Origin of the sequence: Stakelama saccharophila (assembly GCF_032229225.1) — a bacterium.
GTDB lineage: Bacteria > Pseudomonadota > Alphaproteobacteria > Sphingomonadales > Sphingomonadaceae > Sphingomonas > Sphingomonas saccharophila.
The window spans coordinates 2137633-2193884 of sequence record NZ_CP135076.1 but is presented as its reverse complement, the minus strand read 5'-3'; the positions used below and the strand labels follow the sequence as shown (position 1 = coordinate 2193884).

Sequence of the window (56252 nt, the reverse complement as noted above, 5' to 3'; positions counted from 1 at the left end):
GACAAGCTTCCTGTACGGCACGCTGTTCTACAAGAAGCTGCACGACTTCACCACGACCCGCGTGTTCGACGTCGAATATCCGGTGCCTGATCAGGGTACGCGCACATTCAGCTATACCGGCCTGGTCAACGGCTCCGAAGGCACGGTCAAGGGTTTCGAGGTCGGCGGCAATACCTTCTTCGACTTCCTGCCGGGTCCGCTGTCCGGTTTCGGCGTGCAGGCCAATCTCACTTATGTCGATTCCAACGTGGCCGGTGACGGCGGAGAGCTTGCCAACGGCGAACCGGTGCCGACGGAACTACGCGGCCTGTCGAAATGGAACTACAACCTCGTCGGCCTGTACGAAAAATACGGGGTGACGGCGCGGGTCGCCTATAACTGGCGCAGCCACTATCTCGACACGATCACCGGCAACGGCACCGGGGCGATCCCGATCTACTATCGCTCCTACGGCCAGCTCGACGCCTCGATCAGCTATGACTTTACGCCGAAGATTTCCGTGACACTTGATGCGGTGAACCTGCTGAAGGAGCGTTACGACAGCTATCAATATTATTCCTACGCACCGCGGAACTACGAACTCAACGATCGCCGCTTCGGCATCACGTTCCGCTTCCGCAATTAGAAGCGAATGCCAATCAGCCTGAACTTTCCGGGCGGTGCGGAACCAACAGCCTGTGTCTCCGCGGGAGCACAAGGAAGGTGGAGGTGCGAGGCTCTTCCTGAGCCGGCGGAAGGGGTCTGGCAGGGCGTTCAAAATTGGTCGAACGTACCTCCAGGATCGCAGCCGGGCGCAACGCCGGCCCGCCATCATCCCCTCCTCGCCCGGATGTCGATCGCGGCATCCGGGCTGTTTTTTCAGGCGAGATCGGGGGGGGCGGCGGTGAGGATGGTGCTGGTGTGAATTGGCGGGCCGGGAACCGGTTTCCCGCACCGGTGATCGCGCCGGCTAGGGCTGTTCGTCCAGGGCGAAGATCCGCTCCGCCGGCACCCACTTCTCGCCATCGCCGGCCCAGGGAAGGCGCTTCTGGAATCGGTCCATCAACCGCTCCCAGGCCTGTATCTCGGGGTCGGCAGCGTCGGCCGCCGCCTTCGCGGCCGGGTCGAATCCAGGGCCCGTTTCCATCACCATGACGAGACGCGGGCCGCAGCGGTAGATTTCCATGGCGACGATATTTGCTGCACGAATGCTGCGCACAACGGCGGCGGGAACCGCGCCCGCCGCGTGCCACGCGGCATAATGCCCGAACGCGTCGGGATCGTCTTTCAGATCGCATAGCAGGACGTGGCGATCCGTTCCGTTCATCGGCTGGCGACGACCACCCGGCGCTGCGCCGCCGCGTCCTGGACGCCGAGTTCCACAACGTTGCCACCCGTCAGGAACACCCGCGGCGACTGTCCCGTGGCATCGTATCGGCGCCGCGCATGTCGCGCCGCATCGGTCCCGCCTCCCAGCTCCGCCAGCCTGTCCGCATCCCTGTCGATCGCGATTACGTGCGCGCCTTCGGTGAAGAAGCGCTCGGCCGATGCCCGGCCGATGCCCTGGCCGGCCGCGGCGATTGGCGCGGCCCTGTCCGAACGCCGTCCGCTCATGCCGCGCTCGCGCGCGCCGGCAGGCAACCGGGGCCGATCGGCTCGAAGCTCTTGTAGGTGAGGATGAACTCCTGGTGGCCCAACGCTTCGGAAACGCTGTGTCCGCCTTCCGCCACGGCGATGGTGCGGTCGTAGATTTCGGTGCCGACCTCTTCGATCGTCGCCTCGCCTTCCAGGATGCGGCCGGCGTTCACGTCCATATCGGCGGCGAGGCGGCGCCCCGTTTCCGGGTTGGCGCAGATCTTGATGACCGGCGAGATAGCCGATCCCACGACCGAGCCCCGCCCGGTGGTGAACAGGATGATGTGCGATCCGCAGGCGATCAGTTCGACGATTTCGGCATTGTCGGCGATGTTGGGAAAGCCGAAGCGCGGTTCGCCGTCCGGCACCACGTCGAGCAGGTAGAGACCGCCCGATGGCGGCACGTCGCCCGGCTTGACGATGCCGGAAATAAGCGAGCTTCCCGATTTGGAATAGGCGCCCATCGACTTTTCTTCCTGCGTCGTCAGGCCGCCTTCGGCATTGCCGGCGGCGAAACTGCCGAAGCCCATGACGGTGTAATAGCGTTCCGCCTTGGCGACCGCGGCTTTGAGTTCGCGGCCCAGTTCGGGCGTCACCGCACGGTCCGCCATGATCGTTTCGCAGCCTACCAGTTCGCCCGTTTCCTCGAACAGGCAGGTGGCGCCTTCGGCCACGAACCGGTCGAAGGCGCGGCCGACGGCGGGGTTGGCGGTGATGCCGCTGGTCCCGTCGGAGCCGCCGCAGATGGTGCCGATGACGAGTTCGTCCACGCCCATTTCGGTTCGCTCGGCGGTGTCGGCTTCGGCGCGCACGCGGCGTACCGCTTCCAGTCCGGCCTCGATCGTCGCGGCGGTGCCGCCGGTTTCCTGGATGACGAGGGTTTCGACCGGCCGGCCACTGTCCTTCACCGTTTGCGCCAGCTTGTTGCGGTTGAAGCTTTCACAGCCCAGCGACACGATCACCATGCCGCCCAGATTGGGATGGGTGGCAATCGCGCGCATCACCTTGTCGGCATAGGCATTGGGATAGCATCCCGGAAAGCCGATCAACTGCACGTCGGGCGCATCGATCCTGTCGACGATGCGCCGCGCGACATGATGGGCGCATTCGACCAGATAGCAGACGGCGACGACGTTGCGGATGCCCTTGCGGCCGTCCTTGCGTTGCCAGGCGGGGATCATGACGGGTTCCTTTGCTCGACGGCATCGCGGGTCGTGCTCGCGATATAGTCGCTCTTCATGTTGTGGAGGTGGACCCAGGCGCCGGGTGCGGCGTGCCGGGTCATCGAACCGATGGATGCACCGTATTTAAGCACCTTTTCGCCGGGTTCCAGTGCCCGGCGCGCGATCTTGTGGCCCACGCCGATTGCCGCGTCGACGGTCAGGGTCGTGCCGCCGACGATCACCGTATCGCCCGGCTTTACCGCAGCGGTGATGACGAGGATATTGTCGTCGGGGTGGAGCAGGATCGCGCTCATGCGGCTGAAATCTCTGAGCAGGCATTGCTCGCGCGGACGGCGTCCCAGAAACGATCGGGAATGGGTTCCTCCTGAAAGGCTATGGTGGCGTCGACCTGATCGCGGCCGACGAGTCCGGGAATGGTGCTGGCGATCGGCGCGGCACGCGCGCAGAATTGCAGAGCCGCCGCGCCCAGGGAAATGCCGTGGCTCTCGCAGAGCGCCTCCAGCGTTCGGACCCGCTCGATCACCCAGCGCGGCGGCGGGGCATAGTCATAATGCGACTGTTCGGCCCGGGCGCTGCCGTCGATCAGGATGCCGCTGTTGAACGGTCCGCCGACGATCAGCCGGGTCCCCGTCACGGCGCAGCGTTCCAGCAGCGGCGCCGCCGTTTCCGGCTCTAGCAGGGTATAGCGTCCGGCCAGCAGGATGACGTCGAGCGGGACCTCGTCGAGCAGCGCCAGACAGATGGCGATCTCGTTGACGCCGACGCCGATCGCGTCCACCGCGCCTTCGTCGCGCAGGCGCGTCATCGCCGCATAGCCGCTGTCGAGGAAAGTGCGCAGATGCCCGTCGCTCGCCGCGCCGTGCGTGAGCGCGCCGAGATCATGGGCGAGCAGCAGGTTCAACCGGTCCCGCTTCAACCGCTCCAGGCTTTCGGCATGGCTGCGCAGGATCGCATCGCCGGTATAATCGAAGTGCGGTCCATAGGGGCGGGCCTGAACGAAGCCGTGCCGCTCGCGCGCTACGCTGTCGGTCGGCTCCAGCACGCGGCCGACCTTGGTCGACACGATGGCCTCTCCCTGCGGATCGCATTCGGCCAGGGCATCGCCCAGCCGGCATTCGGCCAGGCCGAATCCGTAATGCGGCGCCACGTCGAAGAAGCGGATGCCGCGGGCAAGGGCATGGGCGACGGTGTCGACCGCCACCGCATCCTCCACCACGCGGTAGAGATTGCCGATGCCGGCGCATCCCATGCCAAGGGCGGGAAGTTCGATCACGGCGCCCTCCGCGCTTTTACCAGGCCGAACAGGAACACCACGGCGAAGCAGGCGGCAGGCACGAGCATCGCGAAGGCGATCGAACCGCTGGTGTCCGATACGAAGCCCATCAGCGCCGGGAACACCGCGCCGCCGATGATCGCCATGACGAGCAGGGCCGAGGCGGACTTGGTCTTGGCGCCCAGCCCGTGCACCGATTCCGCGAAGATGGTCGGGTACATGATCGACATGAAGAAGCTGCTGGCCACCAGCGCGCCGACGCCCGGCAGCCCATGGACGGCGGTCGCGAACACGCACAGCAAGCATCCGATCGCGGCGAAGCCCTTGAGCAGCGACAGCGCGGGCAGGCGGGCCATCAGCGCAGAGCCGGCGAAGCGGCCGAGCATGAACAGCACCAGCGACAGCGTCAGATAGTTGGCGCCGGTCCGGTCGCTGGTGCCCGCGGCATCCTGCGCATAGCGGATCAGGAAACTCCATACGCCCACCTGCGCGCCGACATAGAAGAACTGCGCCGCCACGCCGAGCAGGAAGGGCGGGTGTCTGAACAGCGCGCCGAAATCGGATGCCGCGCCCACGTCCTCTTCCACGTTGGTGGCGGTGGCGATGGCGGGGAAGGGGGTGATGCGGATCAGGACGGCCCAGGCGACGACGCCGATGCCGATCAGCAGATAGGGCATCTGCACCGCCGCTGCTTCACCGGCACGCCAGGCGGCAAGCGCGCTGTCGGGCATGCGCGCGATCTCGGCGGGGCTGTGGTCGATGCCGGCGAGGATGAACCGGCTGCCGATGACCACGCCGACGATCGAACCCAGCGGGTTGAAGGCCTGGGCGAGGTTCAGCCGCTGCGAGGCGCTGTCCTCCGGCCCCAGCCGCGCGATGAGCGGATTGGCCGAGGTTTCCAGAAAGGCAAGGCCGCTGGCGATGACGAACAATGCGCCGAGGAAGAAGGGATAGCTTTCAGCGCGCGCCGCCGGCCAGAACAGGAAGGCGCCGAGGCCGTAGAGGCACAGCCCCAGGGTGACGGCGGCGCGATAGCCCTGCTTTTGCATGAACAGCGCGGCGGGAATGGCGAGGCAGAAATAACCGAGATAGAAAGCGGATTGGACGAGCCCGGCCTGAAGGTCGGACAGGGTGAACAGCTTCTTGAAATGCGCGATCAGCACGTCGTTGAGGTTGTTGGCCACGCCCCACAGAAAGAACAGCGCCACGATCAGCACGAACGGCGCGAAGCGCCGCCGGGCAATCATCTGCGCTTCGGCACTCATGCCGTCAGCCCCCGGCCCTCGATGCGCAGCACGGGGACGAAGCGGCCATGCTCGTTGGCGGGCAGGGTGACGTGCAGTGCGGTTCCGTTACGGCGGTGGCCTATGACGCCACCGCCGAGCAGCGTAACCCGTTCGATATTGCCGCCCGTGCGGCCGGTGCCGAGCGCCCGGATCGAAACCTCGCCCTCGGGCCAGCCGAGCAGGATCGCATAGAGCGTGTCGCCCTTGGTCGTGAAGCGGATGTCGCGCGGCGTGAAGGCGCCCTGGTCGCTTTCGTTCTGCATGCCCGCTTTCAGCTCGGTCGGGCCTTCGCCATAGATGCGCCACGGCCGGGACGCGAAGATCGCTTCGTCATTGATCGCCATCCACTCCGCCATCGCATCGAGGATCGCTTCCTCGTCGGCATCGATCGACCCGTCGCCGCGCTGCGGGATGGAGAGCAGCAGGTTGCCGTTCTTCGATACCACATCGGCCAGCCGCTGGATCACCTGTTCGGCGGACTTGTAGCCGTGGTCGCGAAAACGCGCGGCATTGTAGAACCAGTCGCCGATACAGGTGCCGGTCTGCCACGGCACCTCGCGCATGGTATTGATGAAACCGCGCTCCACATCATCGACGATGCCCAGGCGCTGCCACGGCTCCAGCTTCTTGATGTTGGCGACGACCTGGATGTCGCCGTGCCAGCGGACGGAGCGGTTGTAGTAGTCCGCGATCGCTTCCATGCCGATATTGCCGAACGGTACGCCGTGATCGTCGAAATAGCACAAATCGGGCCGGTATTTCTCGATCAGATCCATCTGCCGCATCAGCCATTTGCGCACATAGGCCGGATCGCCCGCCGGGCCGTGCTCCATCCACTTGCCGTCATGCGCATCGTGCCATGCATTCATCGCCTCGATGGAATCGATGCCGTCGGGCGCGACCATGTGCGGGCCGGTGTAAAGGTTCTGCGGATCGAGGCCGTTCCACCATTCGTCCGCCCCGTCGGCGGCGGTCAGGCGGTATGCGTCGTACCGCTCGCCGGCCCGCGGGCCGACGGGGTCATAGGCATAGGCCGTCTGGAACCAGTGCCAGGCGTGAGAGCTGTGGTTCGACACGCCGAAGCGCAGGCCCGCCTTGCGCGCCGCCTTTGCCCAGGTGCCGACCACGTCGCGCTTCGGCCCGACGCGGGTCGCGTTCCAGCGGTGATGGGCGCTGTCCCAGCAGTCGAGATTGTCGTGATGGCAGGCAAGCGACACGAAATATTTCGCGCCCGCCTTCTTGTAGCGCGCGATCAGCGCGTCCGGGTCCCATTTGTCGGCGGTCCAGCGGTGCTGGATGTCGATCATCCCCGTATCGGCCGGATGGCCGTAGGTTTTCAGGTGGTGCTCGTACATTGGATGGCCCTGCATGTACATGAAGCGGCCATACCAATCGCCCTGCTCCGGCACGGACTGCGGCCCCCAATGCGCCCACAGCCCGAGCTTCGCGTCGCGGAACCAGTCGGGAAAGCGGTAGGCGTTGACGAACGACGCCCAGTTCGGCTGGACCGGGCCGGTGGCGATGCCCTGGACGCCGCGCGCCGCGGCGGTGCGCGAGGCGCCCAGTGCCGCCATGCCGGCGAGAACGGATCGGCGATCGAAGCCTGTCACTCGCCCAGCGCCTCGTCGATCGCGGCAAGGGTCAGCGGGCGCATGACGGCATAGCCCCTGGCCGTGGGATGGACGCCGTCGCTCGACAGGCCGTCCTTCATCGCGCCGTCCGGGGTCGCCATCGCCGAAAAGTAATCGACATAGGTGAAGCCGTTTTCCGCGGCATAACGTCTTAGCCAGTCGTTCATCGCGCGGATGACGGGCACGGGTCGCTTGTCCTTCGCCCAGGGAAATTCGCCCGCCGGCGGGATCGAGGCGAGGATCACCGCGATACCGTGCGCCTGCGCCAGTTCGGCCATGCTGCGGATATGGCCCTTCAGCGTTTCGATCGTCTCCGCGCCCGTATTGCCCGCGATGTCGTTGGTGCCGGCCATGATGTGAACCGCCTCCGGGTGCAGGTCGATCACGTCCTGGCGGAAACGGACGAGCATCTGCGGCGTGGTCTGGCCGCTGATGCCGCGGTCGATACGGCCCTCCTCGAACAGGTGCGGGGCGAGGTTGATCCAGTTGTCGGTGATCGAATCGCCCATGAAGACGACGCGCACCGGCTTGCCCGAGCGCGCCAGTTCGGCATTGGCGTCGCGGTAGCGGCAGAGCTGGCCGAAGTCGCGCGTCAGCATGTGGAGGTTCCACATCTGCCAGCCCTGGCCGTCCTTCGGCGGTTCATGCTCCGGGCAGGGATTGGCGACGATGCCGGAAGGGTCGCCGGCATACGGATCGCCGGGAACCTTGGTCTGGGCCGCGGCCGGCGTCGCTGCAAGCGCGGCGGTGGCAAGGGCCAGGCCCGACCGGATGATGTGGTGTCGAAAAGCCATTCCCGCTCTCCTCTCGGTTCCCGCCGCCCGGCGGGTTGTTTGGTGCATTTGAAACACGGGTTTGAATATGAAACAACCGCAATTCGCAAATTCGGCGCATACATTGTGAGCGATACCAGCTCCGCGATGCAAACGGCTTTCGCTTGACGCGAGGCGGGCCGCTCTCCAGTTCCATGTGCGACAGCAGCAATATGGAGAGCCGTGATGAAGACCCGTGCCGCCGTGGCGTTCGCGCCCAAGCAGCCGCTGGAAATCGTCGAGCTCGATCTTGAAGGGCCCAAGGCCGGCGAGGTGCTGGTCGAGGTGATGGCGACCGGTATCTGCCACACCGATGCCTACACGCTCGACGGACTCGACTCGGAAGGACTGTTCCCCAGCATCCTCGGCCATGAAGGCGCCGGCATCGTGCGCGAGGTCGGGCCGGGCGTGACCTCGGTGAAGGAGGGCGACCACGTCATCCCGCTCTATACGCCCGAATGCCGCCAGTGTAAGTCGTGCCTCAGCCAGAAGACCAACCTCTGCACCGCGATCCGTTCGACGCAGGGCAGGGGGGTGATGCCCGACGGCACCAGCCGGTTCAGCTATAAGGGGCAGACGATCCATCATTATATGGGCTGCTCGACCTTCTCCAACTTCACCGTCATGCCCGAGATCGCGGTGGCGAAGATCCGCGACGACGCCCCGTTCGAGACGAGCTGCTATATCGGTTGCGGCGTGACGACCGGTGTCGGCGCGGTCGTGAACACCGCCAAGGTGGAGCCGGGCAGCAACGTCGTCGTGTTCGGGCTCGGCGGCATCGGCCTGAATGTCATCCAGGGTGCGAAGATGGTCGGCGCGAACCGCATCATCGGCGTCGACCTGAACCCCGAGCGCGAGGAATGGGGCCGCAAGTTCGGCATGACGGACTTTCTCGACACCACGGGCATGAGCCGCGACCAGATCATCGCCAAGGTGCTGGAACTGACCGATGGCGGCGCCGATTATACCTTCGACGCGACCGGCAATGTCGAGGTGATGCGCACCGCGCTGGAATGCGCACATCGCGGCTGGGGCGAATCGATCATCATCGGCGTGGCCGAGGCGGGCAAGGAAATCGCCACGCGACCGTTCCAGCTCGTCACCGGGCGGGTGTGGAAGGGCACGGCCTTCGGCGGCGCGCGCGGGCGGACCGACGTGCCGAAGATCGTCGACTGGTACATGGACGGCAAGATCGCGATTGATCCGATGATCACGCACACGTTCAAGCTGGAAGACATCAACAAGGCGTTCGACCTGATGCACGCGGGCGAAAGCATCCGCAGTGTGGTGGTGTATTGATCCGGGGAGAGACAGGATGTTCCGGCATGTCGTGGTCGGCGCGGACGACCTGGACGCCGCGAAGGCTTTCTATGACGCCGCGCTCGGAGCGCTGGATGTCGCTCCGGGAACAATCGATCCGAAGGGGCGGCTGGTCTACACCAGGGACGGCATGCGCTTCCTGGTAACGCGGCCGATCGACGGCAATCCGGCGAACGCGGCCAATGGCGGCACCATCGGCTTCGCGGCGGAATCGGCCGAGGCGGTGGATGCCTGGCATGCCGCCGGGCTCGCTTATGGCGGCGTCGCGATCGAAGACCCGCCGGGCGAGCGTCGCCCGCCGGATGGCAGGATCGTCTATCTCGCCTATCTGCGCGATCCCGCCGGCAACAAGCTTTGCGCGACGTACAGGATCAAATGATGCAGACGCTATCCACCAACAAGGCGCATGGCGGCGTGCAGGGCGTTTACGGACACGCATCCATGGCGACCGGGACCGAGATGACCTTTTCGGTCTATGTTCCGCCGCACGAGGATGGGCGAAAACTTCCCGTGCTCTGGTATCTGTCGGGCCTGACCTGCAGCCATGCCAACGTCACCGAAAAAGGCGAATATCGCGCCGCCTGTGCCGAGCACGGCGTCATATTCGTCGCGCCCGATACCAGTCCGCGCGGTGACGCCGTGCCCGACGAGGACAGCTACGACTTCGGCAAGGGCGCAGGCTTCTATGTCGACGCGACAGAGGCGCCGTGGTCGGCGAATTACCGTATGCGCAGCTATGTCGAGGACGAGCTGCCGGCGCTGATCGCGGCGGAGTTTCCGATGGCCGACATGGCGCGCCAGTCGATCACCGGCCATTCGATGGGCGGGCACGGCGCGCTGACGACAGGCTTGCGCAATCCGGACCGGTTCCGCAGCATTTCCGCGTTCGCGCCGGTGGTGTCGCCGATCAACTGTCCCTGGGGGCACAAGGCGCTCGGCCGCTATATCGGCGAGGATAGGGCTGACTGGCGCCGCTATGACGCCTGCGCGCTGATCGCCGACGGCGCGCGGGTGGCCGAACTGCTGGTCGACCAGGGCGATGCCGACAATTTCCTCGAAGAGCAGCTCAGGCCGCAGCTCCTGCGCGATGCCTGCGAGGCGGCGGGAATCGACCTGACGCTGCGCATGCAGCCGGGCTACGACCACAGCTATTACTTCATCTCGTCCTTCCTGGGCGAACATGTCGCCTGGCACGCGGCGCGGCTGAAGGCGTGAGCGACCCCGACGTCCTGATCGTCGGAACGGGCCATGGCGGCGCGCAGGCGGCGATCGCGCTTCGCCAGAACGGGTTTGCGGGTTCGATCACGATGATCGGGGCGGAGGAGGAGCTGCCCTACGAACGGCCGCCGCTGTCGAAGGAATATCTCGCCGGTGAAAAGCCGTTCGAGCGGTTGCTGATCCGTCCGGAAAAGTTCTGGGCGGAGCGCGGCATTTCGTTCCGGCTTGGCGATCGCGTGACGGCGGTCGACGCGGACGCGCACCGGGTGACGACCGACCAGGCGGCGGTGCTCGGCTACGGCACGCTGATCTGGGCGGCGGGCGGTGAGCCGCGGCGCCTGCCGTGCACCGGCGGCGATCTTGCCGGTGTCCATAGCGTACGTTCGCGCGCCGATGTCGATGCGATGATGGGCGAACTCGGCGACACGGCACGCATCGTCGTGATCGGCGGCGGCTATATCGGGCTGGAGGCGGCGGCCGTCCTGACCGGGCTCGGCAAGCAGGTGGCGCTGGTCGAGGCACAGGACCGGGTGCTGGCGCGCGTCGCGGGCGAGGAACTGTCGCGCTTTTTCGAGGCCGAGCACCGCGGGCGCGGTGTCGATGTCCGGCTTTCGACGCAGGTCGACTGCATCCTGGGCGATGGCGGCCGCGTGCGCGCCGTGCGCCTGCATGACGGGAGCGAACTGCCCTGCGGGATGGTGATTGTCGGCATCGGCATCACGCCATCGGTTGCGCCGCTTGTCGACGCCGGCGCGCAAGGCGGCAACGGCGTGCTGGTCGACGCCCGGTGCCGTACCTCGCTTCCTGACATCTTCGCGATCGGCGACTGTGCCTATCACCGCAACGCCTTCGCCGACGACGCACTGGTGCGGCTGGAATCGGTGCAGAATGCCCACGATCAGGCGGCGGTGGTGGCGAAGGCGCTGTGCGGAACAGAGGCCGCCTATGCGGCGGTGCCGTGGTTCTGGTCGAACCAGTACGACCTCAAGCTGCAGACCGTCGGGCTGTCGCTGGAGCACGATGCCACGGTACTGCGCGGGGACCCGGATTCGCGGAAATTCTCGGTGGTGTATTTGAAGCGGGGGCGGGTGATCGCGCTCGACTGCGTCAACACCGTCAAGGATTATGTGCAGGGCCGCAAGCTGGTCGAAGCGCGCGCGATGCCGGACACGGCAAAGCTCGCCGATACGGATGTTCTATTGAAGGACCTGCTGCCCTGATCGTCATGCTGAACTTGCTTCAGCATCCAGAGTTGCAAGCGCTGCGGGTTTTGAATCCTGACGTGCGTCAGGATGACGTCGGGAGGTCACCCCCCATAGCCGCGCTCCACCGAATCCAGCAGCCTGCCGCCGGCCATGAACACCGCGATCGGACACACGGCGAACAGCATGTAGCCGCCATAGCCGGGGAACTGCTGGAGGTAGTGAAAGCCCCGCTCCACCGCGCCGGTGCCGAGGCCGTAGATGACGAGGAAGGCCTCGAACTTGGTTTTGATGGTGAAGAGCCGCTTAACCCTGGTCCACATGCTAAAAGTTAAGCAAGCCCCGTACCAATGGCGAAAATCCGTCGTCGCGGATTATCAGACGCGGTTAATTGTCAAGTAAGCCGACACAATCGGTAGCCTCGATCAGCGCGCGCTGGGCGCGTTCGATCTGCCCGATCAGTGCGGGGTCGGCGATCGCCTCGGGCGCGATGCGCTCGGGCCAATGCGCCTCGATTACCGCGGCCAGCCGGTCGAGCGTTGCATCATCGGCCAGAAAGCGCGGGTCGATCGTGGCGGGATCGGCGACGACGCGCAGGCGCAGGCAGGCGGGGCCGCCGCCATTGGCCATCGACTGGCGGACATCGACCACTTCGAGATGGCGGATCGGGCCGTTGCCGGCGATGAGGTCCTGCAGCCAGTTCCAGACGCTTTCCGTCTCGCGCGCCTCGGCGGGCAGGACGAGCGCCATCCCGCCCTGCGGCATCGTGACGAGCTGCGCGTTAAACAGATAAGAGGCAACGGCGTCTTCGAGGCTGACGCGTGCGGCGGGCACCTCGATGATCTCGACACCCGGCATCTTGTCCCGCAACTCGGTGTGGAAGCCGTCACGGTCCTGATAGGCCAGTTCGTGCGCGAACAGCACCCGTTCGTTGGCGACCGCGACCACGTCGTTGTGGAACGCACCGGCGGCAATCGCCGCTTCGGACTGCTGGACGAAGATCGTCTGCGCCGGATCGAGCCGGTGCATCCGCGCGATCGCCTCGCTGGCGTCGCGGTGCTGGCGGGCGGGGAAGGGGCCGCCGGTCAGGCCATAGACGAACACCTCCACCCCCGACCTGTCATGGCCGGCCGTCAGCCGCATATGGTTGGCCGCGCCCTCGTCGCCGAAGGGCGGCGTGACGGGGCCGTGGACCGTGAACGCAGGGTCGGCGAAGGCCGCCTGCAACTGCGCGAGCGTGAAGCGCCATTCATGGCTGCGGTGCGGCATGGTGACGAGGTTGGCGACGGTAAGATGGCATTTGCCGTCGAGTGTGTCGGGCGCGGGCGAGACGGTCGCCGCATTCGCCGCCCACATCGACGATGCCGAAAGCGCCTGCGCCTGGAGGTACGGCGGCGCCTCGGCATAGCTGGTCGCGAGGCATTCCAGCCAGCGATGATCGGGGCGCGGCTGCGGCAGCAAGAAGCCCTGTGTCAGCCCGAGCGCGAGATTGGCGCGCATCTTGGCGATGCCCTCCAGCGCGGCGGCGCGCGGGGCGGAGGCGGTGCCGCGATTGCGCGTCGCGGCGAGGTTGCCGGGGCTGAGGCCGGCATAATTGTGGCTTGGCCCGACGATGCCGTCGAAATTGATCTCGGTGACGGCCATCAGCGTGCCACCCAGGCGATGTCGGCGCCTTCCGCCACGTCGAGTGTGCTCGCCGCCGCCGGGTCGAGCGTCACGCCGTCCCCGTCGGCCGTCACGCAGCCATAGGCGCAGCGGAAATCGGCGAGCCGGCCGGTCGAAACCAGCGTCTGCTCCCCGCCCTCCGCGATGCGCGCCACCTGCGCATCGCGTGCGTGCTGGATCGTCTTCACCTGATCGGTGCGCGCGATCATCGTCGGCCCGCCGTCGAAGATGTCTACATAGTTTTCGTATGCGAAGCCTTCTTTCTCCAGCATCCGCATCGCCGCTCGGCCGGAGGGGTGGGGCAGACCGATCACCTGCCGCGCGGACTCGGGCAGCATCGCCACATAAACCGGGTGCTTGGGCATCAGGTCGGCGATGAACTGGTTGCCGTGGATGGCGTTGAACTCGTCGGCTTCCTGAAAGCTCATGCCGAAGAACCGCCCGGCGACGCCGTCCCAGAAGGGCGATCCGCCGCTTTCGTCGATGATGCCGCGAAGCTCGGCCAGCACTCGCTCGGCAAAGCGCGCCCGGTGCGCGCGGATGAAGAGGTAGCGGCTGCGCGCGAGCAGCATGCCCAGTCCGCCGGCGCGCTCGTTCGGGTGGAGGAACAGCCCGCCGACCTCCGAACAGCCCTCCAGGTCGTTGGTCAGGTTGAGGAGTTCCGCGCGGAAGGTGCGGTTCAGCGCCTCGCTGTGCTTGGTCAGCGTGCCGATGCGGTAGCTGTAGAAGGGCCAGTGCTGGCCGACCTGGGTGAAGATCTGGCAGGTGCCGCGCACTTCGCCGGTCACGACATTTTCGAGCACCAGCACGAACAGGTCGTCGCCCAGTATATCCTCGGCGCGCTCGAATGCTGCATTGCTGCGCGCGAGCTTGCCGCGCAGCGCGTCGCGGTCGGGCGGCAGGTTGGTGAAGCCGCCGCCGGTGAGCTTCGCCATCTCGTACAGATGCTGGAGATCGCCGTCCTGTGCGGCGCGGATGCGGAAGGGGTGCGCTGCTTCCTTCACGGGCGGCCCCGCTCGGCGATGCGCAGGATGGTCAGCGCCGACAAACGCGCGCGTTCTTGCAGGCTTTCGGGGATCATGAACTCTTCGCTCGAATGGATGGAACCGCCGCGCGCGCCCATGGTGTCGACCACGGGAACGCCGCATGCGGCGATGTTGTTGCCGTCGCACACGCCGCCGGTGTCGCGCCACGAAACGGGGATGTCGAGATCGGCGCCGCTTTGCCTGACCAGCGCGAACAGCCGTTCGGCAGCATCGTCGATCGGCTTTGGCGGGCGGTTGAAGCTGCCATGCACCTCGATACGGACATCATGCTCCTTCGCGACGGCGGCGACGGTGGCGTCGATATGCGCCTGTGCACGGTTGATTTCCTCCTGCGCTTTGGGGCGGAAATTGACGCGCAGCACGGCGAGTTCGGGCACGACATTGTTCGGCCCGCCGCCGTCGATCTTCGCCGGATTGACCGAAAGGGTCGGCGCCTTTGCCGTCATCAGGCGCAGCGCGATGTCGGCGGCGGCGACGATGGCGTTGCGTCCGTCATCGGGGTTGCGGCCGGCATGTGCGCTTTTGCCGTGGACGACGATGGAGAAATTGCCCGTTCCGCCCCGCGCGCCGGCGAGCGTGCCGTCGGCCAGCGCGGGTTCATAGGTGAGGGCGGCCACCTTGCCGCGCGCGGCGCGTTCGAGCAGCGCGCGCGAGGAGAAGCTGCCGGTTTCCTCGTCCGAATTGATGACGATCTCATAGCCGATCCGCTCGGCGAGCGGCGTCGCCTCCACCCCCTTCAGCGCGGCGAGCAGCAGTGCCAGACCGCCCTTCATATCGGCGGCGCCGGGGCCGTTGAGGCTGCCGTCTTCCAGCCATGTCGCCGTCTGGAACGGGTGATCGACCGGATAGACCGTGTCCATATGGCCGGTGAACAGCATCTGCACCGGCGCCTCCGGCCGGACCGTCAGGTGAAGGTGCTTGCCATGGTCGAGCGCGACCGTCTCTCCGGCCGGCGTCACCGCTTCATGCGGTTCGGGCGCGACCAGTTCGAGCGTGCCGGGCAGCGCGCCGAAGGCATCGCCGAGCAGGCCGGCCATCGTCGTGAGGCCGTCGAGATTCGCCGTGCCGCTGTTCACCGCGACCCAGCGTTCGACATCGGCCAGGATGCGTTCGCCCGCGATCACCTCCATCGCGGTGCGCTCGTGATTGGATAGCGTCATGGACGCACGGTGTAGTGCGAACCGCGTGGCGGGTGAAGGGCCATCGGCCCGACCGCTTCAGAAGTCGTAGACGATCGAGGCGCGGCTGGTGGTGTCGGTTGTCTCCCGCCCCTCCGGCGGCATGCTTTCATACTGGACCTGATAGGAAAGCTGGCCCGAAACCGGCCCGAACAGTTTCGCACTCAGCGATGTCTTGGCCGTCCCCGTGCTGTTGGCGGCCTGGATATAGGCCGACGCGTCCTGCCGCAGCGTCACGGACGAGGACAGTTTCCACTTGAACGCCATCGATCCGCGGCCGGCGACGTTCGATTCGATCGTATCGTCGGTGAAGTTGGTATAGCGGTAGGCCGGCCCGAGTTCGAGGTCGAGCGTCATGTCCGGATCCTTGATGACGCTGTAGCCCGCGCCGCTCGAGAACGAATAACGGTCGTAATAGCCCAGGAACCGGTCGCTTTCATATTGCAGCGCGCCGTACACATAGGCCCGGTCGTTGATCTTGTAGTTCGGTTCGTAGGCGGCGAGATAATGTTCGCGCGTCTCCACGCCCGAACTCTTCTGGTAATCCGCCTGCAAATGCACCTTGTGGCGCCAGTGGAACCCCTCGCGCTTCAGGTCCACGGTCGCGGTCACGCCGATCTGGTTGGTATTGCCCGTCGTCAGGAAGCCACCGACCTCGGCGCGGCCCTTCACCAGATCGAAAAAGTCCGATTCGCGAAGCCGCCGTGTCGCCGCCTCCCGGCGCGCGCGCGTCCAGTCCGAAGCGATTTCCGCGATTTCCCTTGAAACGTCGGGGGCCGCCTTGCGCGCATATTTGACGATCGTCGCGACCTCGCCCTCATTGCCCGACTTCATCGCCTCGCGCAGCATCGCCGCGATCGTCGGCGGAACGTCGTCGGGTATCTCCTGCGGATCGGTATTGCCGATCAGCAGAAGGGAAGCGGGGAGGAGAAGCAGACTGCGCACGGCCGCGCTTTTATGGTGCGATGCGGCGCGGGGGCAAGGCTTTTCGCCGCGCCTACGCGTCATCTCGGGTATTTCCCGGTCAGGTTGGATTACCCTTTCGCGCCCCTTCGCAGGAACACGACTCCATCGTGCCGGGAAATGCCCTAACCTGTGGGAAGACGCGACAGCGGATCCGCGAATATCTCGAAGATGCGCTCGTACAGCGCCTTCTTGAAGCCGACGATCGCATGCGGCACCTCCTGCGGCTCGGCCCAGCGCCAGGCTCGGAATTCGGGATGGGGCGTACGGATGTCGATGTCGTGGTCCTCGCCGAGAAAGCGATAAAGGAACCAGCGCTGGCGCTGTCCGCGATAGCGCCCGCCCCAGATCTTGCCGATCAGGTCGTCGGGAAGGTCGTAGTAAAGCTCTTCCTCGGCGGTCGCGACCAACGCCACCTTGTCGGGCGTGACGCCGGTTTCCTCCATCAGCTCGCGCAGCGCCGCCGCTTCCGGCGCTTCCCCCTTGTCGATCCCGCCCTGCGGCATCTGCCAGGCCTCCAGCGTGGAATCGAGCCGCTGTCCGACGAAGACCTTGCCCTCGCGGTTGACGAGCACGATGCCGGCGCACGGGCGGTAGGGAAGGTGGGCATTATGGTCGTTCATCGGTTGCATCGTCCGGTTGGATTGGTCACTCGGCGGCCTGCGCCATCACGCGGTCGCCTTCGGCCCCGGCAATGATCTCGCGCAGCACGCAAAGCGCGCCCGCGACGCAGTTGGAAAATCGCCGCACGGGTCCCTAGTTAGGAAACATGGTCGCGGTCGTCCATCATCCCGGTTGCGTTGCGCCCGCGCCGCACGGTTCGCGCTCGCTGCCGACGGCGCGGCGCGGGCGGTTCATTGCGCAGGCCGCGGTCGATCGCCATATGCCCTCGGCAAGTGCGGTAGGCGGCGGATACGGGACCGATGCGATAAAAGTGGCGCGCCGCCACGTCGATGCGACCATTGCCCCCGGCGGCGGGTTCGCAAAGCACAGATTGCACCGGCCCCGCGCTTTTCTACCTTTAGATGAATGCGTCACGGGCGTAGAGGTGCGCCCCGACATACCATGAATATGACAGCAGGAAGCGCCGATATGGCAACCGCCGCCCACAAGGTTACCCCCGAAGAAGCAAGCGCCAATCCGCCGCCCGAGGCGGTCGTGGTGCGCTTCGCCGGCGACTCGGGCGACGGTATGCAGTTGACCGGCGGACAGTTCACGCTGTCGACCGCGCTGGCCGGCAACGATCTTGCGACCTTTCCCGATTTCCCGGCCGAAATCCGCGCGCCGCAGGGCACGCTGTTCGGCGTGTCGGCGTTTCAGATCAATTTCGGCTCGGCCTCGATCGAAACGGCGGGCGACGCGCCCGACGTGCTGATCGCGATGAACCCGGCCGCGCTCGCGGTGAATGTCGATGCGCTCAAGCCCGGCGGCCTGATCATCGCCGACGAGGGCGAGTTTACCGAGCGCAACCTCGCCAAAGCGAAGTACGACGCCAATCCGCTTGAGGACGACAGCCTCGCCAAATGGCAGTTGATGAAGCTCAACATCTCGCAACTGACGCTCGATGCCGTGAAGCCCTATGGCCTCGGCAACAAGGAGGCGCTGCGCTGCAAGAATATGTGGACGTTGGGCCTGGCGCTGTGGATGTTCGACCGCGACCGCACGGCGATTGTCGACTGGCTGAAGGCGAAGTTCGCCAGGGCGCCGGGCGTCGCCGAGGCCAATATCGCCGCACTCAACGCCGGCCATGCTTACGGCGAGACGGCGGAGATCGGCGGGCAGGTGGGCCAGCTCCACATGCCGGCGGCGCCGGTCGAACCGGGGCTGTACCGCACCGTCACCGGCGCGGAATCGATTTCGCTGGGCCTCGTTGCCGGCGGGAAGCTGGCCGAGTTGCCGATGTTCTTCGGCGGCTATCCGATCACGCCGGCATCGGCGATCCTGCATCATCTGTCGCGCTTCAAGGAATTCGGCGTGACGACCTTCCAGGCGGAGGACGAGATCGCCGCCGTCGCCGCGGCGATCGGCGCGAGCTATGCCGGGTCGCTGGGCGTGACGAGTTCGTCGGGGCCGGGCATCGCGCTCAAGACCGAGGCGATCGGACTGGCGATCATGACCGAGCTGCCGCTGGTGGTCGTCAACAGCCAGCGCGGCGGGCCGTCGACCGGCCTGCCGACCAAGACCGAGCAGTCGGATCTCTATCAGGCGGTCTATGGCCGCAACGGCGACGCGCCGATGCCGGTGATCGCCGCGCGCTCGGCCGCCGATTGCTTCGATGTCGCGATCGAGGCGTGCCGTATCGCCACGCAATATATGACGCCGGTGATGCTCTTGACCGACGGCTATATCGCCAACGCGGCCGAGCCGTGGAGGGTGCCCGACATGGACGCCTATGACCGGTTCCCGGTCGAGTTCCTCGAAGAGGCGCCCGAGGACGGATTTCTGCCCTATGCGCGCGATGAGAAGCTGGCGCGACCCTGGGTCAGGCCGGGGACGCCGGGGCTTCTGCATCGCATCGGCGGTATCGAGAAGAAGACGGGCACCGGCAATATCGACTACAGCCCTGAAAACCATCAGGAGATGACCGACTTGCGCCGCGACAAGGTGGCCGGGATTTCGGTGCCCGATCAGGCGGTCGAGCAGGGCGGGACATCGGGCAAGCTGGCGGTTGTCGGCTGGGGATCGTCCTATGGCCCGATCACGCAGGCGGTGCGGCGCGCGCGCAGGAACGGGATGGACGTGGCGCATATCCATATCCGCCATATCTGGCCGCTGCCGAAGAATTTGGGTGAGTTGCTCAAGGGGTATGAGCATATCCTCGTGCCCGAAATGAACACCGGCCAGTTGAAGACGCTTCTGCGCGACCAGTTTCTGGTCGATGCGAAACCGCTGGGCAAGGTGTCTGGCCAACCCTTTCGCATCGCCGAGATCGAGGAGGCGATCGCGGCCTTTTTCGACGATATTCCCGGCAATGAGGGCGGCGAGCTGCCCGCCGATACGACGCAATTGCCCGAGCCTCGGTCGGGACATGATGAAGGCCGGCTGCGCGACGTGACGTCGCCGCAGTCAGAATGAACGCCAGGACACGACCATGAACGAGATGACCCCCGTCAAGACCACGCTGAAGGACTGGGAAAGCGACCAGGAGGTCCGCTGGTGCCCCGGCTGCGGCGACTATGCGGTGCTGAAGGCGGTGCAGCGGACCATGCCCGATCTGGGCGTCGCGCGCGAAAATACCGTTTTCATCAGCGGCATCGGCTGTTCCAGCCGGTTTCCCTATTACATGGAAACCTACGGCTTCCACACCATCCACGGCCGCGCGCCGGCGGTGGCGACGGGGGTGAAGCTCGCCAACCCGAACCTCGACGTGTGGATCATCACCGGCGACGGCGACGCGCTGTCGATCGGCGGCAACCACATGATGCACCTGCTCAGGCGCAACCTGAACACCCAGGTCCTGTTGTTCAACAACGAGATATACGGCCTGACCAAGGGGCAATATTCGCCGACCAGCCGGGTGGGCACGAAGAGTCCGTCCACGCCGTTCGGGTCGGTCGACCGGCCGGCAAGCCCCTGCGCCTTCGCGCTCGGGTCGGGCGCGCGGTTCGTGGCGCGCGGCATCGACGTGAACAAGAACCTGCCGGCCGTGCTGAAGGCCGCGCATGCGCACCAGGGCGCGGCCTTCGTCGAGATCTTCCAGAACTGCATCGTCTATAATGACGATGTGTTCGCGCCGTTCGCGGCGAAACCCAACGCGGCGACGAACCAGCTCTGGGTCGCGCATGGCGAACCGATGCTGTTCGACAAGGGCACGAAGGGCATCGCGCTCGACCGCGACACGCTGGCGTTGAAGGTGGTCGATGTCGTCGACGGCGATTGGCAGGGCGCGGGCGTGCTGGTTCACGACCAGACCAATCGCATGATCGCGCATCTGCTGGTCGAGATGCCCTTCGGCGAATTCCCGATGGCGCTGGGCGTGCTCTATGACGATCCCGCCCCGACCTTCGAAAGCGTCGTGGTCGAACAGAACCGCGCGGCTGCCGAGGGCAAGACCCCGGACCTGCAAAAGCTGGTCGCCAAGGGGCAGACCTGGCAGGTGACCAAGCAGCCGCACGAGATCTGATCGATACCGACGGCGATACCTATTTGCAGGAAGCCGAGTTCCGGGCCGCGAAGGCCGTGATGCAGCGCGGCGGCGCGATCTAGTCCCCCGTCACAGGGCAGCGGACGCCGCAGCCGCGTTTCCCTTCTTTCCGTTCGTCCTGATCTTGTGCCCTTTTTTGCCGTTGAACGGGCAAGGCACTGCCTCGGCAAGTTCGGCGTCAACGGAATTCGGGATGGTTGCCGCCACCGATCGGCGCGTATCTGCCTCTTGCCCTTCGCGCGTCCGCGTGCATGAAGGCGCGCATGCAGGCGAGCGAGCGGAACAGGGGACGGCGGTTCGGCGGGGAGCGGAGCGTCGGTATCGGCGACCGGCTATGGACGGCGGCGCTGCATCCCGTGCTGCGGCGGTTGCTCGACCGGATTGATCGCGGGCTGATCGAAGGCGCCATCGACGCGACCCTGCCGGGGGGCGAGCGGCGCATCCTGGGTGGTCGGCGCGACGGACCTTTGGCGATCGTCACCATCGCTAGGTGGCGTGCCCTGTGGCGGCTGATGAGCGGCGGCTCCGCCGGCTGGTATGAAGCATGGTCGCTGGGCGAATGGACGAGTCCCGACCCCGTGCCGCTGTTCGAATTGTTCGTGCGCAACCGCCACGGGCTCGGCGGCGCCGGCCGCGCGAGCCGCTGGACGCGCCTGGGCCGCCGTCTGGCACATGCGCTCAACCGCAACGATCGGACGGGCGCGCGGCGCAACATCGAATATCATTACGATCTTGGCAACGACTTCTATTCGCTGTGGCTCGATCGCGGCATGACCTATTCCAGCGCGTTGTTCGGCGCCGGCGGCGAACAGACGCTGGAAGCGGCACAGGAAGCCAAGCTGCAGGCGGTGCTGGATCGCACCGGAACAAAGCCGGGCGACACCATCCTCGAAATCGGATGCGGCTGGGGCTCCTTTGCCGAGGTTGCGGCCCGCGCGGGGCGCAAGATCCACGGCCTGACGCTGTCGAGAGAGCAGAAGGTCCATGTCGATCAGCGCATGGACGAGGCGGGGCTCGCCGGGGTCACGGTGTCGCTGACCGACTATCGCGACATCGACGGCACCTATGATGCGGTCGCCAGCATCGAGATGGTCGAGGCCGTGGGCGAGGAATATTGGCCGATCTATCTGCAAACGATCGCCAGGGTGCTGAAACCGGGCGGCCACGCCGCGGTCCAGTTCATCTCGATCGACGACGACATCTTCGATGCCTATTCCAGCAATGTCGACTTCATCCAGGCCTATGTCTTCCCCGGCGGGATGCTGATCTCCGAATCGCGCTTTCGAAAGATCGCCGAGTCCGCCGGCCTTCGCTGGCGGGACCGGCGCGGTTTCGGACAGAGCTATGCCGAGACGCTCAAGCGCTGGCGCGAACGGCTGGACGACGCGGTCGACGCCGGTCGCCTGCCGCCGGATTTCGACCGCGGCTTCATTGATCTCTGGCGCTATTACCTGATGTATTGCGAAGGCGGATTCCGCGGCGGCGGAATCGACGTGGCACAGGTGACGCTGGTAAAATAAGGCCAGGACGCGGGAAAATTCGATTGCGGCTCCGGCAACGGATTTTTGTGACCTTCGACCAAAAGGCAGTTCGTCGGCGAACGCCTCAATATCGGTCATGTGCTTCGTCTTCGTCGTATTCCGAAACCCGTCGGTCGTTCATCACAACAACGAGCAACCGGATCGGCCTGATTTATCCGACGCGGCAAGCGTCATACCTGCTCGCATCGGCAGCGAGCACTGCACGACGCCCCGGAATTCTGCAAAAGCCTGCCGGAGAATCTGCATTGAAGAGGCCAGGGCCGCGTCAGCTTTCAAGGCTCGTGATGAAACTGGCGACGGGCCCCTCATTTTGGTAGGCATCGGCGGATTATTGATTTGAAAGACTTCTGTCCTCACAGCAACGCGTCCAGGTTTCACAAGAGCAGGTAGGAATGACAGCAGAAGCGCGCTTCTGCTTAAAAAAGGCGAGCTATCGTGCCTGATCCAGCAATTCCAAAGCCCTCCGCAAGGCCTCTTCGGCTCGCAGATTTCATCCGCGCGAACATCGAGCCTATCGTCGCAGAGTGGGTACGGTTCGCACGAACGCGCGAACCGGCCAGCGAAAGCATGACGGAGCCGGCCCTGAAGGACCACATCGTCGAGCTTCTCGCATTCATTGCCGACGATCTCGAAACTCCTCAAACGAAGAAGGAACAGTTCCAAAAGTCTCGTGGTCTCGGTAGTGCAGACGGGCAGTTTACCCGGAGTGCGGCAGAAATCCATGCAACGCTCCGGCTATCCGATGGCTTCAACATCGACCAGATGGTCTCGGAGTACCGCGCCTTGCGGGCAAGCGTTGTGAAGCAGTGGACGGCCACGGACCTGGTGCTCCCTACAACTGATCTTGAGGACCTGACGCGCTTCAACGAGGCGATCGACCAGGCCCTGACGGAGTCGGTTGCCGAGTATACGAAGATGATCAATCAGTCCCGGGACATGTTCCTCGGCGTGCTCGGACATGACCTGCGAAACCCAATCGGAGCAGTCTTGATGACGGCACGGACGATGTTGGAGCGCGGTACAGTGGACAGCAGGCAGGGCATGCTTGGCGGCCAGATTGCTAAAGCGATGGAACGGGCAACCTCCATTCTTGACGACCTTCTTGAGCTTACGCGCTCAGCTTTCGGCATGGAGATCCCCCTCGTCAGGACTCCCATGAAAATGGATGAGCTTGGCGCTCAGCTCGTCGAAGAGATGCGTACGCTTTCCAACGGCAGACAGATTGAAATCGAAACGCTGGGCGACACGCAGGGCGAGTGGGATAGGGCCAGAATGGGACAGGTGTTTTCGAACCTGATCGGGAACGCCCTCCAGTACAGCCCTGAAGACGGCTCAATAACGGTGACGATATCCGACCAGGAGGATCGGGTCTGCGTATCGGTGCACAACGAAGGCGATCCCATCCCCGCCGACAAGCAAAAGACGATCTTCCAGTCACTGGCGCGCGGCGTCGACCGCGGTTTTCAGGGAGCCGGTTCGACAAATCTCGGCCTGGGTCTCTTCATCGCGCATAAGATTGTGGCCGCGCACGGTGGGACTCTCTCAGTGGACTCCGGCCCCGACAGCGGGACGACCTTTACCGCAGTCGTGCCGAAGTACTGAAGCGGCGGCGACCCGTTCGCTCCGGCACGAAAGGCCGCCATTTGCGCAGCCGTCAAGGCTGAATGTCGATCGGTCCTGGTGATCGCTTCAGTCGAGCCGCTCGTAATGCCCCGTCTCGAAATCGTCCGTCAGCAGCGAAACGATGCGCTCGGCGACATCCTCGGGCGGCTTCACCGTCGCCGGGTCCTCGCCCGGATAGGCGCGCTGGCGCATCGCGGTGCGCGTGGCGCCGGGGTTCAGCAGGGCGGTACGGACCGCGCTGATATGCCGCACCTCCGCGCCGTAGGACAGCAGCAAATTCTCGAACGCCGCCTTGGACGCGCCGTACATGCCCCAATAGGCACGCGGTTCGCGGGCCGGCGTCGTGGTCAGGCCGATCACGCGGCCCTGGACGGAATTGCGCAGCATCTGGTCGAACGATCCGATCAGTGCCGCCTGTGCACTGACGTTCAGCGTCATCACGCGCGAAAACTCCTTCGCGTCGAACGAACCGACGGTGCCGAGCGTGCCCAGCGCCGCGGCGTTGAGGACGAGGATGTCGAGCGCCTGCCAGCGGTCGGCGATGGCGGCGCCCAGCCGTGCGACGCTGTCGGTTTCGGTCAGGTCCAGCGGCGCGATGGTGGCGGAACCGCCCGTCCGGTGGATGGCGTCCTCCGTCTCCTCCAGGCCGCCGGGGGTGCGCGCGGTGAGCACGACATGCGCGCCGGCGGCCCCCAGCGCCTTCGCGGTCGCAGCGCCGATGCCGCGGCTGGCTCCGGTAACGAGGGCGAGGCGGTCGGCTAACGGCTTGTCGGTCACATGATTCTCCCTCGATCGCCGACACGCGTCGGCGCCGGTTTCAGTCGCTCGACCGAATGGCCGGGGATGGGCGGCGGATCAAGGGGGGCGGCGTCGCCCGTCAGCTTACCCGCTCTTCGAGCATCGCGAACTGGTCGACCGCGGAGACATCGTCCTGATCGGTCAGCGTGGTGGGATAGTCGCCGGTGAAGCATGCGTCGCAATATTTCGGCCGGATTTTCGCGCGGCCTTCCTCGCCCAGTGCCTTGTACAGGCCGTCGATCGAGACGAAGGCCAGGCTGTCGGCATGGATATAATCGCGCATGCCCTGGGTATCGTGCTTGGCGGCGAGCAGCTTGGCGCGCTCGGGCGTATCCACGCCATAGAAGCAGCTATGCCGTGTGGGCGGGCTGGCGATGCGCATATGCACCTCTGTCGCGCCGGCGTCGCGCATCATCTGCACGATTTTCAGGCTGGTCGTGCCGCGCACGATCGAATCGTCGATCAGCACGACGCGCTTGCCCTTGATCAGCGCGCTGTTGGCATTGTGCTTCAGCTTCACGCCCAGATGGCGGACCTCGTCGCGCGGCTGGATGAAGGTGCGCCCGACATAATGCGAACGGATGATGCCCAGTTCGAACGGAATGCCCGATTCCTGCGCATAGCCGATTGCCGCCGGCGTGCCCGAATCGGGCACCGGGATGACGAGATCGGCGTCGACCGGGTCCTCTATCGCGAGCTGCGCGCCGATCGCCTTGCGCACCGAATAGATGGAACGTTCGTCCGCGATCGAATCGGGCCGCGAGAAATAGACCCATTCGAAGATGCACGGCCGCGCGGCCTGCGGGGCGAAGGGGCGGATCGAGCGAATCTCGCCATTCTGGACGATCACCAGTTCGCCGGGATCGACCTCGCGCTCATAGGTCGCGCCGACCACGTCGAGGGCGACCGATTCGGACGCGAAGATGACCGAGTCGCCCAGGCGCCCCATCACCAGCGGACGGATGCCGAGCGGGTCGCGGCAGGCGATCATGCCCTCGGGCGTCATGCAGATCAGCGAATAGGCGCCTTCGACCTGCTTCAGCGCGTCGATGAACCGGTCGAGCAGCGTCCGATAGCTCGACGTCGCGACCAGATGGATGATCGTCTCGGTGTCCGAGGTCGACTGAAAGATCGACCCCGCGCGCACCAGATCGCGGCGCAGGCGCATCGCGTTCGACAGGTTGCCGTTATGTGCGACCGCAAAGCCGCCGCTCGACAGTTCGGCATATAGCGGCTGAACGTTTCTCAGCGCCGTCTCGCCGGTGGTCGAATAGCGGACATGGCCGACCGCCACATCGCCGGGAAGCGCGCGAATCACTTCGTCCCGGTCGAAATTGCCGGCGATGTGCCCCATCGCGCGGTGCGTGTGGAACTGCGTGCCGTCATAGCTGCAGATGCCGGCGGCCTCCTGCCCGCGATGCTGCAGCGCGTGCAGGCCGAGCGCCGTCAGGGCGGCTGCGTCCTCTGCGCCGGCAATACCGAAAACGCCGCACTCTTCGCGCAGCTTGTCGTCGTCGAAAGGGTTGGTGCTGAACATGCGATCCCACGGGGTTGCGTGCCGTGCCCGCCATATAGGGATTGGCGCACGGTTTGTCGCCCTTTTGTCACAACGCACTGAACCTGCGGTTTATCGGTGCGTTTTTAGGGTTTTGCAGGAGGATTTGTGATGGCGAAGAATCACGGCAACCAGATCAAGGACGACAAATTGTACGAGGATCTGCGCGACAAGGGCGAATCGAAGGAAAAGGCCGCCCGCATCGCCAATGCAAAGGCGGGCGGCAGCCTCGACCACAAGAGCACCCAGCTCGAGGATCGAACCAAGGACGAGCTTTACGAGGAAGCGCAGGAGATCGGCATCGAGGGCAGGTCCGACATGACCAAGGACGAACTGGTCAAGGCGATCCGCTCGCACTGACGGGGAATGCCGGGGCCATTTCCGTGGTGCCGCAATCGCGGTAAGGCTTCGGCATGAACCGCGAAACCGGAAACCGCCTCGATCCGAAATTCGATTCCGCCGGGCTGATCACCGCCGTCGTCACCGATGTAGCGGATGGCGCCGTGCTGATGCTCGCGCATATGAACGCCGATGCCCTGGCGCGCACGCTCGATACGGGCGAGGCGACCTTCTGGTCGCGCAGCCGACAGCGGCTCTGGAAGAAGGGGGAGTCTTCGGGCAACGTCCTGCGCGTGGTGGAAGCGCGCGTCGACTGCGATCAGGACGCGGTCTGGCTGCGCTGCGAACCGGCGGGACCCGCCTGTCATACCGGCGCGCGTAGCTGCTTTTACCGCCGTATCGAGGGCGAAATGCTGATGCGCGAGGAATGAAGCGCGGCTGGCCGATCGCGCTCGTCGCACTCGCCGCGTGCTCGGGCGGCGGCGGGACGGCGGGAAAGAACCGCTCGAATGAACCGCCCGGGCTCGAGCAGGCGGCCATCGCGCGCGGCGTGATCCGGGATCCCGAGGACAGCGGCATCGAGGGGCTCTACGCACGCGATACCGACCGCTTGTGCCTGGTGCGCCGGGCGGATGGTTATCGGATCGGCGTCTTCGTGGATTACGGCACCGTCCAGTGCAGCGGCACCGGACGGGCGAGCCGTTCCGGCGAGGCGCTCCATGTCGAACTGGGCGGCAGGGGCGCATGCAGCTTCGACGCGCGCGCCGATGGCGAGCATGTCGTCCTGCCCGGCGATCTGCCGAACGGGTGCGACGCCTATTGCGGCGGCCGGGCGTCGCTGACCGGGCTCGACGTGTCGCGGTTGAGCGAATCCCGGTCGGAGGCCGCGGCCCTCCGCGACGATCGCGGCCGGCCGCTCTGCCCGACCGCTGCACGCGCCGGCAAGGATTGACGTTGACGTAAAGGTAAGGCAGATTGCAGCGCCATGACTGGCACCAATCCCTCCAGCGTGGCGCTGGCGCCGATCGAACCGCGGCCGGATCGCGAAAGCTTTTCCATTTCCGATCTCGGCGCCGAATTCGGCGTCACGGCCCGCGCGCTTCGTTTCTATGAGGATGAGGGCCTGATCGCGCCGGAGCGGCGCGGCACTGCGCGCGTCTATTCGCACCGCGACCGTGCCCGGCTGGCCTGGATCCTGCGCGGCAAGCGCGTCGGCTTCAGCCTTGCCGAGATCCGCGAGATGATCGACCTTTACGACGTTGGCGAGGGGCGCAAGCTGCAGCGCGCGGTGACGATCCAGCGCTGTCGCGAACGGATCGACCTGTTACAGCAGCAGCGCAAGGACATCGACGCCGCCATCTCGGAACTTCGGGAATTCGTGGACATGCTCGAAGATGTCCGCGCCAGCGAGAACGAATAGGACCGCCCATGCCGCAATATACGCCCCCCGTCCGCGATACCCGTTTCATTCTCGATCATGTCATCGGGCTGGAACGCTGTGCGAACCTGCCCGGCTTCGCCAATGCCACGCCGGACGTGGTGAACGCCGTGCTGGAAGAAGGCGGCAGGTTCGTTGCCGAGATACTGTTCCCGCTCAATCAGGTGGGCGACAGCCAGGGGTGTACGCGCCACGACGATGGCAGCGTGACCACGCCCGACGGCTTCAAGGAAGCGTATCGGCAGTTCGTCGAGAGCGGCTGGGCGACCCTGTCGGCGCCCGAGGAGTTCGGCGGCCAGGCGATGCCGCACGTCGTCGCCACCGCGTTCCAGGAATATATGATCTCCGCCAACATGGCCTTTGCCATGTATCCGGGACTGACCCACGGCGCGATCGCCGCGATCCTTGCCAAGGGATCGCAGGCGCAGAAGGAGATCTATCTGCCGAAGATGGTGTCGGGCGAATGGGGCGGCACCATGAACCTGACGGAGCCGCAATGCGGGACCGATCTCGGCCTGATCACCACCAGGGCCGAACCGCAGGCCGACGGCAGCTACAAGGTCACGGGCACCAAGATCTTCATCTCCTCGGGCGAGCACGACCTGACGAGCAACATCATCCACCTGGTATTGGCCAAGACTCCGGGCGCCCCCGACAGTTCGAAGGGCATCTCGCTGTTCATCGTGCCGAAATTCCTGGTGAACGAGGACGGCTCGCCGGGGGCGCGCAATGCGGTGACCTGCGGCTCGATCGAGCGCAAGATGGGCATCCACGCCAATTCGACCTGCGTGATGAACTATGACGGCGCGACCGGCTGGCTGGTCGGCGAGGAGATGAAGGGCCTGGCCGCGATGTTCATTATGATGAACGCGGCGCGGCTCGGCGTCGGGCTGCAGGGGCTGGGCGTGGCCGAAACCGCCTATCAGAACGCCGTCCAATATGCCGGCGACCGGCGGCAGGGCAGGGCGCTTACCGGCCCGGCCGAGCCGGAGGAAAAGGCCGATACGCTGTTCGTCCACCCGGACGTGCGCCGCATGTTGATGGAAGGCAAGGCGCTGACCGAGGGCTTGCGCGCGCTGTGCCTGTGGGCGGCGCTCCAGGTCGATCTGGAACATGCCGCCGATGACGAGGAGGCGCGCCAGCTCGCCGGCGATCTGGTCGGCCTGTTGACGCCCGTCATCAAGGGCTACGGCACCGACATGGGCTACCGGATCGCGACGGATGCGCAACAGGTCTATGGCGGGCATGGCTACATCGCCGAATGGGGGATGGAGCAATATGTCCGCGATGCGCGGATCGCGATGATCTATGAAGGCACCAACGGCGTGCAGGCGATGGACCTGGTCGGTCGCAAGCTCGCCCGGAACGGGGGCCGCGCGATCCAGGCGTTCTTCAAGGTCGTGACGGAGGAAACCGCCGCCGCGAAGGACGACGAAAAGATCGGCGATTTCGCCGTGGCGCTCGAAAAGGCGCTGGGTCAGCTACAGGCCGCGACGATGTGGTTCATGGCCAGCGGCACACAGAACCCCGACCAGGTCGGCGCCGGCGCACACAGCTATATGCACCTGCTCGGCATCGTCGCGACCGGCCTGATGTGGCTGCGCATGGCGAAGGCGGCGGCGGACGGGCTGGCGTCGGGCGAAGGCGACGCGGCCTTTTTGGAGGCCAAGCTCGTCACCGCGCGCTTCTTCGCCGAACGGATCATGCCCGATGCCGGTGCGCTGCGCCGCAAGATCGAAGGCGGCAGCGAAAGCGTGATGGCGCTCGATCCGGCAATGTTCCGCGCCGCCTGAGGGCAGCGGCTACCGGCCGGACGTAGGCGTCGGCGTCGGTTGGGGCGCGGCGAAGGTCCCGGTCTTGCGTCGCACGCCCTGCAACGGGGCGGGCCTTTCGACCGGGGTCGATCCGGGGAGCGCGTCGAGCCGGACCGTGCTCGTCGGGCGGGCCGCGATCCGCGCGGTCCGGCGCATGCACTGCTCGTCCGCGGGGCGGGCGAAGGTATCGCAATCCCACAATGCCTTGTCGAAACCGCGCTTCCTGTCGCGCAGATAGCTGAACGCCATGGCCGCAATCGCCTGCGCGCTCAGCAACGGCGTGGCGGGCGTATCGGCGGCATCGGTCCAGGCCATGAACTTGCAATAGGCCCGCTCACCGCAGGCGCGAGCCGCCAGTATCGGCAGCGTCGCGGGATCGAGCGCGGGATCGAGCGTGACGAGGAAGACGTCCGGATCGCCCGGTGTCGGGGCGGGAATGCCCGCATCGCCGATCGACGCGGCATCCACTGTTCCCCCGGTTTCGCCCGTCGGATCGGCGGGCGTCTTGTGATCGTCGAACAGGCGGGCGAGCTGTTCGACCCGCGGTTCCGCGCCGGCATAGTGCATAGCGAAAGCCGGTGGCGTCCCCCACCAGCCGGTCCAGCGGAAGAACAGATGGCTCTCGACCGCCGCGATCTTGTCCAGGCTCGCGCTCCAATAGGGCACCACCCGGTCGGTATGATAGTGCGTCGCGTTGCCGACCCGCTTGTCGACATGCCCGGCAAGCGCCTCGCGCGCGACGGTGCGCGCCCGCTCCCACGCCGCTTCGGAATAGTCGCGCGCGAGCGACCCGTCGCAGGTAAAGGTGAACTGGCATCCGGTGGCGCGCTCCGCGCCCTGGAACACGACGCCGCACACGCTGTTCGGAAAGGCCGGGTGCCGCACGCGGTTGAGGACGACCTGCGCCACGGCGCGTTCGCCCGTGCTGTCGTCTCCCGCTTCGTAGAGCGCGGCGGTGGCGAGGCATTCGGTCGCGCGCGTACGATCTTCGCCGGCGCCCGTCAGGTGGAAGGCGCGCGCCGCCGACCTGGGCGCGTCGGAAAAGGGGATGGACGCGTTATAGGCCCGCGCGGCATCGGGCGTCAGCGCTTCGAACCGGATCGGCTCCACCGGGGGCAGGGTTTTTCGGGGGACGACGCGCCTCGGTCCGGTGGCGTCTTCCTGCGCCGCGATCCCGGCATGATGCGGAACCGGAACGGTGGCCACGATCAGGGCCGGTATGGCGACGGCGATTACCGAAAGCGCCGAAAGCGCGATCCGCAACCGCCAGGACAGGGGCGGCGCTCCGGCAGGATCTTCGCTCGCAATCCTCGTCACCGCATTCGATCCGATCCAGGTCAAGCGGTATGCGCGTCGGCGCGGATCGACGCCCATACGCCGATTCCCGCACGCGTCAATCCACCGGATGACGGGTGCGGCAGCGATGTCGGAAGGATCACGGCCTCAGCGCGGCCAGTTGCCGGTTGCGTCGCACAGGTCGCGCTTGGTCGCCAGCGCGGCGCGGCAGCGACCGGTGCTGCAGCCCGCGATCCGGTGGCGAAAGCCGCGAGCGCATTCCGCGCGCGGCGGCGCCGGCGGCGGCACCGTCAGGCTGATGCGGGCGGGCGGCGCGGGATCGAGCGCGGCCAGTTGCACGCTCGCGGTCGTCACCGTCTTCGGCTGGGCCGCCCGCACGCCCGCCGCGCCCTGGCCGAATACGAACGGCCAGGACAGGAAAACGGCCAGCATCACTGCAACACAGATAAACGCATTACGCATGGTTTCCCCCCGGAAGGACCGTGCTTCACACGCTGCACACCTATCGTTGACCGGTGGTTAACGCCACCCCGTCAGTTCTCGGGCAGGAAATCCGGCACCGACAGATACCGTTCGCCGGTGTCGTAGTTGAAGCCGAGCACCCGGCTTCCGTCGTGCAGGTCGGGCAGCTTGTGCAGGATCGCGGCCAGCGTCGCGCCCGAACTCAGCCCTACCAGCATTCCTTCCTCGCTTGCCGCGCGGCGGGCCATGTCCTTGGCGACTTCGGCTTCCACCTTGATCGCGCCGTCGATCGCCTGGGTGTGGAGGTTCGCCGGGATGAAGCCCGCGCCGATGCCCTGGATCGGATGCGGGCCGGGCTGGCCGCCGGAGATGACCGGCGACTGTTCCGGCTCGACGGCATAGACCTTCAGATTCGGCCATTCCTTTTTCAGCGCCTCGGCGACGCCGGTGATATGACCGCCGGTGCCGACGCCGGTGATGATCACGTCGATGGGGTCGTCGCGGAAATCGTTCAGGATTTCCTGCGCGGTGGTGCGGACATGGACGTCGACATTGGCCGGGTTGTCGAACTGCTGCGGCATCCAGGCGCCGTCGGTCTGATCGACCAGTTCCTGCGCCCGTTCGATCGCGCCCTTCATGCCGCCCTCGCGCGGCGTCAGGTCGAATTTCGCGCCATAAGCCAGCATCAGCCTCCGGCGCTCGACCGACATGCTCTCGGGCATGACGAGGATCAGCTTATATCCCTTGACCGCCGCGACCATGGCGAGGCCGACGCCGGTATTGCCGCTCGTCGGCTCGATGATCGTGCCGCCGGGCTTCAGCTTGCCCGTCTTTTCGGCATCCTCGATCATGGCGAGCGCGATCCGGTCCTTGATCGATCCGCCGGGGTTGGACCGTTCCGACTTGATCCACACTTCCGCATCGCCGAACAGCCGCTGCACGCGGATATGCGGGGTGTTGCCGATGGTTTCCAGGATGGTGTTGGCCTTCATGCTGCCTTCTCCTCGGGTTCGGTGAATTCCAGTGTTTCCGGCGGGTCGAACGTGCGGGCGTGGCGAAGCTGCGGGAACAGCCGTGCCCAGGCCGCGGTGATCAATATGGCCCCGATTCCGCCCGCGACAACCGCCGTGACCGGCCCGACCAGCGCGGCGAGGAAACCGGACTCGGCCTCGCCCATCTCGTTCGATCCGGAAACGAACAGCGTCGACACCGCGCCGACGCGTCCCCGCATGTCGTCGGGGGTATAAAGCTGGATCAGCGTCTGGCGGACATAGACCGACACCATGTCGGCCGCGCCCAGGACGAACAGCGCGGCAAGCGAGACGAGCGCGGCCGGCGCGAAATCGCTGCCCACCGCATTCGCGCCGAAGATCGGCGTGGTGAGCGCCGCCGACAGCCCGAAGACGACGGTCGCCACGCCGAAGGTGGCCACGCCGAACAGCATCTTCACCCCGACATTGGTCCGAAGCGGCTTCCACGAGAAGACGAGCGCCGTCGCGACCGCCCCAAGCGCCGGCGCGGCGCGCAGATGGCCGAGCCCGTCGGCGCCGATATGCAGGATGTCGCGGGCATAGACCGGCAGCATCGCCGTCGCCCCGCCCAAAAGCACCGCGAACAGGTCGAGCGAGATCGCGCCCAGCACCAGCTTGTTGCGGCGGACATAGGCCAGGCCGTCGATCATCTGTGCCCAGGGGTTGCGCCGCGCGATCCGCGACCGCCTGACCGGCGTGATGAGTAACAGCATGACGAACGCGAAGCCGAACAGGCCGGCCGACACCGCGTAAGGCAGCCACTGCGCCGCGGCATAGAGATAGCCGCCCATCGCCGGCCCGATCACCGATCCGCTCTGCCACGCGATCGAACTCATCGCGATGGCGGTGGGAAGCACCGCCGGCGGCACCAGATTGGGTGAAAGCGCCTGAAGCGCGGGACTGGCAAAGGCGCGCGCCACGCCCAGCAGGGCCGCAACCGCGAACAGGATGCCCAGTGTCACCGTACCGTGATAGGTCGTCCAGGCGAGCGTCACCGCACATATCGCCTCCAGTCCCACCGAGGCGCGGGCGATCCAACGCCGGTCGATCCGGTCCGCGACCCAGCCGGCGAACAGCGTCAGCACCAGCAGCGGCAGGAACTGCGCGACGCCGATCAGGCCGAGCTGGAAGGCGGCCGCCTTCACCCCCATCGTCTCGCGGGCAAGGTCGTACACCTGCCAGCCGATGACGATCACCATCGCCATCTGCGCCAGCGTCGTCGCCAGCCGCGCCAGGAAATAGGCGCGGAAATTGTGGATGGTGAAGGGATGGGCGGCCATGGCCCATTGCTCTAGTCAGGTTCGCGGCCAAAGCGCAACGTAGCTTTGCTGCGGGGGCGAAAGCGGAACCTTGCCAACTGGTTTCCGCACCCCCCGTTTGTGCTGAGCTTGTCGAAGCACCGTCCTTCGACGCAGCCCTTTCCGCCCTCAGGCAAGCGGAAGGGAGCGCCGACCCCGTTGGCGCCCCCGCGCACCCGCCTTACCCGATAAACGCCTTCAGATCCTCGATCAGCCGGTCCTGATGGCTCTTGAACAGGCCATGCGGCGCGCCGTCATATTCGATCAGCTTCGCATCCCGGATGCCCTTCGCCGCGGCGCGGCCGGCGGTGTCGATCGGCACGGTCTTGTCGCCGGTGCCGTGGATGACGAGCGTCGGCACGTCGAACGCTGCGAGGTCGGGCCGGAAGTCGGTGAAGCCGAACGCCTTGGCGCATTCCAGCGTAGCGCGCAGGCCGGCCTGCATCGCCAGCCGCCACGCCCAGTCGAGCGTCGCGTCGCTGACGGGGCTCTGCACCATGCCGACGCCGAAGAAATCCTTGAAGAAGGTCTTGAAGAAGGCCGGCCGGTCCTTGCGCAGATTTCCCGCGATCTCGGCAAGCTGGTCTTCGGACACGCCGTCCGGATTGTCGTCGGTCTTCAGCATGTAGGGGACGACGGAACTTATCAGCACCGCCTTTTCGACGCCCCGGCCCCGGTGTCGCGACATATAGCGCGCGACTTCGCCGCCGCCCATGGAGAATCCGACGATCGCGGCGTGGGCCTGGATGCCGGCCGCCTGCATCACGTCGCGCAGGTCGTCGGCCATGGTGTCATAGTCATAGCCCTCCCACGGCTGGTCGGACCGGCCGAAACCGCGGCGGTCATAGGCAACCACCTTGTGTCCGGCTTCCGCCAGCGCCAGGGCGATCGGGTCCCAGCTATCGGAAGACAGCGGCCAACCGTGGATCAGGACGACCGGACGCCCGGTCGCGCCCCATTGCTTGTAATGGAGTTCGACTCCGTCCTTCGTGGTGCAGCGGGGCATGGCGTTCTCCTGATTGCGGATTCGCAGCCCCAACGCGGCAAAAATGTCCGGCGTTCCCGCAATTTTATGTCCGGGAGCACTGGCGTACCGGGGATACGTCTGCCACAGTCGCGCCGGTGGCAGGAAATTGGAGGGTTTGGATGCGTTTGAAGGCGTTGACCGCGATCGGAGCATGTCTGCTCGCGGCCTGTTCCACCGCGGACGAACCGGTCGCGGGCGGCAACGACACTGCGCAGGCGGTGGCGACCTGGGACGGGTTCGTTAGCAACACGATCGAGCAATGGTTCGCGCTCGATCCCGCCTTCGCCGTCTATCAGGGGCGCCATGATTTCGACGGCAAGCTGCCGGACTGGAGCGAGGCCGGGCTGAAGCGCAAGGCCGACTTCCTGAAGAACGTCGTGCAGAAGGCCCGGACCTACAGCAACCTGACGCCGCAACAGCAGTTTCAGCGCGAATATATCATCAAGGTCGCCGAAGGGCAGCTCTTCTGGCTCGAGGACGCCGACCAGCCGCATCGCAATCCGGCCTATTATATCGGCGGCGGGCTCGATCCCAATGTCTATGTCGCGCGCAATTATGCCGACCCGGAAGTGCGGATGCGCGCGCTGATCGATTTCTTCAATGCCGTGCCTCAGGCGGCGAAGAACATTCGCGCCAACCTGGAAATGCCGCTGCCGGCGAGCTTCAGCAAATACGCCATCGCCGGTTTCGGCGGCCTGGCGCAATATTATACGGGCGGCGCGCGGCAGGCCTTCGCCGATGTGGAGGACCCGCGCCTGACGAAGGAATTCATGGCATCCTCGGCGCGGGCGGCGCAGGCGATGCAGGGGCTGGCCGACTGGATGAAGCAGCACCGGGACGGTGCATCGCGCGACTTCGCGCTGGGCCCGGAACGGTTCGCGCGTATGCTCAAGACGACCGAGATGGTCGACATACCGCTCGACAGGCTGGAGGCGATCGGCCAGGCCGACCTGCACCGCAATCAGCAGGCGCTGAAGGCGGCGTGCGCCGAGTTCGCCCCGGACGCGACGGTCGCCGGCTGCGTCGAAAAGATGCAGGCGGACAAGCCCGACGGCGGCCCGGTGGAGGCCGCGCGCGAACAGATCCCCGAACTGCGCAAGTTCGTCGAGGAGCACGATCTGGTCTCGATCCCCGGCACCGAAGAAGCGCATGTCGCGGAATCACCGCCTTATAACCGGCAGAACTCGGCCTATATCGATCCGCCGGGGCCGTATGAGGAAGGCATTCCTTCGGTCTATTACATCTCTCCGCCCGATCCGTCCTGGTCGGAGGAGAAGCGCCAGGCCTATATCCCGGCCAAGGACGATCTGCTGTTCACCACCGTTCACGAGGTGATGCCCGGCCATTTCGTGCAGTTCCTGCACTCCAACAATTCGAACTTCATGTTCGGCCGGTTGTTCGTCGGCTATGCCTTTGCCGAGGGCTGGGCGCATTACGCCGAAGAGATGATGTGGGAGGCCGGCCTGCACAAAGGCGACCCCGAAACGCATATCGGCCAGCTTTCCAACGCCTTGCTGCGCGACTGCCGGTTCCTGTCGGCGATCGGCCTGCACGCCCGCGGCATGACCCAGGCCCAGTCGCAACAGATGTTCGAGCAGCAATGCTATACCGATCCGGGCAATGCGGAACAGCAGGCGGCGCGCGGAACCTATGATCCCGCCTATCTCAACTACACCCTTGGCAAGCTGATGATCCGCAAGCTGCGGCAGGACTGGACGGCGCAACATGGCGGGCGCAAGGCGTGGAAGGCGTTCCACGACAAGTTCCTCAGCTATGGCGGCCCGCCGATTCCGCTGGTGCGGCAGCAGATGATGGGGGAAAAGACGGCGCGCGCGGTCTTCTGATCGCCGCGCCTGCTTTCCCGCCGGGAAAGTCCTTGTTGCGGTGCAGCATTCGTCTTATATTTCGCGGCATGTACCGGAGCGAAACCATGACCGAAGCCGCGCCGAGCGGACCGGCGCCGACGATCTTCGCCGCGATCGTGCGGCGGCAATGCGTATCGGCGACCTATAACCGTGGCGAGCTGATCCTCGCGCCCCACATCATCTATACCCGGCATGGGGAGATGTATGTCGACGCCATTACCATCACGCGCAACGGCGCGCCGCCGCGCGAGACGAAGCTGGGCACGTTCAAGCTGGACGGGCTGGGCGACCTGAACCTGACGCAGACCGGTTTCGACATCAATCCGCTGTTCGAGCCGGAGGCGGAACGATATGCGGGCGAAACGCTGGTCGCGGTCGAACCCGGCTGACGCTCAGCGCGCCGCGCTTTCGAGCGCCGCGATGATCTGCTGCTCCAGCCATGCCTTGTCGGCGGGCGGCGCGAAGCTGTGGCTGGCGCTGGGCAACCGGCGCAGGGCGATCCGCGCGCGCAACCCGCGATCGGCCAGGCGGCCCCACGCGGCGGAAAATGCGCGGGCGGTATTGTCGCGCTCCGCCAGCAGGATGGTGACCGGCGCCGCGCTCGTCGCCAGCGCGTCCGCAAAGCGTGTGCCAAGGGCATCGCCCGCGCCGCGTTCCGCCGTCAGCCGCCGGATACCGCGCCAGGCCTTGCGCAGATCCACGCCGCCACGCAGCAGCCGCAGCCAGGCGCCGGGATCGCGCAGCCGTTCGAGATAGCGGGCGCGAATGGCGGCCGGCGGGGGCAGGGCGTCGTCGCCGGTCTCCACGATCCAGGGGTTGGCGAGCACCAGCGCGTCGATGCCCAGATCACCGTGGAACAGGGCGAGCGCCGTGGCCGCGTCGCAATTGCCGAACGCGACGATCCGGCGAAGCCGCGGTGCTTGCCGCCGGAACTCGCGCAACGCCGCAGCGATATCCTCGCGCGAATGTTCAAAGCCGCGATTTTCGCCCGACGAATCGCCGACCCCGCGCCGGTCGAACCGGAAACAGGGAAATCCCGCATGGGAAAGGCGCTGCGCCAGCGTCGCCATGCCGCGGTGCGCGCCCATGCGGATTTCGTTGCCGCCGGATACGATCAGCAATCCCACCTCGCACATACCCTCGTCGAGCGTTCCGAACAGCGTTTCGCCGGCGCAATCGAAGGGGATCAGCCGGCGCATCGGCCGATCCAGTGCGCAATATCCTCGGCGAGCATTTCCGCCAGCGCCGGCGCCCCGTCCGGTTCGGCGCGGCGCCAGGGCGGCGGCGCATCGAAGACGGCGTCGGCGGGCGCCGGATCGCCCGCCAGCCGCACGGTGCGAAGGTATCCGCCGTCCGCGATCCGGGCGGCGGCGAGTTCCGCCAGCATGGTGTCGTTCAATCGGTTGCCGGCATACAGGCCGGCGGGCGGCGGTACGCCGTCCTCGCGTGCGGCAAGCGCCGCCGTCCGCTCCAGCTCGCGCACCAGCCGGGCGCCGCTCTGGGGCGCCAGTCGCCACCGTCCGCACAGTGTCGCGGTCGCGTCGATCAGCGCGCCCGCGCGAATCCCGATCCCGAAAACGCGGTCGGCGGCGATGGTGGAAGCAGCGCTGAAAAATGCGTTTCGCCAGTCGCTTAGGGTCGTTTCTTCAAGTGCGATCTCGCTTTCGCCCTGGCCGGGAAGATCGGGCAGGCACCCGCCTACGCCCCGTTCCGCCAGCATCCGAAGCATCGTCACGACCAGGGCGCGGGTACGGTTCGCTTCCTCCAGCGGCGGCAGGGCCGCGATTACGACCGGGCCGTCGGCGGGGCCGAAGCGCAACACCGCTTCCCGCCCGCCGGCCCAGTCATAGGCGGCGATCACTGCAGCGCCTTGTCGCTCGCGAAGCGGGTGAGCGCGCCGAACGTCTCCAGCATGTCGGCGTCGACATCGTCGTCCTCGATCAGGATGCCGAGGCGGTCCTCCAATTCGGTCAGCAACCCTGCCACCGCCATGGAATCCAGCTCGGGCAGCGCGCCGAACAACGGCGTGGTGGCATCGAACGCCGCGACGCGTTCGGCCGTCAGTCCCAGCACGTCGCGCAGCGTCGCCCGAACCGTGTCCTCAATCTGCGCTACACCTTCCGGCTGCACTCGCGACCCCCATATCGTTGCCCGTGTTCGCGCAGGCTGCGTTACAGGTGCCGCCCCGCGCTGCCAAGTGGCCGGGGCTTGTGGGGCGCCGGATCGGTACTATCAAGGACGCCATGACAGCACCCGATCCCGATCCCCGGCCGATCGACCATCTGCCGGCGCGCGGCCGATCCGACGCGGTCGCGCTTGCCGATCGCGCAGGCGCGCTCGACTTCGCCGGGCTCGAAGGGGCGGTCGGGCGGATCGCGCTGGCGCTGCGCCGCACGGGGCTTGCCCCCGGCGACCGGGTGGCGAGCTGGCTGCCCAAGACCCGCCTGGCGAGCCTGCTGCCGCTGGCCGCCGCGCGCGCCGGCCTGATCCATGTTCCCGTCAATCCCGTGCTGAAGCGGGCACAGCTCGCGCATATCCTTGCCCATAGCGGCGCGGCGCTCCTGGTGTCGCAGCCGCCACGCCTGCAATCGCTGGAGGCGGGGGATGTGCCGGATGGATGCCGGGCGGTGGCGGAAGACGCGCTGGACGCCGACGACGTCATGCCGCCCTCGCGCGCCGATACGGGCGATCTCGCCGCCATCCTCTATACCTCCGGCTCCACCGGCAGGCCCAAGGGGGTGATGCTCAGCCATGCCAATCTCTGGCTCGGCGCGATTTCGGTGGCGCATTATCTGCGGCTGACGCCCGAAGACCGGGTGCTCGGCCTGCTGCCGTTCAGCTTCGATTATGGCCAGAACCAGCTTTTCTCGACCTGGGCCGCGGGTGGCCGCGTGGTGCCGTTCGACTATCTGTTGCCGCGCGACGTGGTGCGGGCGGTGGAACGGCACGCCATCACCACGCTCGCCGGGGTGCCGCCGCTCTGGGTGCAGTTGCTGGAAGTGGACTGGCCGATACCGGTCGCTGCCACGCTGAAACGGCTCACCAATTCGGGCGGCGCGCTGACGCCGCGCCTGGTGCGTGCCTTGCGCGGCCGCTTCCCCAATGCCGCGCTCTACCCGATGTACGGCCTGACGGAGGCCTTCCGCTCGACCTATCTCGCGCCCGAGCTCGTCGACGACCATCCCGACGCCATGGGCCGCGCAGTGCCTTTCGCGGAGGTCATGGTGCTGCGCCCCGACGGCAGCCGCGCGGCGGCCGGGGAGGCGGGCGAACTCGTCCATGCCGGTCCGCTCGTCGCGCAAGGCTATTGGCGCGACCCGCAACGCACCGCGGAACGCTTCCGCCCCGCGCCCGATCATGCCGAAAGCGGCGGCATGGCGGTCTGGTCCGGCGACACGGTCGTCGCAGGGGCGGACGGGCTGCTCCGCTTCGTCGGCCGCGCGGACGAGATGATCAAGAGCGCGGGAACCCGCATCAGCCCGACCGAGATCGAAGAGGCGGTGCTCGCCGGCGGCGACGTGCTGGAAGCCGCCGCCTTCGGCATTCCCGACGACCGGCTCGGCCAGGCCATCGTGGTCGTGGCGAGGGCGGACGGCGATACCGGGCAGGTCGAGGCCGTATTGCGCCAACGCTTGCGTACGGAGCTGCCAAGCTTCATGCAGCCGGCACGCTATGTCTGGTTGGACGCCCTGCCGCGCAACGCCAATGGAAAGCTCGACCGGGCGCGGCTCAAGGCGGAGGTGACGCCATGAAGCCGGCTGGCCCCCTTCCGCCCGATTACGCCGCCGCGCCGCGGCTGACGCTGGCGGGATTCGACCATGCGCACTGGATCGAGCGCGCCGGCGGCACGACGCCGCTGTTCGTCTACGACATGACCGTCGTCGCCGACCGGCTGGCGCGGCTGCGCGCCGATCTGCCGCCGGGCGTCGCCATCCATTATGCGGTGAAGGCCAATCCCTTCGGCGATCTGCTTGATGCGCTCGCGCCGACAGTGGACGGGCTGGACGTCGCCTCGGCGGGCGAATTGGCGATGGCGCTCGACCGGGTCCCGGCCGAGCGCATCAGTTTCGCCGGACCGGGCAAGCGCGATGTTGAACTCGAAGCCGCGATCGCCGCCGGCGCCACCATCAACCTCGAATCGGAAGGGGAGGCGGAACGTGCCCTGGCCATCGCCGCCCGGCTCGACCGGCGCCCGCGACTCGCCGTGCGCGTCAACCCGGATTTCGAACTGCGCGGGTCGGGCATGAAGATGGGCGGCCGCGCCTCGCCCTTCGGCGTGGATGCGGACCGCGTGCCGGCGCTCGTCCGCCGGGTCCGCGACGCCGGGGCGGATTGGCGCGGCTTCCATATCTTCGCGGGGTCGCAGTCGCTGGATACCGACGCCATCGTCGAAAGCCAGGCCGCCACCCTCGCGCTCGCCGCCGATCTGACGGAACGATCGGGCGCGGTTCCCCCGCTCGTCAATCTCGGCGGCGGGTTCGGCATCCCCTATTTCCCCGGCGATACCCCCGTCGACACGCACGGCATCGGCGCGGCCCTCGCACAGGCGATAGGTAATGTGAGGAGTATCCTGCAAGATACGGAATTCGCGCTGGAACTCGGTCGCTGGATCGCGGGGCAGGCAGGCGTGTACCTGACGCGCGTGGTCGACCGGAAACGAAGCCGCGAGGAGACGTTTCTCGTCACTGACGGCGGCTTGCACCACCAGCTCGCGGCCAGCGGCAATTTCGGCACGGTGGTGCGCCGCAACTACCCGGTCGCGCTCGCCGCGCGGATGAATGCCGCCCCGGACGAAACGGTCAGCATCGTCGGCTGCCTCTGCACGCCGCTCGACCGGCTGGCGGACCGGGTCGCCCTGCCGCGCGCCGAGGTGGGTGACGTCATCGCGATCTTCTGCGCCGGCGCCTACGGCCTCAGCGCCAGTCCCGCCGCGTTTCTCGGCCACCCGCAGCCGCCCGAGATACTGGCGCTTCCCGCTCAGACCTAACGCAAATTTAACCTGCGCCCTGCATAGCCAAGCCTGAATCAGCCTGCCCGCCGGCGACGGTGCCGTTCGGGGCATGGCTGGACGATGAGGGAGATTGGCCGCGATGCGCAACGTTCGTCTGGGCAGGAATTCCGCAGGGTTGGCGCTGATCGGCGCCCTGCTTGCCGGATGCGCCGCCGCCGATCGGCCGCAGCTTCCCCCCGCCGGCTTCGTCGCCGAGAATCAGGGACCGGGCGAGGAATATGTCATCGGCCCGCTCGACAAGCTGAACGTCTTCGTCTGGCGCAATCCCGAATTGTCGGCGACCGTCCAGGTCCGCCCCGACGGCCGCATCACGACGCCGCTGGTCAGCGATATGCCCGCTGTCGGCAAGACGCCGGAAATGCTGGCCGACGACATGAAGATCGCGCTCAGCCAGTATATCCAGGACCCGATCGTCTCGGTCATCGTGGAAGACTTTTCCGGCACCTTTTCGCAACAGATCCGCGTCGTCGGCGCCACCGAGAAACCGGCGGCGATTCCCTATCGCGCCAACATGACGCTGCTCGACGCGATGATCGCGGTGGGCGGGCTCAACGATTTCGCCGCGGGCAACAAGGCACGGCTCGTGCGCTACGACCGCGAAACCGGCAAGCAGCGCGAATACGGCCTGCATATCGATAGCCTGCTGAAGGACGGCGACACCTCGGCCAATGTCGAGCTGCGGCCGGGTGACGTCATCATCATCCCGGAAAGCATGTTCTGATCATGGGCGGGATGTACGAAGAGCTGAAGGCGGCGCTGCACGCCATCTGGACCCGCCGCTGGATCGCGCTCGCGGTCGCCTGGGCGATCTGCCTGGCGGGCTGGCTCGTGGTGTCGCAGATCCCCAACGCCTATCAATCGAGCGCGCGCGTCTTCGTACAGCTTCGCACCATCCTGCCGAACGCCGCGGCCGGCGCCGCCCGGATCGAGCAGGCGAAGGACATTGATCGGGTGCGCCAAACGCTGACCTCCGCCGTCAACCTGGAAAAGGTCGTGCGCGGCACCGACCTGGCCCGTACGGTGTCGAGCGACGCCGACGTGGCGGCGCGCGTGGCGGCGCTGCAGGACATGATCGAGGTCACGGCCCAGCAGGACAATCTGTTCCGCATCTCGGCGACGGTCGCCGGCGGTTCCGATGCGCGGAGCGCCACATTGTCGAAGCAGATCGTCCAGAAGATGATCGACATCTTCGTCGAGGAAAATCTCGCCGACGACCGTGCGGAGACGAGCCAGTCGCTCGATTTCCTCAATCAGCAGCTCGCCCAGCGCGAAAAGCAGTTGCAGGAAGCCGATGCCAAGCGCACCGAATTCCGCAATCGCTACCTCTCCGGCCTGCCGGGCACCGGCTCGCTGAGCGACCGTATCGACGCGTCGCAATCCGAACTGGCCGATGTCGAATCCGATCTCGCCGCCGCGCGGAGCAGCCTGCACGCGACCCAGTCGCAGATGGCGGCCACCGGCAGCCGCACCGCCGCCTCGGGCGCCGCGGCGGGGCCGGCCCAGGCGCGCGTCGCGACGATCGAGGGGCAGTTGGCCGATGCGCGGGCGCGGGGCTGGACCGACGACCATCCCGATGTCATCGCGCTCAAGCGCCAGCTCGCCGCGGCGAAGGCGGCGGCGAAGGACGCGCCGGTCTATACCGGCGGCGGCGCGGCCAATCCGCTCTACGTCCAGCTCCAGTCGATGCAGGCGCAGCAGGCGTCGCAGGTGGCCCAGCTCCAACAGCGCAAGGCCCGGCTGGAAACCAATCTGCAGCAATTGCAGGCGAAGCTCGATGCCGATCCGGCCGCCGCCGCAACCCAGGCGCAGATCGAGCGCGATTATGTGGTGCTGAAGAACCAGTATGACCAGCTTCTCGCCGACCGCGAGCAGGTGAAGCTGCAAAGCCAGGTGCAGAACCAGACCGACGCGGTGAAGTTCTCCGTGATCGACCCGCCGACCAGCCCGACCGCGCCCGCATCGCCCAACCGTCCGCTGCTGCTGACGGCGGTGTTGGTGCTGGGCCTTGCCGGCGGTGTCGGCACCGCCTTCGGCCTGGCGCAGATCAGGACGAGCTTCGCCACCACGAACAAGCTGGAGCGCGCGAGCGGCCTGCCCGTGATCGGTTCGATCGGCGAGGTGGTGACGGAGGCGCGGGCGCAATTGCTGCGGCGGCGGATGAAATGGTTCCTGGGCGGCGCGGCCGGCCTGGGTGCGGCCTATGTGCTGCTGCTGGGCGTGGAATTCGTCCAGCGCGGCCTGGTCGCGTGAAGGGGAAGCGGCAATGAACGACGCCACGCCACGCGAATATCGCGGCTCGCTGATCGAACGCGGTGCGGCGGCCTTCGACTACGGCCTGCCTCCGGTCGTCCCGGCGGACGATGTCGCGGGCGGTGCGGCGGCGCCGGTCGACGACGCGCCGATCCTTCGCCGTGGCGACGCTGCCGTCGATTTCGGGACGGCGCTGGTGCCCGGCACGCACCGGCGCGCCGCCATCGATCACGATCTGCTGGCGGCGCGGGGCATGTTGATTCCGGGCGCGCCGATCGGCGTCCTGGCGGAGGAATTCCGCCTGGTGAAGCGCCAGCTCCTCCTCACGGCGCGCGCGGTCGCCGGTGGGGACGCGGGCAAGGCGCGCAAGGTTCTCGTCACCTCGGCCAATCCGGACGAGGGCAAGACCTTCTGCGCCGTCAACCTCGCGCTCTCCATGGCGGCGGAGCAGGACATCGACATCCTGCTGGTCGACGCCGACTTCGCCAAGCCCGCGCTGCTCGACACGCTGGGCCTTCCCGAAGGGCCGGGCCTGCTCGACGTGCTGGCGGACCCCACCCATTCGCTCGACGACTGCATCATCGACACCGATCTGCCGCACCTTTCGGTGCTGCCGGCGGGGGCGCGGTCCAACAGCGACACCGAATTGCTCGCGAGCGACAAGGCGGCCACGCTGCTCGATGCGATGGCCGCCGCCGATCGCCGCCGGATCGTGATCTTCGATTCCCCGCCGGTGCTCGCCGCCTCGCCCGCTTCCACGCTGGCGCTGCATGTCGGACAGACGCTGCTGGTCGTCCGCGCCGACGCCACCAGCGAATCCGATCTGCGCCAGTCGGTGCAGATGCTGGACGGATGCGAACATATCCAGCTCCTGCTCAACCGCGCCACCTTCAATTCCGGCGGCCCTCGTTTCGGCAGCTATTATGGCGGGGAATCACCGGAATGAAGGGCCTTGCCTGCCTGATATTCCTGCTGACGCTGCCCGCTGCTTTTCCCGCGCATGCGCAGGAAAGGCAGATCACCCCGCATGTGGAAATCGGCCAGGTGCTGACCGCCGACCTGCAATCGGGCGACGTGCTGACCTACACCACGCTGGGCGCCGGCGTGGACGCGTCGATCCACACCCGCCGGGTCGAGGTGCAGCTCAGCTATCAATACGAACACCGCATCGCCTGGGACGACGATATCGGCGACAGCGACGTGCATAGCGGCCTGGCCCGCGCGGCGGTGGACGTCGCGCGCGGCGTGACGCTGGAAGGCGGCGCCATCGCCACGCGCGCGCGTTCCGACATTCGCGGCCCCGCACCCGGCAACCTCGCCGGCAATGTCGACAATGTCGCCCAGGTCTTTTCCGGCTATGTCGGGCCGAACGTGCAGACTCAGGTCGGGCCGGCGAGCCTGTCCGCCCTCTACCGGCTCGGCTATACCAAGGTGGAGGCGCCGAGCGCCTTCGATCTTCCCGACGGGCAGCAGCGGCGCGATTATTACGACGATTCCGTCGGCCAGCTCGCCATGGCCAGCATCGGCGTGCCCGCCGGCCGTATCGCGCCGATCGGCATGACGCTGAGCGCCGCGGCAGAGCGCGAGGATGCCGGCCAGCTCGACCAGCGATATACCGGCGCGTTCGTGCGCGGCGACATCGTGCTGCCGGTCAGCCGGGTGCTCGCCCTGGTCGCCGGCGCGGGGTGGGAGGATATCCGCATCAGCCAGCGCGATCCGCTGCTGGACGGCGACGGCGATCCGGTGCTCGACGGCCATGGCCGCTTCGTCACCGATCCCGATTCGCCGCGCCGCATCGCCTATGAAACCGACAATCCGCTATTCTGGGACGCCGGCGTCCTGTGGCGTCCCAGCCGGCGCACCACGCTGGAGGCGCGCGTGGGCCGGCGGTACGATAGCTGGACCTATACCGGTTCGCTCAGCCATCAGATCGGCCCCGGTTCCGGGCTTCAGGTCGGCGTGTACGATCAGGTGCAGAGCTTCGGCCGACAGTTGAACGGCGCGCTTGCCGACCTGCCGACGCGCTTCAACACCGCGCCTGACACGTTCGGCGACAATTACAATGGCTGCGTCTTCGGCACCGTCGGCAACGCCGCCGGCGGATGCCTGAACGGCATCTTCCAGTCGATCGTGACCGCCAACTACCGGGCGCGCGGCGTCGATGCCGTGGCCGCCTTCAACCGGGCGGGCAATCGCTTCGGCGTCGGCCTGGGCTATGCCAACCGCCGCTTCTACGCCCCGGACGCCGCCGATCAGGGCTTTCTGATCGACGGGCTGGAGGACGAGGGCTATTACGCCCAGGCCTTCTATGCCCGCTCGCTGACCGCGCAGTCGAGCTTCAGCGCCAATGTGTACGCCAACCATTTCCGCAGCGGCGTCGTCGCCGCGCCCGATGTCACCGGGCTGGGCGGCACGGCGTCCTATTACCGAAATTTCGGCCGTCTTAACGCTATCGCATCGGCCGGTATCTATGCCTTCGATTCCGAAGGTCCCGACAATGACGATGTCTCGGCCCAGGCCGAGGTGGCGCTCGGCTATGTTTTCTAGGCCGGGCCCAGGTTTGCGGAGAGCAGACGATGTATGACGAGCATTACGGCCTGACCGGCCGCCCGTTCCAGCTTACGCCGGACCCGAAATTCTGGTTCGACACGGCGACGCACAAGAAGGCGATGGCCTATCTGGGCTACGGCCTCAGCCAGGGCGAGGGGTTCATCGTCATCACCGGCGAGCCCGGTGCCGGCAAGACGACGCTGGTCGGCCATGTGATGAGCACGATCGACCCCGAACGGTTGAACGTGATCCGTATCGTCACCACCCAGATCGAGGCCGACGACCTGCTGCGCATCGTCGCGCAGGGGCTGGGCGCGGAAGCGCAGGGGTTGAACAAGGCGCAACTGCTGGGCGCGATCGAGCGCGGCCTGCACGCCGTCGCGCGCACCGGCCGGCGCACGCTCCTGATCATCGACGAGGCGCAGTCGCTGCCGCCATCCTCGGTCGAGGAATTGCGGATGCTGTCCAACTTCCAGGCCGGCGGCCATTCGCTGCTCCAGATCTTCCTGCTCGGCCAGCCCGAATTCCGCGAGCTGCTGCACGGCACCGACCGGCTGGAACAGCTCCGCCAGCGCGTGATCGCGACCCACCATCTCGATCCGATGGAACCGCATGAGGTGGAGGCCTATATCGCCCACCGCCTGTCGGTCGTCGGCTGGCAGGGCCGGCCCGATTTCACCGACGACGCGCTTGAGGCGCTCTATCACGGCTCCGGCGGCCTGCCGCGCCGCCTGAACCAGATCGCCAGCCGCCTGCTCCTGTTCGGCGCGATCGAGCAGATCGAGACCTTCACCGGCGAAGACGTCGCGGTGGTGCTGGAAGACATGGCGGCCGAATCCAAACCTGCCGCCTCCGCCGATCACGCCGCCAGCTATCGCCCCGTCCGCCGGGGCGAAGACGCAACGATCGCGCCGCAACCCGCGGACGGCGCGTTGGCGGAACGCATGGATGCGCAGGAAGCGCGCATCGCATCGCTGGAATCGCGACTGGAGGAACAGGACAAGGCGCTGCGCCGCGTCCTCACCCTGCTGGTCGACTGGGTCGAGGGCGATCGCAGCCGGCCCGACATCGCCTCCGTACGAGACGTGGCCGCGGCCTGAAAGGAACGGACATGCTCAATGCGATGTCCGTCGACGTCGAGGACTGGTTCCAGGTCGGTGCGTTCGAGCGGGTGATCGCGAAGGCCGACTGGGGCGGCCTCGAATCCCGTGTTGAGCGCAACACCGACGCCGTGCTCGACCTGTTCGAGGAAGCGGGCGTTCAGGCGACCTTCTTCACGCTCGGCTGGGTGGCGGCGCGGCACGGCCCGCTCATCCGCCGGATCGTCGACCGCGGCCATGAACTGGCCAGCCACGGCTGGGATCATCAGCGCGTCTTCACCATGCGGGCGGAGGCGTTTCGCGCCGATCTGGCGCGCGCGCGCGGTGTGCTGGAAGATGCCGGCGGCGTGGCGGTCACCGCCTATCGCGCGCCCAGCTTCTCGATCGACCGGCGCACGCCCTGGGCGCACACGATCCTGGCGGAGGAGGGCTATGCCTATTCCTCCAGCGTCGCGCCCGTGGTGCACGATCATTACGGCTGGCCGGAAGCGCCGCGCTTCGCCTATCGCCCGGTCGCCGATTCCGGCCTCGTGGAAGTGCCGATCACCACGGCGCGGCTGGGCGGGCGGTCGATGCCGACGGGCGGCGGCTTCTTCCGCGTGCTGCCGGGCGGCATCACCCGCCGCGCCGTCGCTGCCGTCAACAGCCGCGAAAGGCAGCCCGCGATCTTCTTCTTTCACCCGTGGGAGGTCGATCCCGGCCAGCCCCGCGTCGCCGGGGCGCCGCTGCGATCGCGCCTGCGCCAGTATAGCCGGCTGTCGGCGATGTCGGGCAAGCTGCGCCGGTTGATGGCCGATCATGCCTGGGGCCGCATGGACCGCGTCCTCGCCGACGCGGAGGCACCGCGATGAACATGGCCGTGCCCTCGCTCGTGCGCGTGCGCGCCGCCGAGACCAGCGACGCGGCGCGCATCGCCACCTATCTCGACGCGCATTCGCAGACCTCTCCCTTCCACCTGTCGCGCTGGGGCAGGGCGGTCGCTTATGGCTGCGGCCAGCGCTCCCATTGCCTGCTGGCCGAGCGGCCGGACGGCCTCGCCGGATTGTTGTCGCTGACCGAGATCCGCTCGCCGATCTTCGGCAATGCGCTGGTGTCGAGCGGGTTCGCGGTCGGCGGCGGCGTGCTGGCGAGCGATGCGGGCGCGGTCGCCCCGCTGGCCGAAGCCGCCGTCGCGCTCGCCCGCGAAACCGGATGCGCGACCGTGGAACTGCGCGGCGGCCCGCATCCGGGGGCGGGCTGGCAGGCCGACACCGAAACCTATGTCGGGTTCGCCCGCGATCTCCAGCCGGACGAGGCGGCCGAGCTGAAGGCGGTGCCGCGCAAGCAGCGCGCCGAAATCCGCAAGGCGCTGGGCAGCGACCTGACCGTCACCACCGGCCGCGACGCGGCGCATCTGCGCGCGCATTATGCGGTCTATGCTGAATCGGTGCGCAACCTCGGCACTCCGGTCTTTCCCCGGCACCTGTTCGTGTCGGTGCTGGAAGCGTTCGGCGACGATGCCGACATCCTCGTCGTGTGGAAGGACGGCGCGCCGGTGGCGGCGGTGTTCAGCCTGTACTGGCGCGGCACGGTCTATCCCTTCTGGGGCGGCGGCACGGCCGCGGCGCGGGGGCTGCGCGCCAACGACCGCATGTATTTCGCGCTGATGGGCCATGCCCGCGCGCGCGGCTGCACCCGCTTCGACTTCGGCCGGTCCAAGGCCGGCACCGGCGCCGCCGCCTTCAAGAAGAACTGGGGGTTCGAACCCGCACCGCTCACCTATTACAAGCGCAGTACCGACGGCGCCGAGCCGCGCAGCATCAATCCCGACGATCCGAAATACCGCGTGCAGGTCGCCCTGTGGCAAAAACTGCCGCTGTTCGTCGCCAACCGGGTGGGGCCGTTCATCGCACGTGGACTCGGCTGATGGGCGACATCCTGTTTCTCGCCCACCGCATTCCCTATCCGCCGGATCGCGGCGACAAGATGCGGGGGTTCCACATCGTCCGCCATCTCGGCCGGCGGGCGCGGGTCCACGTCGCCGCCTTTGCCGAGGATGCCCGCGACGAGCATTATGCCGGGGCGCTGCGCGGCTATGTCGAGAGCGTCACGGTTGTCCGGCGCACCAAGTCCAACCTGCGCGCGGCAGCGGAAGCGCTGGTCGGCAATCGACCGGTCTCGCTTTCCGCCTTTCATCATCCCGCGCTCAAGCGGGCCGTCGGCCGCATCGTGGCCGATCATCCGATCGACGCCGCCTACGCCTTTTCCGGGCAGATGGCGCAGTATCTGCCGACCGGCCCCGTCCGCGCCATCATGGATTTCGTCGACCTCGATTCGGCGAAATTCGCCGCTTATGCCGACGCGGCGCGCGGACCCGTCGCCTGGATGCACGCGCGCGAGGCACGGATGCTGGGCGCGTTCGAGCGGTCGGTTGCCGCCCGCGCCGATGCCAGCCTGTTCGTCAGCGCCGCCGAGGCGGAGCTGTTCCGCGCGCGTTCGCCCGACGGCCGCGTCGCCGTGCTGGAAAACGGCATCGATACGCGCTTCTACGATCCCGCCGCCGGGTTTCCGGCGGTCGGCGAAGCGGGGCCGCTCCTCGTTTTCACCGGTCAGATGGACTATCGCCCCAATGTCGAGGCGGTGGCATGGTTCGCGGACGAAGTGCTGCCCCGATTGCGCGAGCGCCATCCCGCCGCCCGCTTCGCCATCGTTGGCCGCAAACCGACGGAGGCGGTCCGCAGCCTTGGCGAGCGTGCGGACGTGATCGTCACCGGCGAGGTCGCCGACGTGCGCGGCTGGCTCGCCGCCGCGGCGGTTTCGGTCGCACCGCTTCGGCTGGCGCGCGGTATCCAGAACAAGGTGCTGGAGGCGATGGCCATGGCCCGGCCCGTCGTCGCGTCCGAACCGGCGGCCGAGGGGATCGACCATGCCGGCACGATCCGCGTCGCCGGAACGGCCGCCGCCATGGTCGGTGAAATCGACACGCTGCTCGCGGATCGCGATGCTGCCGACCGCCTCGGCACCGCCGCGCGCAACCGGGTCCGCGGGCGCTATGGCTGGGATGCGTGCATGGCCCCGCTCGATGCGCTGATGAGCTGGCGGCCGGAAGCATCCGCGGCATGAGCATCGCCTGGCCATCAAGCATCTTCCTCGGCGCGCGCGACGACGGCCAGGCCGCATGGCGCCGGCATCTGGCGGCGCTCGCCGGCGTCTGGGCGCTGGTCCTGCTGCTGTTCCGCCGCGACGTCGGCGATCTTGCGCATATCTATTGGAACAGCACGACCTTCGGCCACTGCCTGTTCATCGCACCGGTCGTCGCCTGGCTGGTCTGGCAGCGGCGCGGCGAGGTGTCGCGGCTGGCGCCCGTCGCCTGGTGGCCGGCCCTGGCGATCGTGGCGGGCGGCGGCTTTTGCTGGCTGGCGGGGCAGGCGGCGGGCGTCGCCCTGTTCCGGCATCTCGGCCTCGTCGTGATGCTGCAGGGATCGGTCGTCACGCTGCTCGGTCCGCAGGTCGCGCGCGGATTGCTGTTCCCGCTCGGCTACATGCTGTTCCTCATTCCCTTTGGCGAGGCGTTCGAGGCGCCGCTCCAATCCGTCACCGTGACGATGGTCATGCACCTGCTGCACGCCTTCCATGTGCCGGCAAGCGTCGACGGCGTCCTGATCACCATTCCGAACGGCTATTTCGAAGTGGCCGAAGCCTGCTCAGGCGCGAAGTTCCTGATCGCGATGATCGCCTTCGGCACGCTGGTCGCCAATGTCTGCTTCGTCTCGTGGCGGCGGCGCGCGGTGTTCATGGCCGCGGCGCTCGTCGTGCCGGTCATCGCCAACGGCCTGCGCGCCTTCGGCACCATCTATGCGGCATGGTGGACCTCGGTGGAGGCGGCGACCGGGTTCGACCACATCGTTTACGGCTGGATCTTCTTCGCCCTCGTCATGGCGGCGGTGCTGGCGCTCGGCTGGCGCTGGTTCGACCGCGATCCCGATGCGCCCTGGTTCGATCCCGACCGACTGCCGCAGGTCCGGCGCGGGCGCGTCGCCGTGACGACCGGCGCGGGGCTGACGCTCGGCATCATCCTCCTGTTCGCTATGTGGGCCGGCGCGATTGCCGATCGTGCCGATGCGCTGCCGACGCGCGTCGCCTTGCCCGACATGCCCGGCTGGCACCGGGTGGCGGCGGACGACGGGCCGAAATGGGTGCCCAACTATCCCGGCGCCGACCGCTTCGTCATGGCGCGCTATGCCGACGGGTCGGGGGCCACCGTCGATCTCGCCATCGCCGTGTTCGGCCATCAGGAAGAGGGCAGGGAACTGGTCGGCTTCGGCCTCGGCCCCGTCCGGGAGAACGACAAATGGGTCCGCGTCGCCGACGAGCCCGCCCTGCATGGCGGCAAGGCCCTGCGCATTCGCGCACCGGGGCCGGTGGAGCGCGAGGTGGTCCTCTGGTATCGCATCGGCGACATCGTGACGGCAAGCGAGAGCGACGTGAAGCTTGAAACCCTGAAGGCGAAATTGCTGGGCGGCCGCCAGCGCGCGGTGGCGGTGCTGGTCTCGGCGCAAAAGCGCGAAGGCGTCGCCCCGCGCGCCGCGATACGGCGCTTCCTGGCGAAGGCGCCGCCGATCGCCGCGCTGGCCGATCGCGCGGCGGGGGGGCGCTGAATGTGCGGCATTGCCGGGCTGTTCTATCCCGAAACGCCCAAGCCGATCGACCCACAGCGCATTGTCGCGATGACGGATGTTCTTGCCCATCGCGGCCCGGACGGCTCCGGCATATGGACCGCGCCCGGCATCGGCCTGGGCCACCGCCGGCTGTCGATCATCGATCTGGATGGCGGCGCCCAGCCGATGGCGAGCGGCGACGGGCAATGCGTCGTCAGCTTCAACGGCGAGATCTACAATTTCCGCGACATCCGTACCGAATTGGAGGCGGCGGGCGCGCAGTTCCGCACCGACAGCGATACCGAGGTGCTGCTCCACGCCTGGCGCGCCTGGGGGCCGGACATGCTGTCGCGCCTGAACGGCATGTTCGCGCTGGCCCTGTACGATGCCGACCGCCGCAGCCTGTTTCTCGCGCGCGATCGGATGGGGGTGAAGCCGCTCCATTATGTCCGCCTGTCGGACGGCGCGGTCGCCTTTGCCAGCGAATTGAAGGGCCTGCTCGCCCATCCGCTCGTGCGCCGCGACCCCGATCTCGGCGCGATCGAGGATTTCATGGGGCTGGGCTATGTGCCCGACGACACCTGCCTCGTCGCCGGGGTGGAGAAGCTGCCGGCGGGCCATTTCCTGCTGCTGGAGCGCGGCCGGCCGGTGCCGCGCCCGACCTGCTGGTGGCGGATCGACTTTTCCAGGCGAGCAAAGGGATCGCCGCGCGACCTGGAGGCGGAGATGGCCGAGCGCCTGCGCGCGGCGGTCCGTTCGCGCATGGTCGCAGACGTGCCGGTGGGGGCATTCCTGTCCGGCGGTGTCGACAGTTCGGCGGTGGTGGCGCTGATGGCCGAGACCAGCCGTCACCCGGTCGCCACCTGCACCATCGGCTTCGACGAGGCGGACCATGACGAAACCGCTTATGCCGCGCAGGTCGCCGAACGCTTCGCCACCGACCACCGCACCCGCACCGTCGCCGCGGGCGACTTTCCGCTGATCGACCGGCTGGTGGCGGCGTTCGACGAACCCTTCGCCGACGCCTCCGCGCTCGCCACCTATCAGGTCTGCGCGCTCGCCCGCGAAAACGTCACCGTCGCGCTGTCGGGCGACGGCGCGGACGAGGCCATGGCGGGCTATCGCCGCTACAAGTTCCAGGATGCCGAGGAACGGGTCCGCCACCTGCTTCCCGCCGGGCTTCGCCGGAACGTGCTGGGAACGCTCGGGAGCATCTATCCCAAGGCCGATTGGGCGCCGCGGCCGCTGCGCGCGAAGACGACGCTCCTCGCGCTGGCGGGCGAGGGCGATGCCGCCTATGCGGAGGCGGTCGGCGTCACCCGGCCGGCGGTGCGCGACCGCCTCTACAGCGACAGCATGGTGAAGCGGCTCGCGGGGCACCGTGCGGAGACGCGCTACCTCGACGCGATGCGCGACGCGCCCGCGCGCGAGCCGCTCGATCGGGCGCAATATGCCGATTTCCAGCACTGGCTGCCCGGCGACATCCTGACCAAGATCGACCGCACGAGCATGGCCGTCGGGCTGGAGGCGCGCGAACCGCTGCTCGACCACCGCCTCGTCGAATTCGCCGCCAGCCTGCCCGTGTCGCTCCGCCTGAAGCGCGGCGAGGGCAAGTGGCTGATGAAAAAGGCGATGGAGCCGTGGCTGCCCCGCGACATCCTGCACCGCCCCAAAATGGGCTTCGTGACGCCGGTCGCCGCCTGGTTCCGCAAGGCGCTTGCCGACGATGCCGCGAACCTCGCCCGCTCGCCGATGCTCAGCGCCTGGTTCGACCGCAAGGCGCTGACCCGTCTCGCCAACGACCACCGTACCGGCCGCGCCGACCACGGCCGCACCCTGTGGCAGTTGATGATGCTCGAACGCGCCACCAGGCGCCTGTTCGGATGAAGCGGTCTCCCCTCCCTCCCTCCTAGTAGACTTCTGCGAAACCTCCCCCGTCACCCCGGACTTGTTCTGGGGTCCACGGAGCCACGAACCCGTACGGTGCTGGTTTGCTGCACCGTGATGCCGGAACAAGTCCGGCATGACGAAAAATGGAAAAGGGTACGCCCACCTTTCGCAGAGGCATCCTCATAGGGAGGGGATCAAGGATTGGGTCGCGAGCGCGAGCGTCCGAAGCCAGATATGCAGAGACTCCCCCTCAACCCGTCACATGCCGCGCTATCCACAGGGCGAACAGCTCCGGCCACAGCGTCGCCGGCGCGCCCTCGGGCAGGTGCCTGATGCCGAAGCCGTGCCCGCCCTCCTCGAACAGATGCGCCTCGACCGGGACCTTCGCCGCCCGCGCGGCCTCGACCATGGCCAGCGTATTGTCCGGGTTGACCAGCCCGTCGTCCATCGCCTGCACCAGGAACACCGGCGGCGTCTCGGCCGTCACCCGGTTGGCGGTATCGTAGCGTGCGACCGCGTCGGCCGGCGGTTGCGGGCCGAGCAGGTTCTGCGAGGAATTGCTCTTGTCGATCGACAGGTTGATGACCGGATAGATCAGTCCGGCAAAGGCCGGTTTGGCCGATCGCGCGTCGTCGCCGTCGACACGGTCATAGACCGATGCGTCGTAGCTGGTGGCGAGCGACGCGGCGAGGTGCCCGCCGGCGGAGAAGCCGACGATGCCCAGCGTGTCGGGGTCGATATTCCACGTATCGGCGCGCGCGCGGATGAGGCGCATGGCCCGCTGCGCGTCCTGCAGCGGCACGTCCCAGCGCTGTGCCCAGCCTTCGCCGGGCAGGCGATAGGTCAGCACGAATACGGTATAGCCGCGCCGCGCATATTCCTGCGCCACGTCGATGCCTTCATTCTGTACCGACACGAAACCATAGCCGCCGCCGGGAATGGACAGGAGGCCGCGGCCGTTGGGCTGTGCGGGGCGATAGACCGACACGAACGCTTCCGGGATGCCGTACAGCCAGAGCTGTCGGTCGCCCGCCGGCCCGTTCATCGTGTTGTGCGGCTCGGGCAGCGTGGCAGGCGTCCCCGGCGCGGTGCCGGGCCAGAGCGCGAAATGCTCGCGCGGCGGCCATTCCGGGCGGTCGGCGGCGCCGGCGGCGGGGGTCGGCTCGCCCCATTCCTGCGCCCGCGCCGTGCCTGCGAAGGACAAAGCGAGCGCGCCCCCGATCAGCGTGCGGCGGTCGATGGTCATGGCTGTGTCTCCTTCGATTTCAGGTGGCGCGCGGTCCATAATGCAAATAGCCGGGGCCAAAGCGAGCCCGGATTGTCCGCCGACAGCCCCGCGCCGAAACCGTGCCCGCCCCTCTCCAGCAGGTGCAGCTCGCTCGGCACCGCCTTCGCCCGCGCCGCCGCCAGCATCCGCGTGCTCATCCAATAGGGGATGATCGGATCGTCCATCGCATGGACAAGGAACAGGGGCGGCGTGCGCAGCGTCACGCGGTCGATCGCGCTGTAGCGGTCGATCTGCGCTGCGGTGAAGTTCGGCCCCAGCAGGTTCCTGCGCGACTGGCTGCGCGGCGGGACGATGCGAAAGGTCGTCACCGGATAGAACAGGCCCCCGAACGCCGGCCGCGCCGACAACTTGTCGGCGGCCCCCACCGGCGCATAGACCGCGTCGTCATAAGCCGTCACGATGCTCGCCGCCAGGTGCCCGCCGGCGCTGAACCCGATCACGCCCAGCTTCGCCGGGTCGATGCCGAAGCGCCCGGCATTGAAGCGGATGAGCCGCATCGCCCGCTGCGCATCCTGCAGCGGCACGTCGGCGCGATCTCCCCAGCCGTCGACCGGCAGGCGATAGTCCAGGACGAAACTCGTAATGCCGAACGCGCCCAGCGCGCGGCCGATATTGGCGCCCTCGCCGGTCAGCGACACGAAGGCATAGCCGCCGCCCGGCAGCACGAGCGCCGCGCGCCCGTCGGGCCGTTGCGGCCGATAGACGGCAAGCGTCGGCCGCGCCGTGCCCTTGCGCTGCCCGTCGGGCAGGGGCGGACCACCCGGCTGCTTTCCGGGCCAGATGGGGTAGATTTCGGATGAAAGCGGTGCGTCAGCCACAAGGCGCCTGCGATGGTGGCGGAAGATAGGGCATCGCCGCCGCTCTAGGCGCCGTCACGCTGCAATGCCAACGCCTTTTCGGCAG

Annotated in this window: 54 protein-coding genes (1 of these 54 running past the window's edge); 28 read left to right on the top strand and 26 right to left on the bottom strand. The window is 67.1% G+C overall.

Going from position 1 to position 56252, the window contains the following annotated elements; all coding sequences use genetic code 11:
- A protein-coding gene (locus tag RPR59_RS10270) for a TonB-dependent receptor (RefSeq protein ID WP_313913693.1) crosses the window boundary here: on the top strand, positions 1 to 625 show its 3' end. Its footprint begins 2165 nt before the window's first position; the window shows 625 of its 2790 coding nt (coding positions 2166-2790); its start codon lies beyond the left edge, outside the window; it ends in the stop codon at positions 623 to 625.
- A gap of 324 nt (positions 626 to 949) precedes the next feature.
- Here the strand turns inward: RPR59_RS10270 and RPR59_RS10265 are convergent, their stop codons facing one another.
- The 8 genes from RPR59_RS10265 to RPR59_RS10230 are packed head-to-tail and all read right to left on the bottom strand — an operon-like array spanning position 950 to position 7782.
- Positions 950 to 1306: an L-rhamnose mutarotase gene (locus tag RPR59_RS10265; protein ID WP_313913691.1), complete on the bottom strand. Its 357-nt coding sequence runs from the start codon at positions 1304 to 1306 to the stop codon at positions 950 to 952.
- Positions 1303 to 1593 (bottom strand): SDR family NAD(P)-dependent oxidoreductase, encoded by a 291-nt coding sequence (locus tag RPR59_RS10260; protein WP_313913689.1) that lies wholly within the window; start codon positions 1591 to 1593, stop codon positions 1303 to 1305. Before RPR59_RS10260 ends, RPR59_RS10265 begins: the two co-directional genes overlap by 4 nt.
- Positions 1590 to 2795: a UxaA family hydrolase gene (locus RPR59_RS10255; RefSeq protein ID WP_313913688.1), complete on the bottom strand. Its 1206-nt coding sequence runs from the start codon at positions 2793 to 2795 to the stop codon at positions 1590 to 1592. The genes RPR59_RS10260 and RPR59_RS10255 overlap by 4 nt, the downstream gene beginning before the upstream one ends.
- Positions 2792 to 3091: a UxaA family hydrolase gene (locus tag RPR59_RS10250; RefSeq protein WP_313913687.1), complete on the bottom strand. Its 300-nt coding sequence runs from the start codon at positions 3089 to 3091 to the stop codon at positions 2792 to 2794. Before RPR59_RS10250 ends, RPR59_RS10255 begins: the two co-directional genes overlap by 4 nt.
- On the bottom strand, positions 3088 to 4071 hold the full coding sequence (locus tag RPR59_RS10245) for an aldo/keto reductase (RefSeq protein WP_313913685.1): 984 nt from the start codon (positions 4069 to 4071) through the stop codon (positions 3088 to 3090). Before RPR59_RS10245 ends, RPR59_RS10250 begins: the two co-directional genes overlap by 4 nt.
- Entirely contained in the window at positions 4068 to 5336 is a 1269-nt protein-coding gene (gene fucP, locus RPR59_RS10240) for an L-fucose:H+ symporter permease (RefSeq protein WP_313913683.1), read from the bottom strand. The genes RPR59_RS10245 and fucP overlap by 4 nt, the downstream gene beginning before the upstream one ends.
- Complete coding sequence (locus RPR59_RS10235; RefSeq protein WP_313918460.1) at positions 5333 to 6931, bottom strand: alpha-L-fucosidase; 1599 nt, start codon at positions 6929 to 6931, stop codon at positions 5333 to 5335. Before RPR59_RS10235 ends, fucP begins: the two co-directional genes overlap by 4 nt.
- Positions 6932 to 6963: 32 nt before the next feature.
- Positions 6964 to 7782 (bottom strand): SGNH/GDSL hydrolase family protein, encoded by an 819-nt coding sequence (locus RPR59_RS10230; RefSeq protein WP_313913681.1) that lies wholly within the window; start codon positions 7780 to 7782, stop codon positions 6964 to 6966.
- Between the two features lie 204 nt (positions 7783 to 7986).
- On the opposite strand from RPR59_RS10230, the gene RPR59_RS10225 reads away from it, so the two are divergent.
- From RPR59_RS10225 to RPR59_RS10210, 4 genes are read left to right on the top strand one after another with little or no spacing between them, the layout of a single operon-like run.
- Positions 7987 to 9099 carry an S-(hydroxymethyl)glutathione dehydrogenase/class III alcohol dehydrogenase gene (locus tag RPR59_RS10225; protein ID WP_313913679.1) on the top strand — a complete coding sequence of 371 codons (1113 nt, stop codon included), beginning with the start codon at positions 7987 to 7989 and terminating at the stop codon, positions 9097 to 9099.
- 16 nt (positions 9100 to 9115) lie between these two features.
- Positions 9116 to 9499, top strand: a complete 384-nt coding sequence (locus tag RPR59_RS10220) for a VOC family protein (RefSeq protein ID WP_313913677.1) — start codon at positions 9116 to 9118, stop codon at positions 9497 to 9499.
- Positions 9499 to 10335, top strand: a complete 837-nt coding sequence (gene fghA, locus RPR59_RS10215) for an S-formylglutathione hydrolase (protein WP_313913675.1) — start codon at positions 9499 to 9501, stop codon at positions 10333 to 10335. Before RPR59_RS10220 ends, fghA begins: the two co-directional genes overlap by 1 nt.
- Positions 10332 to 11558: an NAD(P)/FAD-dependent oxidoreductase gene (locus RPR59_RS10210; RefSeq protein WP_313913673.1), complete on the top strand. Its 1227-nt coding sequence runs from the start codon at positions 10332 to 10334 to the stop codon at positions 11556 to 11558. Before fghA ends, RPR59_RS10210 begins: the two co-directional genes overlap by 4 nt.
- An 86-nt stretch (positions 11559 to 11644) precedes the next feature.
- Here RPR59_RS10210 and RPR59_RS10205 read toward each other — a convergent pair whose 3' ends face one another.
- From RPR59_RS10205 to RPR59_RS10180, 6 genes are all read right to left on the bottom strand, one after another.
- A complete protein-coding gene (locus RPR59_RS10205) occupies positions 11645 to 11863 on the bottom strand; it encodes a hypothetical protein (protein ID WP_313913671.1) in 219 nt (72 codons plus the stop codon).
- A gap of 64 nt (positions 11864 to 11927) precedes the next feature.
- A complete protein-coding gene (locus RPR59_RS10200) occupies positions 11928 to 13184 on the bottom strand; it encodes an N-succinylarginine dihydrolase (RefSeq protein ID WP_313913669.1) in 1257 nt (418 codons plus the stop codon).
- Positions 13184 to 14140: an arginine N-succinyltransferase gene (locus tag RPR59_RS10195; protein WP_313918458.1), complete on the bottom strand. Its 957-nt coding sequence runs from the start codon at positions 14138 to 14140 to the stop codon at positions 13184 to 13186. Before RPR59_RS10195 ends, RPR59_RS10200 begins: the two co-directional genes overlap by 1 nt.
- A gap of 65 nt (positions 14141 to 14205) precedes the next feature.
- Positions 14206 to 15411 carry a hydrolase gene (locus tag RPR59_RS10190; RefSeq protein ID WP_313913667.1) on the bottom strand — a complete coding sequence of 402 codons (1206 nt, stop codon included), beginning with the start codon at positions 15409 to 15411 and terminating at the stop codon, positions 14206 to 14208.
- A gap of 57 nt (positions 15412 to 15468) precedes the next feature.
- Positions 15469 to 16374: a DUF481 domain-containing protein gene (locus RPR59_RS10185; RefSeq protein WP_313913665.1), complete on the bottom strand. Its 906-nt coding sequence runs from the start codon at positions 16372 to 16374 to the stop codon at positions 15469 to 15471.
- 143 nt (positions 16375 to 16517) lie between these two features.
- Positions 16518 to 17015 (bottom strand): RNA pyrophosphohydrolase, encoded by a 498-nt coding sequence (locus RPR59_RS10180; protein ID WP_313913663.1) that lies wholly within the window; start codon positions 17013 to 17015, stop codon positions 16518 to 16520.
- A gap of 469 nt (positions 17016 to 17484) precedes the next feature.
- Here RPR59_RS10180 and RPR59_RS10175 point away from each other — a divergent pair, with 469 nt between their 5' ends.
- The 4 genes from RPR59_RS10175 (at position 17485) to RPR59_RS10160 (ending at position 23679) form a co-directional block, all read left to right on the top strand.
- On the top strand, positions 17485 to 19467 hold the full coding sequence (locus RPR59_RS10175; RefSeq protein WP_313913662.1) for a 2-oxoacid:acceptor oxidoreductase subunit alpha: 1983 nt from the start codon (positions 17485 to 17487) through the stop codon (positions 19465 to 19467).
- A gap of 16 nt (positions 19468 to 19483) precedes the next feature.
- A complete protein-coding gene (locus RPR59_RS10170; protein WP_313913660.1) occupies positions 19484 to 20515 on the top strand; it encodes a 2-oxoacid:ferredoxin oxidoreductase subunit beta in 1032 nt (343 codons plus the stop codon).
- A 284-nt stretch (positions 20516 to 20799) separates the two neighbouring features.
- Positions 20800 to 22056 (top strand): class I SAM-dependent methyltransferase, encoded by a 1257-nt coding sequence (locus RPR59_RS10165; protein WP_432280312.1) that lies wholly within the window; start codon positions 20800 to 20802, stop codon positions 22054 to 22056.
- Between the two features lie 456 nt (positions 22057 to 22512).
- Positions 22513 to 23679 carry an ATP-binding protein gene (locus tag RPR59_RS10160; protein WP_313913657.1) on the top strand — a complete coding sequence of 389 codons (1167 nt, stop codon included), beginning with the start codon at positions 22513 to 22515 and terminating at the stop codon, positions 23677 to 23679.
- Between the two features lie 87 nt (positions 23680 to 23766).
- Here the strand turns inward: RPR59_RS10160 and RPR59_RS10155 are convergent, their stop codons facing one another.
- Both RPR59_RS10155 and purF read right to left on the bottom strand, forming a co-directional pair.
- On the bottom strand, positions 23767 to 24477 hold the full coding sequence (locus tag RPR59_RS10155) for an SDR family NAD(P)-dependent oxidoreductase (RefSeq protein WP_313913656.1): 711 nt from the start codon (positions 24475 to 24477) through the stop codon (positions 23767 to 23769).
- Positions 24478 to 24577: 100 nt separating this feature from the next.
- Positions 24578 to 26035 carry an amidophosphoribosyltransferase gene (gene purF, locus RPR59_RS10150; protein WP_313913655.1) on the bottom strand — a complete coding sequence of 486 codons (1458 nt, stop codon included), beginning with the start codon at positions 26033 to 26035 and terminating at the stop codon, positions 24578 to 24580.
- A 129-nt stretch (positions 26036 to 26164) separates the two neighbouring features.
- Between purF and RPR59_RS10145 the strand changes: the two genes are divergently transcribed.
- Genes RPR59_RS10145 through RPR59_RS10125 form a run of 5 tightly spaced genes read left to right on the top strand, consistent with a single transcriptional unit; the run spans position 26165 to position 29623 of the window.
- Positions 26165 to 26413 (top strand): DUF7218 family protein, encoded by a 249-nt coding sequence (locus tag RPR59_RS10145; RefSeq protein ID WP_313913654.1) that lies wholly within the window; start codon positions 26165 to 26167, stop codon positions 26411 to 26413.
- A gap of 53 nt (positions 26414 to 26466) precedes the next feature.
- Entirely contained in the window at positions 26467 to 26823 is a 357-nt protein-coding gene (gene hisI, locus RPR59_RS10140) for a phosphoribosyl-AMP cyclohydrolase (protein WP_313913652.1), read from the top strand.
- On the top strand, positions 26820 to 27344 hold the full coding sequence (locus tag RPR59_RS10135) for a hypothetical protein (RefSeq protein ID WP_313913649.1): 525 nt from the start codon (positions 26820 to 26822) through the stop codon (positions 27342 to 27344). Before hisI ends, RPR59_RS10135 begins: the two co-directional genes overlap by 4 nt.
- 33 nt (positions 27345 to 27377) lie before the next feature.
- Complete coding sequence (locus RPR59_RS10130; RefSeq protein ID WP_313913647.1) at positions 27378 to 27812, top strand: MerR family transcriptional regulator; 435 nt, start codon at positions 27378 to 27380, stop codon at positions 27810 to 27812.
- Between the two features lie 8 nt (positions 27813 to 27820).
- Positions 27821 to 29623 (top strand): acyl-CoA dehydrogenase C-terminal domain-containing protein, encoded by a 1803-nt coding sequence (locus tag RPR59_RS10125; protein WP_313913645.1) that lies wholly within the window; start codon positions 27821 to 27823, stop codon positions 29621 to 29623.
- A 9-nt stretch (positions 29624 to 29632) separates the two neighbouring features.
- Here RPR59_RS10125 and RPR59_RS10120 read toward each other — a convergent pair whose 3' ends face one another.
- From RPR59_RS10120 to RPR59_RS10100, 5 genes are all read right to left on the bottom strand, one after another.
- Positions 29633 to 30961, bottom strand: a complete 1329-nt coding sequence (locus tag RPR59_RS10120) for a cell wall hydrolase (RefSeq protein ID WP_313913643.1) — start codon at positions 30959 to 30961, stop codon at positions 29633 to 29635.
- 126 nt (positions 30962 to 31087) lie between these two features.
- Positions 31088 to 31402, bottom strand: coding sequence for a hypothetical protein (locus RPR59_RS10115; protein ID WP_313913641.1), 315 nt, complete (start codon positions 31400 to 31402; stop codon positions 31088 to 31090).
- A 71-nt stretch (positions 31403 to 31473) separates the two neighbouring features.
- Positions 31474 to 32394 carry a cysteine synthase A gene (gene cysK, locus RPR59_RS10110; protein ID WP_313913639.1) on the bottom strand — a complete coding sequence of 307 codons (921 nt, stop codon included), beginning with the start codon at positions 32392 to 32394 and terminating at the stop codon, positions 31474 to 31476.
- Entirely contained in the window at positions 32391 to 33713 is a 1323-nt protein-coding gene (locus tag RPR59_RS10105; protein WP_313913637.1) for an MFS transporter, read from the bottom strand. The genes cysK and RPR59_RS10105 overlap by 4 nt, the downstream gene beginning before the upstream one ends.
- Before the next feature lie 199 nt (positions 33714 to 33912).
- Positions 33913 to 34737 carry an alpha/beta fold hydrolase gene (locus RPR59_RS10100; protein ID WP_313913635.1) on the bottom strand — a complete coding sequence of 275 codons (825 nt, stop codon included), beginning with the start codon at positions 34735 to 34737 and terminating at the stop codon, positions 33913 to 33915.
- 140 nt (positions 34738 to 34877) lie between these two features.
- Here RPR59_RS10100 and RPR59_RS10095 point away from each other — a divergent pair, with 140 nt between their 5' ends.
- The gene (locus RPR59_RS10095) at positions 34878 to 36602 is read left to right on the top strand and encodes a DUF885 domain-containing protein (RefSeq protein WP_313913633.1); all 1725 of its coding nucleotides are present in this window, start codon (positions 34878 to 34880) and stop codon (positions 36600 to 36602) included.
- Positions 36603 to 36688: 86 nt separating this feature from the next.
- Positions 36689 to 37012, top strand: a complete 324-nt coding sequence (locus RPR59_RS10090; RefSeq protein ID WP_313913632.1) for a WYL domain-containing protein — start codon at positions 36689 to 36691, stop codon at positions 37010 to 37012.
- Between the two features lie 3 nt (positions 37013 to 37015).
- Here RPR59_RS10090 and RPR59_RS10085 read toward each other — a convergent pair whose 3' ends face one another.
- Genes RPR59_RS10085 through RPR59_RS10075 form a run of 3 tightly spaced genes read right to left on the bottom strand, consistent with a single transcriptional unit; the run spans position 37016 to position 38753 of the window.
- On the bottom strand, positions 37016 to 37822 hold the full coding sequence (locus tag RPR59_RS10085) for a hydrolase 1, exosortase A system-associated (protein WP_313913629.1): 807 nt from the start codon (positions 37820 to 37822) through the stop codon (positions 37016 to 37018).
- Positions 37810 to 38484, bottom strand: coding sequence for a hypothetical protein (locus tag RPR59_RS10080; RefSeq protein WP_313913626.1), 675 nt, complete (start codon positions 38482 to 38484; stop codon positions 37810 to 37812). The genes RPR59_RS10085 and RPR59_RS10080 overlap by 13 nt, the downstream gene beginning before the upstream one ends.
- A complete protein-coding gene (locus RPR59_RS10075; protein WP_313913624.1) occupies positions 38481 to 38753 on the bottom strand; it encodes an acyl carrier protein in 273 nt (90 codons plus the stop codon). Before RPR59_RS10075 ends, RPR59_RS10080 begins: the two co-directional genes overlap by 4 nt.
- Positions 38754 to 38866: 113 nt before the next feature.
- Between RPR59_RS10075 and RPR59_RS10070 the strand changes: the two genes are divergently transcribed.
- The 12 genes from RPR59_RS10070 to RPR59_RS10015 all read left to right on the top strand — a co-directional run bounded on the left by RPR59_RS10070 (position 38867) and on the right by RPR59_RS10015 (position 54058).
- Positions 38867 to 40375: an acyl-CoA ligase (AMP-forming), exosortase A system-associated gene (locus tag RPR59_RS10070; RefSeq protein ID WP_313913623.1), complete on the top strand. Its 1509-nt coding sequence runs from the start codon at positions 38867 to 38869 to the stop codon at positions 40373 to 40375.
- Complete coding sequence (locus RPR59_RS10065) at positions 40372 to 41610, top strand: pyridoxal-dependent decarboxylase, exosortase A system-associated (RefSeq protein WP_313913621.1); 1239 nt, start codon at positions 40372 to 40374, stop codon at positions 41608 to 41610. Before RPR59_RS10070 ends, RPR59_RS10065 begins: the two co-directional genes overlap by 4 nt.
- A 103-nt stretch (positions 41611 to 41713) precedes the next feature.
- Positions 41714 to 42355 carry an XrtA/PEP-CTERM system exopolysaccharide export protein gene (locus RPR59_RS10060; protein ID WP_313913619.1) on the top strand — a complete coding sequence of 214 codons (642 nt, stop codon included), beginning with the start codon at positions 41714 to 41716 and terminating at the stop codon, positions 42353 to 42355.
- A 2-nt stretch (positions 42356 to 42357) separates the two neighbouring features.
- On the top strand, positions 42358 to 43884 hold the full coding sequence (locus RPR59_RS10055) for an XrtA system polysaccharide chain length determinant (protein ID WP_313913617.1): 1527 nt from the start codon (positions 42358 to 42360) through the stop codon (positions 43882 to 43884).
- A gap of 13 nt (positions 43885 to 43897) precedes the next feature.
- Positions 43898 to 44830: an AAA family ATPase gene (locus RPR59_RS10050; RefSeq protein WP_313913616.1), complete on the top strand. Its 933-nt coding sequence runs from the start codon at positions 43898 to 43900 to the stop codon at positions 44828 to 44830.
- Positions 44827 to 46431 (top strand): hypothetical protein, encoded by a 1605-nt coding sequence (locus RPR59_RS10045; protein ID WP_313913615.1) that lies wholly within the window; start codon positions 44827 to 44829, stop codon positions 46429 to 46431. The genes RPR59_RS10050 and RPR59_RS10045 overlap by 4 nt, the downstream gene beginning before the upstream one ends.
- A 29-nt stretch (positions 46432 to 46460) precedes the next feature.
- Positions 46461 to 47534: an XrtA/PEP-CTERM system-associated ATPase gene (locus RPR59_RS10040; protein ID WP_313913614.1), complete on the top strand. Its 1074-nt coding sequence runs from the start codon at positions 46461 to 46463 to the stop codon at positions 47532 to 47534.
- An 11-nt stretch (positions 47535 to 47545) separates the two neighbouring features.
- Positions 47546 to 48385 (top strand): XrtA system polysaccharide deacetylase, encoded by an 840-nt coding sequence (locus RPR59_RS10035; RefSeq protein WP_313913612.1) that lies wholly within the window; start codon positions 47546 to 47548, stop codon positions 48383 to 48385.
- Positions 48382 to 49440: a FemAB family XrtA/PEP-CTERM system-associated protein gene (locus tag RPR59_RS10030; protein WP_432280257.1), complete on the top strand. Its 1059-nt coding sequence runs from the start codon at positions 48382 to 48384 to the stop codon at positions 49438 to 49440. Before RPR59_RS10035 ends, RPR59_RS10030 begins: the two co-directional genes overlap by 4 nt.
- Entirely contained in the window at positions 49440 to 50636 is a 1197-nt protein-coding gene (locus RPR59_RS10025) for a TIGR03087 family PEP-CTERM/XrtA system glycosyltransferase (protein ID WP_313913611.1), read from the top strand. Before RPR59_RS10030 ends, RPR59_RS10025 begins: the two co-directional genes overlap by 1 nt.
- Positions 50633 to 52171: an exosortase A gene (gene xrtA, locus RPR59_RS10020; protein WP_313913610.1), complete on the top strand. Its 1539-nt coding sequence runs from the start codon at positions 50633 to 50635 to the stop codon at positions 52169 to 52171. Before RPR59_RS10025 ends, xrtA begins: the two co-directional genes overlap by 4 nt.
- Positions 52172 to 54058 carry an XrtA/PEP-CTERM system amidotransferase gene (locus RPR59_RS10015; protein WP_313913609.1) on the top strand — a complete coding sequence of 629 codons (1887 nt, stop codon included), beginning with the start codon at positions 52172 to 52174 and terminating at the stop codon, positions 54056 to 54058.
- A 253-nt stretch (positions 54059 to 54311) separates the two neighbouring features.
- Here RPR59_RS10015 and RPR59_RS10010 read toward each other — a convergent pair whose 3' ends face one another.
- A complete protein-coding gene (locus tag RPR59_RS10010; protein ID WP_313913608.1) occupies positions 54312 to 55307 on the bottom strand; it encodes an alpha/beta hydrolase in 996 nt (331 codons plus the stop codon).
- On the bottom strand, positions 55304 to 56167 hold the full coding sequence (locus RPR59_RS10005; protein ID WP_313913607.1) for an alpha/beta hydrolase: 864 nt from the start codon (positions 56165 to 56167) through the stop codon (positions 55304 to 55306). The genes RPR59_RS10010 and RPR59_RS10005 overlap by 4 nt, the downstream gene beginning before the upstream one ends.
- Positions 56168 to 56252 lie beyond the last annotated feature (85 nt).

Excerpts from the sequence above, each read along its gene's own strand:
- RPR59_RS10265 (WP_313913691.1), bottom strand. The coding sequence starts at position 1,306 with ATGAACGGAACGGATCGCCACGTCCTGCTATGCGATCTGAAAGACGAT.
- RPR59_RS10260 (WP_313913689.1), bottom strand. The coding sequence starts at position 1,593 with ATGAGCGGACGGCGTTCGGACAGGGCCGCGCCAATCGCCGCGGCCGGC.
- RPR59_RS10255 (WP_313913688.1), bottom strand. The coding sequence starts at position 2,795 with ATGATCCCCGCCTGGCAACGCAAGGACGGCCGCAAGGGCATCCGCAAC.
- RPR59_RS10250 (WP_313913687.1), bottom strand. The coding sequence starts at position 3,091 with ATGAGCGCGATCCTGCTCCACCCCGACGACAATATCCTCGTCATCACC.
- fucP (WP_313913683.1), bottom strand. The coding sequence starts at position 5,336 with ATGAGTGCCGAAGCGCAGATGATTGCCCGGCGGCGCTTCGCGCCGTTC.
- RPR59_RS10235 (WP_313918460.1), bottom strand. The coding sequence starts at position 6,931 with ATGGCGGCACTGGGCGCCTCGCGCACCGCCGCGGCGCGCGGCGTCCAG.
- RPR59_RS10230 (WP_313913681.1), bottom strand. The coding sequence starts at position 7,782 with ATGGCTTTTCGACACCACATCATCCGGTCGGGCCTGGCCCTTGCCACC.
- RPR59_RS10225 (WP_313913679.1), top strand. The coding sequence starts at position 7,987 with ATGAAGACCCGTGCCGCCGTGGCGTTCGCGCCCAAGCAGCCGCTGGAA.
- RPR59_RS10220 (WP_313913677.1), top strand. The coding sequence starts at position 9,116 with ATGTTCCGGCATGTCGTGGTCGGCGCGGACGACCTGGACGCCGCGAAG.
- fghA (WP_313913675.1), top strand. The coding sequence starts at position 9,499 with ATGCAGACGCTATCCACCAACAAGGCGCATGGCGGCGTGCAGGGCGTT.
- RPR59_RS10205 (WP_313913671.1), bottom strand. The coding sequence starts at position 11,863 with ATGTGGACCAGGGTTAAGCGGCTCTTCACCATCAAAACCAAGTTCGAG.
- RPR59_RS10200 (WP_313913669.1), bottom strand. The coding sequence starts at position 13,184 with ATGGCCGTCACCGAGATCAATTTCGACGGCATCGTCGGGCCAAGCCAC.
- RPR59_RS10195 (WP_313918458.1), bottom strand. The coding sequence starts at position 14,140 with ATGGCGAAGCTCACCGGCGGCGGCTTCACCAACCTGCCGCCCGACCGC.
- RPR59_RS10190 (WP_313913667.1), bottom strand. The coding sequence starts at position 15,411 with ATGACGCTATCCAATCACGAGCGCACCGCGATGGAGGTGATCGCGGGC.
- RPR59_RS10180 (WP_313913663.1), bottom strand. The coding sequence starts at position 17,015 with ATGAACGACCATAATGCCCACCTTCCCTACCGCCCGTGCGCCGGCATC.
- RPR59_RS10175 (WP_313913662.1), top strand. The coding sequence starts at position 17,485 with ATGGCAACCGCCGCCCACAAGGTTACCCCCGAAGAAGCAAGCGCCAAT.
- RPR59_RS10170 (WP_313913660.1), top strand. The coding sequence starts at position 19,484 with ATGAACGAGATGACCCCCGTCAAGACCACGCTGAAGGACTGGGAAAGC.
- RPR59_RS10165 (WP_432280312.1), top strand. The coding sequence starts at position 20,800 with ATGCAGGCGAGCGAGCGGAACAGGGGACGGCGGTTCGGCGGGGAGCGG.
- purF (WP_313913655.1), bottom strand. The coding sequence starts at position 26,035 with ATGTTCAGCACCAACCCTTTCGACGACGACAAGCTGCGCGAAGAGTGC.
- RPR59_RS10145 (WP_313913654.1), top strand. The coding sequence starts at position 26,165 with ATGGCGAAGAATCACGGCAACCAGATCAAGGACGACAAATTGTACGAG.
- hisI (WP_313913652.1), top strand. The coding sequence starts at position 26,467 with ATGAACCGCGAAACCGGAAACCGCCTCGATCCGAAATTCGATTCCGCC.
- RPR59_RS10135 (WP_313913649.1), top strand. The coding sequence starts at position 26,820 with ATGAAGCGCGGCTGGCCGATCGCGCTCGTCGCACTCGCCGCGTGCTCG.
- RPR59_RS10130 (WP_313913647.1), top strand. The coding sequence starts at position 27,378 with ATGACTGGCACCAATCCCTCCAGCGTGGCGCTGGCGCCGATCGAACCG.
- RPR59_RS10125 (WP_313913645.1), top strand. The coding sequence starts at position 27,821 with ATGCCGCAATATACGCCCCCCGTCCGCGATACCCGTTTCATTCTCGAT.
- RPR59_RS10115 (WP_313913641.1), bottom strand. The coding sequence starts at position 31,402 with ATGCGTAATGCGTTTATCTGTGTTGCAGTGATGCTGGCCGTTTTCCTG.
- cysK (WP_313913639.1), bottom strand. The coding sequence starts at position 32,394 with ATGAAGGCCAACACCATCCTGGAAACCATCGGCAACACCCCGCATATC.
- RPR59_RS10105 (WP_313913637.1), bottom strand. The coding sequence starts at position 33,713 with ATGGCCGCCCATCCCTTCACCATCCACAATTTCCGCGCCTATTTCCTG.
- RPR59_RS10100 (WP_313913635.1), bottom strand. The coding sequence starts at position 34,737 with ATGCCCCGCTGCACCACGAAGGACGGAGTCGAACTCCATTACAAGCAA.
- RPR59_RS10095 (WP_313913633.1), top strand. The coding sequence starts at position 34,878 with ATGCGTTTGAAGGCGTTGACCGCGATCGGAGCATGTCTGCTCGCGGCC.
- RPR59_RS10090 (WP_313913632.1), top strand. The coding sequence starts at position 36,689 with ATGACCGAAGCCGCGCCGAGCGGACCGGCGCCGACGATCTTCGCCGCG.
- RPR59_RS10085 (WP_313913629.1), bottom strand. The coding sequence starts at position 37,822 with ATGCGCCGGCTGATCCCCTTCGATTGCGCCGGCGAAACGCTGTTCGGA.
- RPR59_RS10070 (WP_313913623.1), top strand. The coding sequence starts at position 38,867 with ATGACAGCACCCGATCCCGATCCCCGGCCGATCGACCATCTGCCGGCG.
- RPR59_RS10065 (WP_313913621.1), top strand. The coding sequence starts at position 40,372 with ATGAAGCCGGCTGGCCCCCTTCCGCCCGATTACGCCGCCGCGCCGCGG.
- RPR59_RS10060 (WP_313913619.1), top strand. The coding sequence starts at position 41,714 with ATGCGCAACGTTCGTCTGGGCAGGAATTCCGCAGGGTTGGCGCTGATC.
- RPR59_RS10055 (WP_313913617.1), top strand. The coding sequence starts at position 42,358 with ATGGGCGGGATGTACGAAGAGCTGAAGGCGGCGCTGCACGCCATCTGG.
- RPR59_RS10050 (WP_313913616.1), top strand. The coding sequence starts at position 43,898 with ATGAACGACGCCACGCCACGCGAATATCGCGGCTCGCTGATCGAACGC.
- RPR59_RS10045 (WP_313913615.1), top strand. The coding sequence starts at position 44,827 with ATGAAGGGCCTTGCCTGCCTGATATTCCTGCTGACGCTGCCCGCTGCT.
- RPR59_RS10040 (WP_313913614.1), top strand. The coding sequence starts at position 46,461 with ATGTATGACGAGCATTACGGCCTGACCGGCCGCCCGTTCCAGCTTACG.
- RPR59_RS10035 (WP_313913612.1), top strand. The coding sequence starts at position 47,546 with ATGCTCAATGCGATGTCCGTCGACGTCGAGGACTGGTTCCAGGTCGGT.
- RPR59_RS10030 (WP_432280257.1), top strand. The coding sequence starts at position 48,382 with ATGAACATGGCCGTGCCCTCGCTCGTGCGCGTGCGCGCCGCCGAGACC.
- RPR59_RS10025 (WP_313913611.1), top strand. The coding sequence starts at position 49,440 with ATGGGCGACATCCTGTTTCTCGCCCACCGCATTCCCTATCCGCCGGAT.
- xrtA (WP_313913610.1), top strand. The coding sequence starts at position 50,633 with ATGAGCATCGCCTGGCCATCAAGCATCTTCCTCGGCGCGCGCGACGAC.
- RPR59_RS10015 (WP_313913609.1), top strand. The coding sequence starts at position 52,172 with ATGTGCGGCATTGCCGGGCTGTTCTATCCCGAAACGCCCAAGCCGATC.
- RPR59_RS10010 (WP_313913608.1), bottom strand. The coding sequence starts at position 55,307 with ATGACCATCGACCGCCGCACGCTGATCGGGGGCGCGCTCGCTTTGTCC.